This window comes from Fusicatenibacter faecihominis (genome assembly GCF_020686945.1).
In the GTDB taxonomy this organism is placed as follows: Bacteria; Bacillota; Clostridia; order Lachnospirales; family Lachnospiraceae; genus Limivivens; species Limivivens faecihominis.
This window is the reverse complement of the sequence record NZ_JAJEPR010000007.1, coordinates 57,672-115,342: the sequence shown is the minus strand read 5'-3', so window position 1 is coordinate 115,342 and position 57,671 is coordinate 57,672. Positions and strand designations below refer to the sequence as shown.

At 50.0% G+C, this 57,671-nt stretch carries 44 protein-coding genes, 1 tRNA gene and 3 pseudogenes (2 of these 48 cut by a window edge); 41 read left to right on the top strand and 7 right to left on the bottom strand.

The genetic code is table 11. The features are described from left to right. The 3 genes from LKD71_RS06275 to LKD71_RS06265 all read left to right on the top strand — a co-directional run. Nucleotides 1-709, top strand: the 3' portion of a protein-coding gene (locus LKD71_RS06275; RefSeq protein WP_227614765.1) for a PTS transporter subunit IIC. 356 nt of this gene lie to the left of the window's left edge; only the last 709 of its 1,065 coding nucleotides appear in the window; its start codon lies beyond the left edge, outside the window; it ends in the stop codon at nucleotides 707-709. A 33-nt stretch (nucleotides 710-742) separates the two neighbouring features. Next, a complete protein-coding gene (locus tag LKD71_RS06270) occupies nucleotides 743-1,858 on the top strand; it encodes a DUF362 domain-containing protein (RefSeq protein ID WP_227614764.1) in 1,116 nt (371 codons plus the stop codon). An 89-nt stretch (nucleotides 1,859-1,947) separates the two neighbouring features. Beyond that, nucleotides 1,948-3,600 (top strand): Na+/H+ antiporter NhaC family protein, encoded by a 1,653-nt coding sequence (locus LKD71_RS06265; protein ID WP_227614790.1) that lies wholly within the window; start codon nucleotides 1,948-1,950, stop codon nucleotides 3,598-3,600. Here the strand turns inward: LKD71_RS06265 and LKD71_RS06260 are convergent. Next, nucleotides 3,597-4,331, bottom strand: coding sequence for a DeoR/GlpR family DNA-binding transcription regulator (locus tag LKD71_RS06260; RefSeq protein ID WP_227614763.1), 735 nt, complete (start codon nucleotides 4,329-4,331; stop codon nucleotides 3,597-3,599). The two genes, LKD71_RS06265 and LKD71_RS06260, sit on opposite strands and share 4 nt — an antisense overlap. A 312-nt stretch (nucleotides 4,332-4,643) precedes the next feature. Between LKD71_RS06260 and LKD71_RS06255 the strand changes: the two genes are divergently transcribed. The 17 genes and pseudogenes from LKD71_RS06255 (at nucleotide 4,644) to LKD71_RS06175 (ending at nucleotide 22,418) form a co-directional block, all read left to right on the top strand. Further along, complete coding sequence (locus LKD71_RS06255; protein WP_227614762.1) at nucleotides 4,644-5,960, top strand: extracellular solute-binding protein; 1,317 nt, start codon at nucleotides 4,644-4,646, stop codon at nucleotides 5,958-5,960. Nucleotides 5,961-6,055: 95 nt separating this feature from the next. Next, the gene (locus tag LKD71_RS06250) at nucleotides 6,056-7,111 is read left to right on the top strand and encodes an ABC transporter ATP-binding protein (RefSeq protein WP_227614761.1); all 1,056 of its coding nucleotides are present in this window, start codon (nucleotides 6,056-6,058) and stop codon (nucleotides 7,109-7,111) included. After that, nucleotides 7,104-8,018, top strand: coding sequence for a carbohydrate ABC transporter permease (locus tag LKD71_RS06245; protein WP_227614760.1), 915 nt, complete (start codon nucleotides 7,104-7,106; stop codon nucleotides 8,016-8,018). Before LKD71_RS06250 ends, LKD71_RS06245 begins: the two co-directional genes overlap by 8 nt. Before the next feature lie 13 nt (nucleotides 8,019-8,031). Then, entirely contained in the window at nucleotides 8,032-8,874 is an 843-nt protein-coding gene (locus LKD71_RS06240; RefSeq protein ID WP_227614759.1) for a carbohydrate ABC transporter permease, read from the top strand. Between the two features lie 15 nt (nucleotides 8,875-8,889). Next, entirely contained in the window at nucleotides 8,890-10,182 is a 1,293-nt protein-coding gene (locus tag LKD71_RS06235) for an alkaline phosphatase family protein (protein WP_227614758.1), read from the top strand. A gap of 86 nt (nucleotides 10,183-10,268) precedes the next feature. Continuing rightward, a complete protein-coding gene (gene upp / locus LKD71_RS06230; RefSeq protein WP_178045181.1) occupies nucleotides 10,269-10,898 on the top strand; it encodes a uracil phosphoribosyltransferase in 630 nt (209 codons plus the stop codon). Then, nucleotides 10,834-11,424 (top strand): GNAT family N-acetyltransferase, encoded by a 591-nt coding sequence (locus LKD71_RS06225; protein WP_227614757.1) that lies wholly within the window; start codon nucleotides 10,834-10,836, stop codon nucleotides 11,422-11,424. The genes upp and LKD71_RS06225 overlap by 65 nt, the downstream gene beginning before the upstream one ends. Nucleotides 11,425-11,495: 71 nt before the next feature. Continuing rightward, nucleotides 11,496-12,101, top strand: coding sequence for a GNAT family N-acetyltransferase (locus tag LKD71_RS06220; RefSeq protein WP_227614756.1), 606 nt, complete (start codon nucleotides 11,496-11,498; stop codon nucleotides 12,099-12,101). Between the two features lie 147 nt (nucleotides 12,102-12,248). Further along, the gene (locus LKD71_RS06215) at nucleotides 12,249-14,435 is read left to right on the top strand and encodes an alpha-galactosidase (RefSeq protein ID WP_227614755.1); all 2,187 of its coding nucleotides are present in this window, start codon (nucleotides 12,249-12,251) and stop codon (nucleotides 14,433-14,435) included. An 84-nt stretch (nucleotides 14,436-14,519) separates the two neighbouring features. Beyond that, nucleotides 14,520-15,539, top strand: a complete 1,020-nt coding sequence (locus LKD71_RS06210) for a LacI family DNA-binding transcriptional regulator (RefSeq protein ID WP_227614754.1) — start codon at nucleotides 14,520-14,522, stop codon at nucleotides 15,537-15,539. 315 nt (nucleotides 15,540-15,854) lie between these two features. Beyond that, nucleotides 15,855-16,169, top strand: a pseudogene (locus LKD71_RS06205) (hypothetical protein); the annotation flags it as partial. Continuing rightward, nucleotides 16,061-16,426 (top strand): annotated as a pseudogene (locus LKD71_RS06200) (carbohydrate ABC transporter permease); the annotation flags it as partial. The pseudogenes LKD71_RS06205 and LKD71_RS06200, both read left to right, overlap by 109 nt. Before the next feature lie 35 nt (nucleotides 16,427-16,461). Continuing rightward, a pseudogene (locus LKD71_RS06195) lies at nucleotides 16,462-17,138 on the top strand (glycoside hydrolase family 130 protein). A gap of 9 nt (nucleotides 17,139-17,147) precedes the next feature. Beyond that, on the top strand, nucleotides 17,148-18,326 hold the full coding sequence (locus tag LKD71_RS06190; protein WP_227614753.1) for an AGE family epimerase/isomerase: 1,179 nt from the start codon (nucleotides 17,148-17,150) through the stop codon (nucleotides 18,324-18,326). After that, the gene (locus LKD71_RS06185; RefSeq protein WP_227614752.1) at nucleotides 18,316-19,491 is read left to right on the top strand and encodes a glycoside hydrolase family 130 protein; all 1,176 of its coding nucleotides are present in this window, start codon (nucleotides 18,316-18,318) and stop codon (nucleotides 19,489-19,491) included. The genes LKD71_RS06190 and LKD71_RS06185 overlap by 11 nt, the downstream gene beginning before the upstream one ends. A gap of 851 nt (nucleotides 19,492-20,342) precedes the next feature. Further along, nucleotides 20,343-22,067: a phospho-sugar mutase gene (locus LKD71_RS06180; RefSeq protein ID WP_227614751.1), complete on the top strand. Its 1,725-nt coding sequence runs from the start codon at nucleotides 20,343-20,345 to the stop codon at nucleotides 22,065-22,067. A 90-nt stretch (nucleotides 22,068-22,157) separates the two neighbouring features. Continuing rightward, the gene (locus LKD71_RS06175) at nucleotides 22,158-22,418 is read left to right on the top strand and encodes a hypothetical protein (protein ID WP_227614750.1); all 261 of its coding nucleotides are present in this window, start codon (nucleotides 22,158-22,160) and stop codon (nucleotides 22,416-22,418) included. Between the two features lie 70 nt (nucleotides 22,419-22,488). Here LKD71_RS06175 and LKD71_RS06170 read toward each other — a convergent pair whose 3' ends face one another. Continuing rightward, on the bottom strand, nucleotides 22,489-24,282 hold the full coding sequence (locus tag LKD71_RS06170) for an ABC transporter ATP-binding protein (protein ID WP_227614749.1): 1,794 nt from the start codon (nucleotides 24,280-24,282) through the stop codon (nucleotides 22,489-22,491). Nucleotides 24,283-24,509: 227 nt separating this feature from the next. Here LKD71_RS06170 and LKD71_RS06165 point away from each other — a divergent pair, with 227 nt between their 5' ends. From LKD71_RS06165 to LKD71_RS06155, 3 genes are all read left to right on the top strand, one after another. Beyond that, entirely contained in the window at nucleotides 24,510-25,583 is a 1,074-nt protein-coding gene (locus tag LKD71_RS06165; RefSeq protein WP_227614748.1) for a YecA family protein, read from the top strand. A gap of 437 nt (nucleotides 25,584-26,020) precedes the next feature. Then, entirely contained in the window at nucleotides 26,021-26,749 is a 729-nt protein-coding gene (locus tag LKD71_RS06160; RefSeq protein WP_227614747.1) for an MBL fold metallo-hydrolase, read from the top strand. 25 nt (nucleotides 26,750-26,774) lie between these two features. After that, nucleotides 26,775-27,095 carry a hypothetical protein gene (locus LKD71_RS06155; protein WP_227614746.1) on the top strand — a complete coding sequence of 107 codons (321 nt, stop codon included), beginning with the start codon at nucleotides 26,775-26,777 and terminating at the stop codon, nucleotides 27,093-27,095. A gap of 48 nt (nucleotides 27,096-27,143) precedes the next feature. Here LKD71_RS06155 and LKD71_RS06150 read toward each other — a convergent pair whose 3' ends face one another. From LKD71_RS06150 to LKD71_RS06140, 3 genes are all read right to left on the bottom strand, one after another. Further along, complete coding sequence (locus LKD71_RS06150) at nucleotides 27,144-29,726, bottom strand: CAP domain-containing protein (RefSeq protein ID WP_227614745.1); 2,583 nt, start codon at nucleotides 29,724-29,726, stop codon at nucleotides 27,144-27,146. Nucleotides 29,727-29,831: 105 nt separating this feature from the next. Next, nucleotides 29,832-31,190 (bottom strand): DUF4832 domain-containing protein, encoded by a 1,359-nt coding sequence (locus LKD71_RS06145; protein ID WP_227614744.1) that lies wholly within the window; start codon nucleotides 31,188-31,190, stop codon nucleotides 29,832-29,834. Nucleotides 31,191-31,209: 19 nt separating this feature from the next. Beyond that, a complete protein-coding gene (locus LKD71_RS06140; protein WP_227614743.1) occupies nucleotides 31,210-33,570 on the bottom strand; it encodes a hypothetical protein in 2,361 nt (786 codons plus the stop codon). Between the two features lie 255 nt (nucleotides 33,571-33,825). On the opposite strand from LKD71_RS06140, the gene glmM reads away from it, so the two are divergent. From glmM to LKD71_RS06080, 12 genes are all read left to right on the top strand, one after another. After that, complete coding sequence (glmM, locus tag LKD71_RS06135; protein WP_178046867.1) at nucleotides 33,826-35,184, top strand: phosphoglucosamine mutase; 1,359 nt, start codon at nucleotides 33,826-33,828, stop codon at nucleotides 35,182-35,184. Nucleotides 35,185-35,187: 3 nt separating this feature from the next. After that, a complete protein-coding gene (gene glmS / locus LKD71_RS06130) occupies nucleotides 35,188-37,026 on the top strand; it encodes a glutamine--fructose-6-phosphate transaminase (isomerizing) (RefSeq protein WP_227614742.1) in 1,839 nt (612 codons plus the stop codon). Between the two features lie 34 nt (nucleotides 37,027-37,060). Beyond that, nucleotides 37,061-37,642, top strand: coding sequence for a TetR-like C-terminal domain-containing protein (locus tag LKD71_RS06125; protein WP_178045957.1), 582 nt, complete (start codon nucleotides 37,061-37,063; stop codon nucleotides 37,640-37,642). Nucleotides 37,643-37,843: 201 nt separating this feature from the next. Beyond that, the gene (locus LKD71_RS06120; protein WP_227614741.1) at nucleotides 37,844-39,814 is read left to right on the top strand and encodes an oleate hydratase; all 1,971 of its coding nucleotides are present in this window, start codon (nucleotides 37,844-37,846) and stop codon (nucleotides 39,812-39,814) included. Between the two features lie 420 nt (nucleotides 39,815-40,234). Continuing rightward, nucleotides 40,235-40,924, top strand: a complete 690-nt coding sequence (locus LKD71_RS06115) for an HAD family hydrolase (RefSeq protein WP_227614740.1) — start codon at nucleotides 40,235-40,237, stop codon at nucleotides 40,922-40,924. Between the two features lie 590 nt (nucleotides 40,925-41,514). Beyond that, the gene (locus tag LKD71_RS06110; protein ID WP_227614739.1) at nucleotides 41,515-42,348 is read left to right on the top strand and encodes an Rpn family recombination-promoting nuclease/putative transposase; all 834 of its coding nucleotides are present in this window, start codon (nucleotides 41,515-41,517) and stop codon (nucleotides 42,346-42,348) included. A gap of 228 nt (nucleotides 42,349-42,576) precedes the next feature. Next, nucleotides 42,577-43,239 carry a Crp/Fnr family transcriptional regulator gene (locus tag LKD71_RS06105; protein ID WP_227614738.1) on the top strand — a complete coding sequence of 221 codons (663 nt, stop codon included), beginning with the start codon at nucleotides 42,577-42,579 and terminating at the stop codon, nucleotides 43,237-43,239. A 384-nt stretch (nucleotides 43,240-43,623) separates the two neighbouring features. After that, nucleotides 43,624-44,307, top strand: coding sequence for an ATP-binding protein (locus tag LKD71_RS06100; RefSeq protein ID WP_227614737.1), 684 nt, complete (start codon nucleotides 43,624-43,626; stop codon nucleotides 44,305-44,307). 139 nt (nucleotides 44,308-44,446) lie between these two features. Further along, nucleotides 44,447-46,039: a hydroxylamine reductase gene (gene hcp / locus LKD71_RS06095; protein WP_227614736.1), complete on the top strand. Its 1,593-nt coding sequence runs from the start codon at nucleotides 44,447-44,449 to the stop codon at nucleotides 46,037-46,039. A gap of 253 nt (nucleotides 46,040-46,292) precedes the next feature. After that, nucleotides 46,293-48,080, top strand: coding sequence for a hypothetical protein (locus tag LKD71_RS06090; RefSeq protein WP_227614735.1), 1,788 nt, complete (start codon nucleotides 46,293-46,295; stop codon nucleotides 48,078-48,080). Next, on the top strand, nucleotides 48,073-48,372 hold the full coding sequence (locus tag LKD71_RS06085; protein WP_227614734.1) for an acetate and sugar kinases/Hsc70/actin family protein: 300 nt from the start codon (nucleotides 48,073-48,075) through the stop codon (nucleotides 48,370-48,372). Before LKD71_RS06090 ends, LKD71_RS06085 begins: the two co-directional genes overlap by 8 nt. A 20-nt stretch (nucleotides 48,373-48,392) precedes the next feature. Further along, entirely contained in the window at nucleotides 48,393-48,989 is a 597-nt protein-coding gene (locus LKD71_RS06080) for a class I SAM-dependent methyltransferase (protein ID WP_178046544.1), read from the top strand. Nucleotides 48,990-49,322: 333 nt separating this feature from the next. Here LKD71_RS06080 and LKD71_RS06075 read toward each other — a convergent pair whose 3' ends face one another. After that, a complete protein-coding gene (locus LKD71_RS06075; protein ID WP_227614733.1) occupies nucleotides 49,323-50,789 on the bottom strand; it encodes a nicotinate phosphoribosyltransferase in 1,467 nt (488 codons plus the stop codon). A 94-nt stretch (nucleotides 50,790-50,883) separates the two neighbouring features. Further along, nucleotides 50,884-52,053, bottom strand: a complete 1,170-nt coding sequence (locus LKD71_RS06070; RefSeq protein WP_227614732.1) for a cation diffusion facilitator family transporter — start codon at nucleotides 52,051-52,053, stop codon at nucleotides 50,884-50,886. Between the two features lie 407 nt (nucleotides 52,054-52,460). Here LKD71_RS06070 and LKD71_RS06065 point away from each other — a divergent pair. The 6 genes from LKD71_RS06065 to LKD71_RS06040 all read left to right on the top strand — a co-directional run. Next, a tRNA-Gln gene (locus LKD71_RS06065) sits at nucleotides 52,461-52,532 on the top strand. A gap of 328 nt (nucleotides 52,533-52,860) precedes the next feature. Beyond that, nucleotides 52,861-53,571: an acyl-[acyl-carrier-protein] thioesterase gene (locus tag LKD71_RS06060; RefSeq protein ID WP_178046541.1), complete on the top strand. Its 711-nt coding sequence runs from the start codon at nucleotides 52,861-52,863 to the stop codon at nucleotides 53,569-53,571. 27 nt (nucleotides 53,572-53,598) lie between these two features. Continuing rightward, nucleotides 53,599-54,432, top strand: a complete 834-nt coding sequence (locus tag LKD71_RS06055) for a CvfB family protein (protein ID WP_227614731.1) — start codon at nucleotides 53,599-53,601, stop codon at nucleotides 54,430-54,432. 111 nt (nucleotides 54,433-54,543) lie between these two features. Next, nucleotides 54,544-55,140 carry a class I SAM-dependent methyltransferase gene (locus LKD71_RS06050; protein ID WP_227614730.1) on the top strand — a complete coding sequence of 199 codons (597 nt, stop codon included), beginning with the start codon at nucleotides 54,544-54,546 and terminating at the stop codon, nucleotides 55,138-55,140. Then, nucleotides 55,133-56,041 carry a CPBP family intramembrane glutamic endopeptidase gene (locus LKD71_RS06045; protein WP_227614729.1) on the top strand — a complete coding sequence of 303 codons (909 nt, stop codon included), beginning with the start codon at nucleotides 55,133-55,135 and terminating at the stop codon, nucleotides 56,039-56,041. Before LKD71_RS06050 ends, LKD71_RS06045 begins: the two co-directional genes overlap by 8 nt. A gap of 16 nt (nucleotides 56,042-56,057) precedes the next feature. After that, nucleotides 56,058-57,671 carry the 5' portion of a DNA polymerase III subunit alpha gene (locus LKD71_RS06040; RefSeq protein ID WP_178046537.1) on the top strand. Its footprint extends 1,869 nt past the window's final position, so the window shows 1,614 of its 3,483 coding nt (coding positions 1-1,614); it begins with the start codon at nucleotides 56,058-56,060; its stop codon lies off the right edge, out of view.

The window sequence follows — 57,671 nt, the reverse complement described above, 5'->3', positions numbered from 1 at the left end:
AATTGTCTCCAAAGAGACAAAAATCGATATCATCGTCACCCCGGCCGTCACGATTTCCATCGGTGTGCTTTTGTCCCTGGCCTGTGCGCCTGCCATCGGTAAGGCCGCAAGCTCTGTGGGAAATGCCATCATGTGGGCGACGGAGCTTCAGCCCTTCTTCATGGGCATCCTCGTCTCTGTGCTGGTTGGCGTGGCACTGACCCTTCCGATCAGCAGCGCGGCCATCTGCGCGGCATTGGGACTGACCGGCCTTGCCGGCGGAGCGGCTGTAGCCGGCTGCTGTGCCCAGATGATCGGTTTTGCAGTGATGAGTTTTAAGGAAAACAAGTGGGGCGGACTTTTTGCCCAGGGCCTCGGTACTTCGATGCTTCAGATGGGAAATATCGTCCGGAATCCCCGGATCTGGCTGCCTCCGACTTTGGCTTCCGCCATCACGGGCCCTCTGGCTACCTGTCTTTTCCATTTGAAAATGAACGGCGCCGCTGTGGCTTCCGGAATGGGAACCTGCGGCCTGGTGGGGCAGATCGGTGTTTACACCGGCTGGGTCAACGATGTGGCAGCAGGCACGAAAGCCGGAATCACAGCCTTTGACTGGATCGGCATGATCCTGATCTGCTTCATCCTTCCGGCAGTGCTGACCCTTCTCATCGCAGTACCTTTCCGGAAAAATGGCTGGATTAAAGAAAATGACCTAAAGCTGGATCTGTAAAGATTCAACCTGCTTTTGCGAAAGGACAGATCTATGAAAGAAAATGAGATCCTGAAAATTTACGGGACCGATTATAAAGAGATGACAAAGCTTCTGCTTACGGAAGCGGAGCTTGAGAGCCGGATCCCGGCAAAAAATGCCAGGATTGGCATCAAGCCGAACCTGGTGGCTCCCTCGGAGGCTTCCTGGGGAGCGACGACCCACCCGGAGATCGTGGCCGGTATCATCGAATACCTTCAGGAGAGAGGTTTTACACAGCTTCTTGTGCTGGAAGGCTCCTGGGTTGGGGATAAAACTTCGGAATCTGCCGAAGTATGTGGATATCTGGACCTTTGCAGGCAATATGGAGTTTCTTTTGTGGATACACAGAAGGACTCTTTTCATGTACGCGACTGTAAAGGGCTGGAGCTGAACCTCTGCGACGGGGCGGCGGGCCTTGATTTTCTCATTAATGTGCCGGTGCTGAAAGGCCATTGCCAGACGAAACTGACCTGCGCCCTGAAAAATATGAAGGGCCTGATTCCAAACCAGGAGAAGCGCCATTTTCATGCGATGGGCCTTCACAAGCCGATCGCCCACTTAAGCGCCGGCCTTCATCAGGATTTTATCGTCGTGGACCATATCTGCGGGGATCTGGATTTTGAGGACGGGGGCAATCCGGTGGTGCGAAACTGCATTATGGCGGCTGTGGACCCGGTTCTCGTGGATGCTCACGCGGCGGACCTTCTCTATTATAAGCCCTCGGACATTCCCTATATCACGATGGCGGAGGAGCTCGGCGTGGGAAGCGCGGATCTTTCCAAGTTAGAGATCCGGCTTGTCGGCGGCGAGAAGAGCGAAGCGGAAGATAAGAAACGCCTGCCGGAATCCCGTAAGGTGGTGGAGCTTAAGGACGCGGTGGAAGAGGTGGAATCCTGCAGCGCCTGCTACGGCTACCTGATTCCGGCTCTTGCCGTGCTCAAGGATGAGGGGATTTTTGGGAAGCTCCATGAAAAAATTTCCATCGGTCAAGGCTACCGGGGAAAAGAAGGGCTTCTCGGCGTGGGAAACTGCACAAGAAAGTTTGCCCATTCCTGTCCAGGCTGCCCGCCGACAGAGCAGGAAATCTATGAATTTTTAAAAGCATATCTTAATGGAAAAAGTTCTTGATTTCTGGAATGTATCACTTTATACTGATGCTACAAGAAAGCGCCGGAACAGGCGCAAAATCTAAAAAGAGGGAGAAAACGAACGTGAAAATGAAGAAAAAACAGATCGCGATGCTGATTTTCATTGCGATTATCGCTGTCTTTCTGGTGGTGTCTTTTCAGACACCGGGAACAATTGCAGACAGAGAGACGTACCAGTGCGGCACTTACGCGACCATCTGGTCTCTGCTTCCGCCGGTGATCGCCATCGGCCTGGCTCTGGTGACGAAGGAGGTTTACACCTCTCTTCTGGCAGGTATCATCACAGGAGCCCTTCTCTATGCAAACTTTAATCTGGAGCTTATGATCAACACGATGCTTTTCAATGAAGAGGGCGGAATGGTCTACAAGCTCTCAGACTCCGGAAACGTGGGAATTCTTGTTTTCCTGGTTATGCTGGGAATCCTGGTATCTCTTTTGAACCGGGCAGGCGGTTCCGCAGCCTTCGGTAAATGGGCATCGAAGCACATCAAAACCCGGATCGGAGCCCAGATTTCTGTCATGATCCTGGGTGTGCTGATCTTTGTGGATGATTATTTCAACTGCCTGACTGTGGGAAGCGTTATGCGGCCGGTGACGGACCGTCATAAAGTATCCCGAGCAAAGCTTTCCTATATCATCGACGCCACGGCGGCTCCGGTCTGCATCATCGCTCCCATCAGTTCCTGGGCTGCAGCCGTCACCTCCTCCGTTCCTTCTGATTCCGGAATCAACGGCTTTGCCGTCTTTATCCAGACGATACCCTATAACCTGTACGCACTGCTGACTCTGGTGATGCTGCTCGCTACGACCCTTCTCCGGGTGGATTTCGGTCCGATGAAAAAGCATGAGATGAACGCCATCAAGGGCGATCTTTTCACGACGCCGGGAAGACCTTACGAGGGCAACGAGGAAGAGATTCAGAAGGAAAATTCCCATGTGCTGGATCTTGTGCTTCCGGTGGCTGTCCTGATTGTGAGCTGTATCGTAGCCATGATCTATACCGGCGGTTTCTTCAGCGGCGCTTCTTTTGTGGATGCGTTTGCCAATTCCAGCGCTTCCGTAGGTCTGGTTCTCGGCGGAGCGGTGGCTCTGGTCTTTACTTTTATTTACTACATGATGCGCGATGTACTGTCCTTCCAGGAATTTACCGAGTGTATTCCCGAGGGCTTTAAATCCATGATCGCCCCGATCCTGATCCTCACGATGGCCTGGACGCTGTCCGGTATGACGAACCTTCTGGGAGCGAAAGTTTTCGTGGCCGATATGGTGGCAAAATCCGCCGGCTCCCTGCAGGGCTTCCTTCCGATGGTGATCTTCCTCGTGGCTGCGTTCCTGGCTTTCGCTACGGGAACTTCCTGGGGAACTTTCAGCATCCTGATCCCGATTGTCATCGGAGTTTTCCCCTCCGGTCAGATGATGGTGATCTCTATTGCTTCCTGCCTGGCAGGAGCTGTCTGCGGCGATCATTGTTCCCCGATCTCCGATACGACGATCATGGCCTCCGCCGGCGGTCACTGTGAGCATGTCAACCATGTCTCCACCCAGCTGCCTTACGCCCTTCTGGTGGCAGTTATCTGCCTCGTCGGATACTTTATCATCGGCATTCTTCAGGCCGCGGGCGCAGCAGGCCTCTCCTGGATCGCCCTGCCGGTCTGCATTGTCCTCATGGTGGGCGTGCTGCTGGTGATCCGCTCAAGAAATGGGGGAAAAGAGGAGATTTAAAGAAAATACTCCCCCAGCCCCTCCGGCACCTCTCCTTCGCTGATGATGCCAGAAAGCTCTGAGGCGTGGCAGAGGTGGTGGAAGCAGCGAGTGGAAAATTTGCTGCTGTTGCAGAGGAGATAGGCTTTTTTTGACCGCTCCATCATATGAAGCCGGATATAATCTTCGGCTTCGGAGATATCCGTAAGCTCTCCGTTGTCAGAGAGACCACGACAGGAGAAAAAGAAAAAATCCGCGTTGTACCTGGCGATGGTGGCGTAGGCCTCCTCGCCGGAAAGGGCGCAGCTGCTGTTTAAAAGGATTCCGCCGGTGGAAACCGCCCGGAGATTATATTCGCAGAGCTTCATCAGGGCCCGGATGCCGTTGGTGATGACCGTAATATTTTCTTTCAGAGCCAGAAATGGAATCAGGTTGAAGGCACTGGAGGAAGCGTCAAGAAAGACGACCGCGCCGTCTCCCACGAGGGAGGCGGCCTTTTTTGCAATCGTGACCTTTTCCTGCGACTGCTCCAGCTCCCGGAGGAGAAAAGGGATCCGCTGCCGGGAAACGTCGTTGTCGTCGAGGATGGCCCCGCCGTAGATGCGTTTCAGAAGATGCTGCCGCTCCAGCGAGACCAGGTCCCTACGGATCGAAGGCTCGCTGGTAAAGAGCCGGGTGGAGAGATCCTTGACGGTGACTTTTTTATCGTGAACCAAAATTTTTAAGATACTTCTTTCTCTGTCTGTATTCATAAAATCCTTTCTGAAAAGTCATGGGCTTCCTTTGCTGTTTCTTCCAGCATAATCCCCAAATGTTAAAAAATGCAGAAGCTTTTGTAAAAAACGATCATCCATCTGAGCGATCTTTCATAATCCGTGGCGCGTCTTGCGCTTTTTTTCGTTCCTGTGCTATAGTCAGGCCATCGGATAATAAGTGTCAGAAATAAATCCGATTCTGTTGAAAATGGCACCAGACGGCCGCTGTGTGCAGGCACTTTTTTGAAAAGTGTAAAGACAGAAAGTATGTAGATAGAATCAATGCATGTAGCAGGAGGAGATAAAAAAATGAAAAAAGAACTGAAAAAAGCAGGAGCTGTTATAGCAGCAGGAGTCATGTTACTTTCTCAGACACAGATGTTTTCTATCGGAGCAAAAGCAGACGAGACCGCAGAACCTATCACGATCCAGTTCTGGCACACCAGAGGTTCAGGAGCAAACTATGAGGTGGTTCAGCATGAAGTAGAAGAGTTCAACAACACCATCGGAAAAGAAAAAGGAATCACCGTGGAAGAAACTTTCATTGGAAACTACAACGACATTCTCGCCAAGACCCAGCTGGCAGTTCAGTCCGGGGAGGCTCCACAGGTTGTCGTATCCGGAAACACCTTTGTAAACTATCTTCTGGAGGACGGCGTGCTGGCAGATATGGCTCCGCTGGCAGAGGAGACCGGCTGGGACAGAAATAACATGCTGGATCCCTTTCAGGAGATCAACGGAAACACCGACGGAACCCTTTATTCCGTGCCTTATATCCGTTCCACTCCGCTGTTTTACTATAACAAGACCATGGCGGATGCAAAGGGACTGACTGCTCCCACCACCGTGGAGGAGATGGAAGAGTTCTGTAAAGCACTCTACGAGGAAGGTTCCGTGTCCGGTCTCTGCATAGGAAACGACTTCGGTTATCTCCAGGCAGCACACCTCTATCAGCTGGGTTCCGCTTACCTTGCAGACGACGGAAATTCTTCCCCGGCGCTGGAGGACGGAACCATGGAAAAGGTCCTTGGTGACTGGAGAAGCTGGGTTGACGAGGGCTGGTGCGAAGCCTACGATGCCACCGATGCAGGAACCGTCATGACCGAGGAATTTTCCCAGCAGAAGCTTGCGAGCATGATTGGAAGCTCCGGAATGCTGGCAACCCTGAGCCAGAATGCGAAGGACAACGGCTTTGAGCTGGGAGCCAGCCAGTATCCGACTTATGATGCCGAAAAACCGGTGGCAATGATCGGCGGCGGAAACGTCTGCATCATCTCCGAGGGCAATACTGACGAGCAGATTAAGGCTTCCTGGGAGTTCGTACAGTTCCTGATGAGCGATGAGGAAGTGACCTACAATACGATGCACACCGGTTATGTGCCCGTGACCAAATCTGTAGCTGATTACGAGGGGATGAAAGATTTCTGGAACGAAAATCCGCTGTACAAGGTCGCTTACGACCAGACCGCTACCGGACACTGCCAGGAGCAGCCCTACAGCCCGTACCTTCAGGACTTCATTCAGGCCTGCTGGGATGCCGTTTCTCTTTTGATCTGCGACCAGAGCATCGACGCGCAGGAAGCCGTTCAGCAGATTAAAGACACCAGCGCTGAGTTCTTTGGCTGAAGCCGAAAGAAATGAAGGTTGCGGCAGCCAGCCGCGGACAGCAGTCGGGGGCAAAGAAGTTTGCCCCCGAAATCTTTAAAAAGGGGAGCATAAATATGGCTGAAATAAAGTTGCATCATGTATCGAAAATTTTTAATCAGGTCCGCGTCATCGACAGTCTAGACCTGGTCATCCCTGACGGAAAATTTACCGTACTGGTAGGGCCTTCAGGCTGCGGAAAAACCACCCTTTTACGGATGATCGCAGGTCTGGGACCGGCTACTTCCGGGCAGGTTCTGATGGATGGGCAGGATATCACCGATCTTGACCCGGGAAAAAGAGACATCGCCATGGTTTTCCAGAATTATGCGATTTATCCCATGATGACCGTACGGGACAACATTGATTTCGGATTGAAAAACAGAAAAGTTCCAAAGGCAGAGCGTCAGCGGAGAATCGCCGAGGTGGCCAGAATGACCGGTCTTACGGAGCTTCTGGACCGGCGGCCCTCGACGCTTTCCGGCGGTCAGCGTCAGAGAATTGCTCTGGCCCGGGCCATGGTGAAGCAGCCGAAAGTTTTTCTCATGGATGAGCCGCTTTCCAATCTGGATGCCAAGCTCCGGAACTCCATGCGTTCCGAACTCATCGAGATGCATAAAAACCTGGGAACCACCTTTGTCTATGTGACCCACGATCAGGTGGAGGCCATGGCTATGGCGGATATGATCGTCCTCATCAATAAAGGGAAAATCATGCAGAAAGGAAATCCGAGAGAGCTTTATAACGATCCGGACAATACCTTTACCGCCCAGTTTATGGGAACGCCGCCCATGAATGTGTTTTCCTGCGACGGAAAGATCCAGATGGGCTTCCGGCCGGAGCGGGCAGAGCTTTCCAGGACGGAAAACGGAAAGGCTGTCTATCGGAGAAAAGCCCGGATCATCACCTGCGAGATGCTGGGAAGCGAGACCGTTTACAAAGTGGAGACCGGGGACGGTATCATGATGGTAAAAAGCCGCGAGTGCGAGTTTGAGGCCGGAGAGGAATGTCATCTTTCCGTTCCCGATGAGTTTGTCCTGTTTTTTGACGGGGAAGGACAGCGGATCCGCCTGGAAACAGAGGAGAACCGGGAGGCTTATCTTCGGAGAATCAGAGGTGAGTATCATGGATGAAGAAAGAAAGCGCCGGAACCGCAGGAAAAAATGGAAGGACTGGTTGGGTTCCTGGCTGATGATTCTGCCGGCCCTCTGCTTTCTCCTGGTGTTTACAATCTATCCGATGCTGAATATTGTCCGGCTCAGCTTTTTTAAGGGAAATGCGCTGAAGCCGCTGAAACAGTTTGTGGGGCTGGACAATTACCGGCAGCTCTTTTTTGTGAAAACAGATTTTCTGACCGCATTGAAAAACACGGGCTACTATACTATGATGGTGGTAGTGATACTTCTCACGCTGGCTCTTCTTTTTGCCCTCTGGATGAGGGCGGACCGGAAGATCAATGAGGTATCGCAGGTGCTGATTTTCACACCGCATCTGATTGCATCCATTTCCTGCGCCTTCATCTGGACCTGGCTCTACAACAAAAATGCTTATGGCTTATTCAATACGGTACTCGGCTGGTTTCACATCCCGCCCCAGAACTGGCTCAGCAGCTCCTCCATGGCGATGAACTGTGTCATCGCCGTGAATGTCTGGAAATCCATTGGTTATAACGCTCTGATCATTCTGGCGGCCTTAAAATCCATTCCCCAGGAGATTGACGAGGCAGCCATGCTGGATCAGGCGGGACCCTTACGGAAATTTTTCCGGATCACGCTGCCGATGCTGTCGCCGCAGCTGTTTCTCCTTCTCATTACGATCACGACGGGCTCCTTCAAAGTTTTTGATTCCATGCGGATCATGACAAACGGCGGTCCCGGGGACAGTACGAGAGTCTTGAGCATGTACATTTACGATTACGCGTTCCAGAGAAACAATACCCTGGGAATCGCTTCCGCCGCAGGCGTTGTCCTGATGGTGATCCTGATTCTGGTCACGGTGGTATATTTCAAATGTCTGGAGAGCAGGGTACATTACCAGTGAAGTGGAGGATAAGATGCTGAGAGAAAAATTGAGAAAATATCTTCCGAAGCTTCCGGGAGATGTGCTGAAGATCTTTGTAATTCTGCTGTTTGTCTTTCCATTTTACTGGATGGGAAGCACAGCTTTCAAAACTTATCAGGAGGCGATCCGGACGCCGCCTACGCTGATCCCTGAGGTGTTTACGCTGGGAAATCTGAAGGAAATTTTTACCGGTGCGGATAATATTCTTCGCTACGCCTGCAATTCCCTGATCATTACGGCGTCGGTGGTGGTGATTCAGGTGCTGGTCATGGTTCCGGCGGCCTATGCCTTTGCCACAAGGGAGTTCCCCTTTAAAAAAGCGCTGTTCGGCATTGTGCTGGTGGCTTTCATGATTCCGGAGCAGATTACCTACATCAGCGTGTACCTGATGTTTTCGAAGGCAAGGCTCATCGACACGCTTTTGCCCCAGATTCTGCCCTTCGGAGCCAACGCTTTCGGGATCTTTCTGCTTCGCCAGTCTTTCCGGCAGATCAATCCGGAAGTCTTCGAGGCGGCCCGGATGGACGATGCCGGGGAGTGGAAGATCATGCTGAAGGTGGCGCTGCCCATGTGTCGCTCCTCCCTGATCGCGACGATGATGTTTTCAGTCATCGGAATCTGGAACTCCTACTTCTGGCCGCTGGTCATGACGAACAGCGATAAATTCCGTCCGCTGACGCTTTATGTGGAAAAACTCAAGCAGGATGCGGAGCAGGGCTTGCAGTGGAATCTCATCATGGCGGGTAACCTGATTCTGGTTGTGCCGATACTGATTATCTACTGTTTTGGAAGCAAACAGATCATCAAAGCCTTTACTTACAATGGGATTAAGTGACAGGAGGGATTTTTTATGGGAAAACATGTGATTGTTATTTCTGAGGACGCGCTGATTTATGAAGATACGGCAACTCTGGAACAGCTGCCGGTCTTCGGTTCGATCTGGAAAAAGGCCGCCCGGGTGGAGCAGGTGCGGAGCATTTATCCGACCCTCACCTACCCCTGCCATACCACGATGATGACGGGCTGCTATCCGGATCGTCACGGCATCGTAAATAATGAACTCAGCAATGTGAAGGAGCTTTCTTCGGACTGGAACTGGTTCTATGATAAGGTAAAAGTTCCGTCGATTTTCGATCGGGCGAAGGAGAAAGGACTCTCCACGGCGGCTGTCTTCTGGCCGGTGACGGGAAACTGTTCTTCGATCGACTATCTCATCGATGAATACTGGCCCCAGAGCGAGACGGAGACGGCGCAGCATTGTTTCCGGGCCAGCGGAAGCTCTGAGGAGGTCGTGAAGAGCTGCATCGAGCCGAACCTCTGGATGCTCAAACACCGGATTCATCCCTACTGCGACGAATTTATCACCGCAAGTGCTTGTAGTATCATCCGGAATTACCAGCCGGATCTTCTGATGATTCATCCGGCAAACATCGACGGCTACCGCCACCAGACCGGCCTCTTCAGCCCGAAGGTGACGCACGGCCTCCACGAGATTGACAACTGGCTGGGCTGGCTCATCAAGGCGACTCAGGATGCGGGAACCTGCGAAGATACGGATTTTTTCATCGTCAGCGACCACGGCCAGATCAATATCGAGCGGGTGGTTTGCCCGAACGTGCTTCTGGCTGAGCGTGGCCTCATTACGCTGGGAGAAAATCATGAAGTCAAAGACTACACGGCCATGATTAAGTCCACCGGAGCCTCCGCCCAGGTTTTCCTTAAAGATCCTTCGGACCGGCAGGCCTGGGAGAAGACCTATGCGGTTTTGAAGGAACTCTGTGAGGCCGGCGTCTACGGCATCAGCCAGGTTTATACCACGGAAGAGATCCGGGAAAAAGAGCATCTGGCCGGGGATTTCTCCTTCGTGCTGGAGACCGACGGCTATACCTCATTCAGTGGAAGCTGGTACGGGCCGGTGGTCCGGGGCTTCGATACCTCCGATTACCGCTTCGGCCACGCCACCCACGGCCATCATCCGGACCGTGGTCCGTCGCCGACTCTCATCGCTTTCGGTCCTTCCATCAAAGAAGGCGCTGTCCTGAAAAACTGCCGGTTGGTGGATGAGGCCCCCACCTTTGCAGCGGCTCTTGGTTTTAACATGGAAGGGACAGACGGAAGAGTGCTTCATGAGATCCTGAAATAAGAAAGGATATTCCTTGCAGACCTCACTGGAATATGATACACTGTATGCAGTTTTGGGCAAATATCATACACAGGAGGAGAAAACAAATGGAAAAAGTTTACATTATGGAGCATCCGCTGATCCAGCACAAGATTTCAATGCTGAGAGACAAGAATACCGGAACCAACGAGTTTCGTAAGCTGGTGGAGGAGATCGCTGTTCTTATGGGCTACGAGGCGTTCCGCGATCTTCCGACCGAGGATGTGGAGATTGAGACTCCGATCGAGACCTGCAAGACTCCCTTTATCTCCGGTAAAAAACTGGCTGTCATTCCGGTGCTTCGTGCCGGCCTTGGAATGGTAAACGGTATTCTGACCCTGGTTCCGTCCGCAAAGGTTGGCCATGTGGGACTCTACCGTGATCCTGTGACCCATGAGCCTCACGAGTATTACTGCAAACTTCCTGAGTCCATCAACGAACGTATCAATGTCATCGTTGACCCGATGCTGGCAACCGGCGGTTCTGCCGAGGCAGCTGTGGACTATGTAAAGAAACAGGGCGGCCGCAACATCAAATTCATGTGCATCATCGCAGCTCCGGAAGGACTGAAGAGACTTCACGAGGCACATCCGGACATTCAGATCTACTGTGGTCATCTGGATCGCTGCCTGAATGAGCACGCATACATCTGCCCGGGTCTGGGCGATGCCGGAGACCGTATCTTCGGAACCAAATAAGACCATGGGATACAGAGCAGGAGAGGAAAAGGATCTTGAGGGTATCATGGCAGTTATCCATGATGCCCAGCGGACTATGGGAGAGGCCGGACTGGATCAGTGGCAGGACGGTTATCCGTCTGAAGAAATTATCCGTGATGACATCAGAAATGGAGAGAGCAGAGTCTGGGAGGAGGATGGAACGATCCTCGGCACCGCTATGCTTTCTTTCCGGGGAGAACCTAACTATGACCGGATCTATGACGGCGAGTGGAAGCTCGGCAACGTTTCCTATGCGACGATCCACCGGATTGCCGTGCTGTCTACGATCCGGAGACACGGAATTGCCGGAAAGCTTCTTGGGGCGATGGAAGAAGAGATCCGCGGAAACGGTTTTTCTGTGATCCGGATGGACACCCACCGGGATAATGTGCCTATGCAGACCTGGCTTGGAAGCCATGGCTTTGTCCACTGCGGAACCATTTTCCTTGGAAGAACCGACGAGACAAGAATGGCTTTTGAAAAAGCGCTTTCCTTAGAAAAATAAGAAAAGTATTTAAGACAGGCTGCGGAAGATTTTCCGCGGCCTGAACTGTTTCTGCAGAAAGGATGAAAGACATGGAAAAGAGAAACTTTCACCTCCGGATCGCGAAGCCGGAGGATGCGGAGGAAATTCTTAAAGTATATGCACCCTATGTGGAAAAGACTGCCATCACCTTTGAGTATGAAGTGCCCTCCGTGGAGGAATTTCGCGGAAGAATCGAGAACACGCTGCAGCATTATCCTTATCTGGTGGTGGAGGATGAGACCGGGATTCTGGGTTATGCCTACGCGGGCCGTTTTCAGACACGGGCGGCCTACGACTGGGCCGTGGAGACTTCAATTTACATCCGGATGGATCAGAAGCGTCGGGGCCTGGGCCGGATCCTCTATGATGCACTGGAGGAGGGCTTAAAAGAGCAGGGCATCTTAAACGTCAACGCCTGCATCGCCTGTACGGATCAGGAGGACGAGCACCTCACCAATGACAGCATCTATTTTCACAAGCATCTGGGCTATCGCCTGGTGGGAAAATTTTATCAGTGCGGCTATAAATTTCACCGCTGGTACGATATGGTCTGGATGGAGCAGATGATCGGGGAACACAAGGAAAATCAGGAACCGATCCGGTTGTTTCCCGAAATTTATATCAATTTTTTACACTGGCTTTCGAAAAGTGTGTAAGATATTTAATTGACATTTAATCTTTTTTTAAGTATATTAAACTTAATGACCCCAGGGCCGAAAGCTCAAAAAGCTTTTCGGGCTTGCACGAAAACGCTATACTAGGGGGTTAAAGCAAAACGTATATTGTATGAGAGGAGATTACAAATGTCAGTTTCTTACGAAAAAGAGAAAAAAATCTTCCGTCTGGATACGGAAAACAGTACCTATCTCATCGGCCTTACCACCGAGGGCTATGTGGGCCACATTTACTACGGCGACCGCCTGGAAGGAGAAGTGGAGAATTATCTGCTTCGCATCGATGAGCATCCCTTCACTCCCAGCGTGGTAAAAAGAGAGAAATCATCCTTCCTGGACCGTTTCCCGACCGAATACCCCACCGGCGGTGTCGGCGATTTCCGGGAGAGCTGCCTCAATGTCCGCAATGCCGACGGACGCCGGGGCTGCGAGATCTTCTATGAAGGCCACGAGATCTACAAAGGAAAGAAAAAACTCGAGGGGCTGCCCGCCTCCTTTGGAACCGAGGAAGAAGTGGAGACGCTGGATCTGATCTTAAAAGACCCGATCCTGGGCCTCAAGGTGATCCTGAGCTATTCCATTTTTGAAAAAGAGGACATTATCGCGAGAAGCGTCCGCCTGATAAACGAGGGCAGCGAGACGCTGAAAGTGGAAAAAGTTTACAGCGCCTGCGTGGATATGGACAACGAAGATTTCGAGATGCTGAGTCTTCACGGTTCCTGGGCGAGAGAGCGTCACATCCAGACCCGGCCGCTGGCTTACGGAAAACAGCTGGTATCTTCCTTCCGCGGAGAGTCCGGCCATCAGGAGCATCCCTTCATCGCTCTTCTGACACCGGGAACCAACCAGAAGAGCGGAAAGGTTTACGGCATGCATTTCGTTTATTCCGGAAACTTCGTGGCTCAGGCCGAGCGCTGCCAGTTTGATACGGTTCGTATGACTATGGGCATCAGTCCGGAGGATTTCTGCTGGCCGCTGGCTTCCGGAGAGGCTTTCCAGGCTCCGGAGGTCATTCTCACCTATTCCGGAGCCGGTCTTGGAAAAATGACCAGAAGCTACCAGAAATTTTACCGGAACCATATGATTCGCAGCCCCTACAACCACAAGAAACGCCCCATCCTGATCAACAACTGGGAGGCCACTTACTTTGATTTCAATACCGACAAGCTTCTTTCCATCGCCCGTCAGGCGAAAGCATGCGGCATCGAGATGCTGGTTATGGACGACGGCTGGTTCGGAAAGAGAAACAGCGACAACTGCTCCTTAGGCGACTGGACTGTCAACACCGAGAAGATCACCGGCGGTCTCAAACATCTGGTGGACGAGGTCAATAAGATTGGCCTGGCCTTCGGTATCTGGTTTGAACCGGAAATGATCTCCCCGGATTCCGAGCTTTACCGGAAGCATCCGGACTGGGCAATCCAGATCCAGGGAAGAGAGGCGACAGAGTGCCGTCAGCAGTACGTTCTCGACCTTTCCCGTCCGGAAGTGCGCGATTATGCCTACGAGTGCGTGGCTTCGATCTTAAGAAGCGCCAACATCGTCTATGTAAAATGGGATATGAACCGCCAGCTCTGCGACCTCGGCAGCTCTTATCTCGATAAAGAGCATCAGCAGGAGCTTTATCACCGGTATGTGCTGGGCGTTTACGAGATGCAGGAGCGGCTGGTACAGGAATTCCCGAACCTGCTTCTGGAGAACTGCTCCGGCGGCGGAGCCCGTTTTGATCCGGGTATGCTCTACTACAGCCCCCAGATCTGGTGCTCCGACGACACCGATGCTATCGAGCGGCTGGAGATTCAGGAAGGAACGGCTCTCATTTATCCGCTGTCCGCTATGGGCGCTCATGTCAGCGACTGCCCGAACCACACCGTTGGCCGTGTGACGCCGTTTGAGACCAGAGGCCATGTGGCCCTTGCCGGAACTTTCGGCTATGAGCTTGATGTGACCCGGATCCCGGAGGAAGACCGGAAGATGATTCCGGCCCAGGTGGAAATGTACCATAAATATCACGATCTGGTACGGGAGGGCGACTACTATCGCATCGCTTCCTATCGGGAGAATCATCTCTACGACTGCTGGACTGTGGCTGCCGGGGATAAGAGTGAGGTGCTTGTGACCTATGTGCAGGTGCTCGGTGTCCCCAATCCGATTACAAGAAAAATTTATCTGGACGGTTTCGACGAGAAAGCGACCTACCGTCTGGAGGGAACCGAGGAGGTTTATACCGGTTCCATGCTGATGAAGGCTGGCTTCCTGATCCGCGGACTTCACGGAGATTTCAAGAGTAAGCTGTATCATTTCGTAAGAGTATAAAAAACTGTATTTACGGGGGAGAACATTTGCCTGGCGGAGAGGAAACTTTCCGGCAGGCACAAACTGCGTAGGGAGGTATTACAAATGGCGAAAGTCAGACTGGCGGATATTGCCGCCCAGATCGGGGTGAGCACGGTAACGGTGCATAACGCCCTGACCGGACAGAAAGGCGTCAGCAATGAGCTGAGGGCCAGAATACAGAAAGTAGCGGGAGAGATGGGGTACCGGCCGGTCTCCGCGGCCAGAAGACAGGAGCGGAGCCGGATGCTGAAAAGCATTGGCGTTCTGATCCACGAGAAATACCTGGCGGAGTATACGACTTTCTATTGGAAAATGTATCAGGAGCTGGCTCTGGTGGCCACGGACAAAAACTGTATGGCCGTTGTGGAGATCTTAAAGCACGACATGGAGGATCACCTGCTCCTTCCCAGGATGGTGGAGGAAAATCAGGTGGAAGGCCTCATCGTCATGGGAGAGATCAGCAAAGATTACATTCATTTCATGAAGGAGCAGACGAAGCTTCCGATCATTTTCCTGGATTTTTACGATAAGGAGCTGTCGGAAGATTCGGTGATTGCCGACAATTTCTATGGGATGTACCTTCTGACAGAGTATCTTTTTGAACGGGGATACCAGAAGCTCGCCTATGTGGGCAGCATCCACCGGACCAGCAGCATCATGGACCGCTACTGCGGTTTCTATAAGGCGCTGCTGGAGCACGGGGAAGAACTTCCGGCGGAGTGGCTGATCGAGGACCGCGACCGGACCGGAAATGTGGAATTTTCCGTACCTGAGAAGCTTCCCGAGGCCTTTGTCTGCAACTGTGATCTGACGGCGGGAATCCTCATGATGAAGCTGGAAGAGATGGGCTACAAGATCCCCGGGGATGTGGCGGTCATCGGTTTCGATAACTTCCTCTACCCCGGTTTCCCGGATAAAAAGATCACGACGTATGAGGTAAATACCAGGGCGATGGTAAAGATCGCTCTGGAGAAGGTTATGAAACGACTGAAGAATCCTTCTTCCGGAAGGGGACTGAACGTTGTTTCCGGTCAGATCATAGAGAAAGAAAGTGTAGGAAACCTATCGCACGGAAATAAATGAAAAATACTGCCTGTGAAAAAGGAGAAATCTTTTTTCACAGGCAGTATTTTTTTGTCGATTTTAGAAAAACAACTTTATTGGTTAAGTAAAAAGAAACCAGTGATTAAGCAGTGAAAAACGATGGAAAACAATAAGATTCATTGTAAGATTTACATAAAAAAAGAACTTAAAATTTTCACACAAGTAACAGAGATACTTTTTTAAGTAAAAATAACTTGAAAATTAAGTCAAACATGCTAGAATAAAATTAACTTAAAAATAAACATCAGAAAGAACAAAAAAATTAAAAAAACTTAAAACGGAGGGGGCAATTTTCTTCCCATCAGCGGTTCCTTAAGCGCCTTCGAGCCGCCTTACGTTATCACCAACGGTACCATGGGAACCGGTACTTATTTCGTAATCATGAACCGTCTGGCCCACGAGAACCAGAAAGTTGGTCTGGCCTGCGCCATGGCCATCGTTCTTCTGGTGATCATCGTGATCTGCACCGTGGCCCAGAAACTGTTCTTCAAATATGCCTTATTTTCCTGCAGTTCTTTGAAAATCTGCCGGTATCTCTGGACGAGTCGGCTATCATGGATGGCTGTATGTATTTCGGTGTATTTTTCAAGATCCTGTTTCCGCTGTTAAAACCGGCCATCGTGACTTCTCTGGTACTGAAAGGTGTGGGTGTTTACAACGAGTACTACATGTCCAACCTGTATCTGCAGAACGAGGATCTGAAGACCATTTCCACCGCCCTCTATAAATTTACGGGCCCTTACGGAAACCAGTACAACTACATCTGTGCCGGCGTGCTGATCACGATCATTCCGATCTTCGTGCTGTTCCTGATCTTCCAGGAGCAGGTATACAGCGGCATGGCAGCAGGTGCAGTAAAGGGCTGATTTGAAAAATGACAAGAGCAAAGGAGAATAGAGAAATGAGCGAGGTAAAAATTTTAGGGGCATCCGTACCCAACGTACCCTGGCAGGAAGGCCCGAAGGAGTTTCACGGCGCACCGGTCTGGCGTTACAGTGAAAATCCGGTCATCGGCAGAAATCCCATCCAGTTCTGTTTTCCAGAAAGATCAACGGCAATTTTGTGATGCTTTCCCGTCCCAGCGACAGCGGCCATACGCCCTTCGGAGACATTTTTCTTTCCGAGAGCCCGGATATGACCTACTGGGGAAAACACCGTCATGTCATGGGAAAGAGCAGTGAGTGGTGGGAGTCTTTAAAGATCGGCGGAGGTGCCGCTCCGATTGAGACAACAGAGGGCTGGCTTCTTTTCTACCATGGTGTGAGTGGAACCTGCAATGGTTACGTTTACAGCATTGGCGGAGCGATCCTGGATATCGACAATCCATCCATCGTGAAATACCGCTGCCAGAACTTTCTTCTGACACCGGAGGACTGGTATGAGGAGAGAGGCTTCGTTCCCAATGTGACCTTCCCCTGCGCGACGATTCATGACGCAGAGAGCGGAAAAATTGCCATCTACTACGGCGCGGCTGACACCTATGTGGGTCTTGCATTTACCACGGTGAATCAGATCGTTGCCTATATCAAAGAAAACAGTGTAGTCAGAGCCGATGATACGGAGATCGGCAAAAGGTAGGGGGTTCATATGAATACGTTTGTTCAGGAAATCGAAGAGCATCTGAAAACTAGGCTCATCCCCTTCTGGGAGAGCTTAAAGGACCAGAAGTACGGCGGCTATTACGGCTGGCTCGGCTATGATCTGAAGCTTGACAAAGAGTATGAAAAAGGCTGCATTTTAAACAGCCGGATTCTCTGGTTTTTCTCCAGCGCCTATGAGCTTCTCAAGGAGAAAAATTTAAAAGAGGATGCAGATCATGCCTATGAGTTTCTGAAAAATTACTGTATCGACCGGGAGTACGGCGGTGTGTTCTGGTCTGTGACCTATGACGGAAAACCGAAGGATACCACGAAACATACTTACAACCAGGCGTTTGCGATCTATGCACTTTCTTCTTATTATAATGCGACCGGATGCAAGGACGCCCTCGATATCGCGAGAGGCCTGCAGCTCATCATCGAGGAAAAAATGACCGACGAGTACGGTTATCTCGAAGCTTTCACCCGGGATTTCAGGCCCGAGAGCAACGAAAAGCTTTCCGAGAACGGTGTACTGGCGGAGAAGACGATGAACACGCTGCTTCATGTGTTTGAGGCCTATACGGAATTTTACCGTGTGACGAAAGATCCCTTCACGGGAGAGAGACTCCGCTTTATGATGGATCTTTTCGCAGATAAAGTTTATAACCGGGAGCTGAAACGGCAGGAGGTCTTTTTCGATCGGACCTGGAACAGCCTGATCGACCTTTATTCCTACGGCCATGATATTGAGACTTCCTGGCTGATGGACAGAGGCCTGGAGGTACTGGCTGATCCGGCTTACACGGAGAAGTTGGCGCCGATTACGGAGGAAATTGCGGAGGCCATCTATGAGAAGGCCTATGTAAACCATTCCCTCATGAACGAGGCGGAAAAAGGCGTGGACGATACCACCCGGGTCTGGTGGATTCAGGCGGAGACGGTGGTGGGCTTTATCAACGCCTGGCAGAAAAAGCCCGGGGAGAAAAAGTTCCTTCAGGCTGCTGAGGATGTGTGGGAGTACATCAGGAAATATCTCGTCGATCCCAGAGAGGGTTCCGAGTGGTTCTGGTGCGTGGAGGCGGACGGAACGCCGATTCATAAACCAATTGTAGAGCCCTGGAAATGCCCGTATCATAACGGAAGAATGTGTATGGAAGTGATCAGGAGGATGAGCGATGCTTCATAAACAGTATTATGTGGAAAAGGCAAAGGTGGACAAGCTTGTTGCCAGAAAAAATCAGAAGAGTGATTTTTATAATGGAATTTATGACCGGTATCAGTATCCGGTCCTGACCCGGGAGTTTGCACCGGTGCACTGGAGATATGACCTCAATGAGGAAACCAACCCGTATTTTGAAGAGCGTCTGGGCATCAACGCCGTGATGAACTCCGGAGCCATTGAGCTCAACGGAAAATATTATCTGGTGGTTCGTGTGGAAGGAAATGACCGGAAATCCTTCTTTGCGGTGGCAGAAAGTGACAATGGCATCGATGGCTTCCACTTCTGGGATTATCCGGTGGTTCTGCCGGACACCTGCCCGGAGGAGACCAATGTCTACGATATGCGTCTGACCAAGCATGAGGACGGCTGGATCTACGGCGTGTTCTGCTCCGAGAGCAAGGACACCACGAATCCGGATCTCTCCGCCGCAGTGGCTCAGGCCGGCATCGTCCGTACCCATGACCTCCAGAACTGGGAGAGACTGGACAATCTCAAGACCTTACGGTCCCCGCAGCAGAGAAACGTGGTGCTTCACCCGGAGTTTGTGGACGGCAAATACGCCTTCTATACCCGCCCGATGGACGGTTTCATCGAAACCGGAAGCGGCGGAGGAATTGGCTTTGGCCTCTGCGATGACATCGAGCATGCGGTTATCGACGAGGAGAAGATCATCAGCCGCAGAGTTTATCATACGCTGACCGAGTCCAAGAACGGAGCAGGAGCAGTTCCTTTCAAAGGAAAGAAATACTGGATTCACATCGCCCATGGCGTAAGGAATACGGCAGCAGGACTGAGATATGTGCTGTATGCGTTTGGAACGGATTTGAAAGATCCCTCTAAAGTCATTGCGGAGCCGTCAGGGGTGTTCCTGGTACCGCTGGGAAATGAGAGAGTCGGCGACGTGTCCAATGTGGTGTTCACCAATGGGGCGATCGCGAGAGAGAATGGGGATGTGTATATCTATTATGCATCCTGTGATACAAGAATGCATGTGGCGACGACTACAGTGGATAAACTGGAGGATTATCTGTTTAACACGCCGCGGGATCCGCATCGGTCACCGGATTGTGTGAAGCAGAGGTGTGAGTTGATTCAGAAGAATTTGGAGATTCTGGCTGAATCAAAGTAAAGATTCTATAGGGTGGCTTGTGGTAAGCCACTGGGAAACCTTGCAAGGGGGAAAACCATCGGAGTTGCGCAAGTCCTGGTTTTCCCCCTTGCAGCCCCCTTTCTAGGGCACGCAGAAAATAGGGGGCTTACGTCAGACTGGGAGTGCGTGAAATGACGGTGAGATTTTGACTTGTTTTGAAGGTTTTAGAGTTTGCGGTCAATTGATTTGGATGAACATTTGACTTGATTTTGCATTTTTGGGGATTGTGGTCATGTGTTTTTGGTGGCTTGATTGACTTGATTTGGAGTTTTGGGATTTATGGTCATGTATTTTTGGGATTTTGATTGACTTGATTTGGAGTTTTGGGATTTATGGTCATGTATTTTTAGGGTTTTGATTGACTTGATTTGGAGTTTGGGAATTTACAGTCAAAAATTTACCGGGTTTTTTTGACTGTATTTGGGATTTTTGGATTTGCAGTCAACAGAGTTCTCTGTTTTTAATGACTTATATTGAAATTTTACAATATGAAGTCAATCTATATCTTTGTTTTTGTTGGTTTATTTTGATTTTTTGCAATATATAGTCAACTTAAGCCAGCAGTATGTGTAACATCTCCCGGTTTTGCTTTCACCATGAGACACCACCCACCATATCATCGTGCATTTCCAGTATGACGTAAGCCCCTTATTTTCTAGCGTGCCCTGGAAGGGGGAGCTCGAGGGGGAAACCAGGACTGGCGCAACTCTGATGGTTTCCCCCTCGTTATTTTTTCTACGCTTTACCAAAGCCTACATTATATGCTAAAATAGTCCTGACAAACTTTTTTCCAAAAAAACAGAAAGATTATGAATCTGGAGGATATTGCCATGGATGCAATGAAAAATTATGAATTTTGGTGCACCTCCCCTTATTTTGACGAGGCCACCAAAGCGGAGCTTCTTGCCATCAAGGACGACGAGAAAGAGATCACCGAGCGTTTTTACAGAGAGCTGGAGTTCGGTACCGGAGGCCTTCGCGGTATTCTGGGAGCCGGAACCAACCGTATGAATATTTACACTGTGAGAAAAGCGACCCAGGGACTTGCAAACTTTATCATCAAAGAACATGCCCAGGAAAAGGGCGTAGCCATCTCCTTTGACTCCCGCCACATGTCCCCGGAATTTGCAAAAGAGACCGCACTCTGCATGGCAGCCAACGGAATCAAAGCTTACATTTTTCCGTCTCTTCGTCCGACACCTATGCTGTCCTTTGCCGTTCGTGAGCTCCACTGCACCGCAGGCGTTATGGTGACAGCCAGCCACAACCCGCCGGAGTACAACGGTTACAAGGTTTACTGGGAGGACGGTGCCCAGATCACCGCTCCCAAAGATGTGGAGATCATCAATGAAGTGCAGTCTATCACCGATTACGGCGCACTGAAGACCATGAGTGAGGAAGACGCCAAAGCCGCAGGCCTCTATGAAGTCATCGGAAGCGAGATCGACGACAAATACATGGAAGCCCTGAAAAAACTGGTGCTTCGTCCGGAAGCCATCAAAGAGCAGGCTGACAAACTGAAAATCGTTTACACCCCGCTTCACGGAACCGGAAATCTGCCGGTACGCCGCGTCTTAAAAGAGCTTGGCTTTACCCAGGTTCATGTGGTAAAAGAGCAGGAGCTTCCTGATGGTGATTTCCCGACTGTCAGCTACCCGAACCCGGAGGATAAGAAAGCTTTCGCTCTGGCCCTCAAGCTGGCCAAAGAGGTGGATGCAGATATCGTCCTCGCTACCGACCCGGATGCTGACCGTCTCGGCGTTTACGCAAAGAACACGGAAACCGGCGAGTACCAGAGCTTTACCGGAAACATGTCCGGTATGCTGATCCTGGAGTACCTCCTTTCCCAGAGAAAAGAACTGGGTATCCTTCCGGAGAACGGCGCCGTTGTCACCACCATCGTGTCCGGAAAAATGGCCCGGGAGATCGCAAAGGCTTACAACGTAACCCTGATCGAGACTCTGACCGGTTTCAAATACATCGGCGAGCAGATCAAGTTCTTCGAGCAGGATCACAGCCATGAGTTCCTCTTCGGTTACGAGGAGAGCTACGGCTGCCTGGAAGGAACCCACGCAAGAGACAAGGACGCCGTTGTTGCCGTTATGGCTCTCTGCGAAGCAGCCGCTTACTATAAGTCCAAAGGTCTTACCCTCTGCCAGCAGATGGAGAACCTCTACAAGACCTATGGCTATTACAAAGAGAACCTGATCTCCCAGACCTTCAAGGGAATGGAAGGAAAAGCAAAGATTGACGCTCTGATGGAGAGCTTCCGCGCCAACACCCCGAAGAGCGTAGGCCCCTTCAAAGTGCTTGCTATGGAAGATTACCGTTCCAGCATCCGCACCGACATTGCTACCGGAGAGACCTCCGAGCTGACTCTGCCGAAGTCCAATGTGCTCTATTTCGAGCTGGATGACAAGGCCTGGGTTTGCGTGCGTCCGTCCGGAACCGAGCCTAAGATCAAATATTACGCAGGAATCAAAGGCGCTGACGAGAAAGAGGCCGAGGAAAAAGTGGCAGCTCTCTCCGCAGCTCTCGAGGCTCTGGGCGAATAAATTTTCCGGCCGCTGCCCGGCAGTTTTCTGCTGTGCGGCGGCCGATTTTTAGCAGGAAACGCTTTACAGCGGCAGAAGCTGAATCAGCTGATGACTTTTGTGATAAAAATCGCAGAGATCAACACCCGGGGAGAGGCATTGATTTTTGACGAAAAATTTTTCCCCTATGATCTTTATCTGGAAGAGGAGCGGGATTTTGATACGCTGATCAACAACATGAATAATTTTTATCACTGGTGCGCCTCCAGGGTTCTCTCTCTGGATCGAAAATATGCCAAGGCTTGCCAGCCGGATCGACAAAAAGACCTACTACGGGATGAACATTCTGGATTATCTGGCGGGAAATATTGAAAAAATATTGCTGAATAAAAAGCTCCGTGATTACCCCCAAAAGTGGTGGTCACGGAGCTTTCTCTATGTATTATTCCTGCAGGCTCTTGAGCCGGTAAAAATACCCTTTCTTCGCCATGAGCTCTTCATAGCTTCCGATCTCGGCGACGCTGCCGTCTTTGATAAAGGCGATACGGTCGGCCTTGCGGATGGTGGAAAGCCTGTGAGCGACAATGAAGGTGGTGCATTTTCCCATCATGTGGTCGGTGGCCTCCTGAACTTTCTTTTCGGAGGCGGAGTCAAGGGCTGAAGTGGCCTCGTCGAAAATGATGATCTTCGGCTTGCGGATCAGGGCCCGGGCGATGGAGATTCGCTGCTTCTGACCGCCGGAGAGCCGGTCGCCGTGCTCGCCGAGGGGCGTGTCCAGGCCGTCGGGCATTTTGTCGAGCAGGTCCTCTAGGCCGACTTCGTGGATCACAGACCAGATCTCATCATCGGAGATGTTTTCGAGGCCGTAGGTGATGTTTTCACGGATGGTTCCCGAGAAAAGGATCGTGTTCTGGGGAACAACGGCGATCTGTTTCCGGTATTCGTTCATATCGAGGTTTACCATATTGATCCGGTCGATGAGGATTTTGCCGTCTGTGGGCGGCAGAAAACCAATCAGAAGGTTCAGAATCGTGGACTTTCCGGTGCCGGATTCTCCGGCAAAGGCGATGCTCTCGCCGGGTTTGACCTCCAGGTTAAAATCCTTCAGAATATATCGTTCCCCATCGGGATATTTGAAATCCACGTTGCAGAAACGGACGTTTCCCTTGAGGTCGCCCAAAGGGACGATGGAATGGTTGGGCTCCACCTGCTTTTCTTCGAGAATATCGCCGATGGAACGGACGGACTCCATTCCCTTGCAGAGATCCGGGTAAATATTGATGAGAGTGGAGATCTGTCCCACGATCTGGGTGAAATAGGTCTGGAACAGAACCACCTCGCCGACGCCGATCTTTCCCTTGACAGCCAGACAGCCGGTGAAGGCCAGGCAGAGGATCTGGAAGCTCTGGAAAACGACCCAGCTGGCAGCGCCGAAAAGGTTGTTCATCAGATCGAGCTGAAAGCCCTGATGCATGATGCCCTTGAGGTAACGCTGCATTTTGTTGATCTCCACCTCCTGCAGACCGTGGGCTCTCGTGACGGGAATCATCTCAAGCATTTCCGCCACCGCGCCCTGGGTGCTTTCCATCTCGGTACGGAAGGCGCGGTTACGCTCGGAAATCGGCTTCTTGAAATAGTAGATTCCGGCCACAGCCACAGGAATCGCAGCCAGAAAGACGACGAAGACCAGGGGGCTGTGATAGAGGGTGACAGCAGAGGCGATGATGACGTCCAGAATGAAGAAAAACAGTGTCCGGACCATCTGGTTTAAGAGGGCCTGGACATTTTCCACGTCACGCATGACCTTGGACTGAAGCCGTCCGGACTGGATTTCCTTATAAAACATGATGGAAAGCTGCTGGAGCTTCCGGACCAGCGCGTTTCGCAAAGATCCTTCAATCTCCCGGTTGGCCCCGGAAAAATGCTTGGTAGCCATGTAGTTGCTGAAGGCATTCTGGCTGATAAAAAGCAGGGCAATCACCAGATTGAAAAGAATCCGCTGAATACTGTTCTTGCCCGGATTGGTGGCGATGTCAATGATGTTCGCGGTCACGATCGGCGTGACCCAGACAGGGGACCGCTGGCAGATCAGCCAGAAAAATCCCTTGGCGCACTGGAGCTTTTTCCCCTTGTAAAAGCCCAGGAGAATCTTCAGCGGATGATTCTCGTTTTTGGAATAGTTCTGAAGGTACTCGTCAAAATGTTCAAGTCCTTCTTCCGGAATAGTCTCTTTCATAAGCTACCTCCCTCAGATGTGTTTTCCGGTGTGATGGAATTTCTTCTTTCTATTCTAACTGTTTTTTTCGATTCGTCTATAGCAATCTGAAAAAACAGAAAAGTTTTTCCATTGATTTCTTGGCCTGAGTCTGTTAAGATAACATAGACTTATTGCGCGTGGGATTTCCGAAAAAGTGGAGTTCAAGGCGCTTTTTTCAAGATGAGAAATAGAAAAGGATGTGCGTTATGACAGAATACAGAACGGCAAGACCGGAGAGCCTGGAGCAGGTTTTCCTTTGCTATACAAAAGATAACCTCCAGGATATTGCAAAGAAACACGGATTAAAAGGCTTCAGTAAATGGAATAAAAAGGATCTGGCAAAATGGCTGAGGAACCAGCTTCTGGATGAGGCAGTAATGGGAGAAATCGTAAAGCAGGCCTCTGCAGATGAGACCAGATTTTTTGAGAGTGCAATTCAGGAACAGGGAATCCTCATCAGCCAGGAGCTGGTGGCAGATTCGCTGCTTCTGACCACTTACGGAGCTTATGATCCGAAGCAGGAACTGTATCTGGTTCCAGAGGATGTGGAGACCACATACGAAAAAATCTGCACACCTGATATGCAGGCAGAAAAAGCGGACAGAAATCGTCTGGAGGATTATGCAAAATCGGCGGTATATCTGTACGGTGTGATTTCGCTGGAAAAGTTTGTGGAGATCTGTGGAACTTATCATACAGGTATCAAAGATGCAGAAGAAGTAAAAGCTCAGTTGGAAGAGCTGGACCGTAAATCCGGTGTTGTCCGGCTGAAAAATGGTTTTTTGATGGATGTTGATCTTGCTGAAAACGATGTGTATCAGGAAGTTCAGAAGGTGCAGAATACCTTTGACTATTATGTGCCGGAGACAGAGGAAGAGTTCTTAAGCTACGGTCAGCTGGCCTGCCAGGAACCCAACGAGAATACGGTATTTTTCATTAAGGATATGATGGATGAGCAGCATAAGAATCAGGCAGATGCTCTGCGGATCTTCTATGATGTACAAGAAGCCATCCGTATGAATATTCCGGAGGAAGAGATTCTGGCGATGCTCTATCAGCACGGCTGTTATTTTTCCACCCAGAGACAGGTCGAGGATGTGAAAAAAGAGATCCGCCGCTTAGGCTGCATGACCAGATGCTGGGATTACAAGGGGCATATGGCTTCCGAAGTGACCAGAAATGCCATGTCCGTAGGCCTCGGCAGAAAAATTTACCCCAACGAACCCTGTCCCTGCGGAAGCGGAAAGAAGTATAAACGCTGTTGCGGAAGAAAAGGCTGAGAATGTTACAATGAAATAAAATGATATGAGTGTCAAAAGGTCTTTTGACACTCATTTGATACCCGGATTGCTACGCTGCTACGCAGCTTCCGCAATCCTCCAAATATTCGAAATCCGCTGATTTACTGCGTAAATCGCTACTTTCTCATATTTGGCGTGTCCCAAGTTCAAAAGCCTTATCGTGCAAGCACGAACAGCTTTTTGACCTTTTGACACTGGTATCATAAAATTAAAAAAAGACAGAATCAGGCAGATGCACTGCAAGGCTCTGTCTTTTTTAATACCCTGAAACGGGTGAAATTCCTTCCTGCCTTCCCAGTGGGAAATCCGGTACATATATTCTGAAAAACCATCTCTATTCCCTTTACTTATCTATAATTTTATATTACCATGGAAGAATAGATGCAATTACAAATAAAGCAGAACGGAGAATTTTTATGATATACAAACAAGTGCAGCAGAGCACCTATCTCCTGGACTATGCGGGGCAGCGGTTCCTGGTGGACCCGATTATGGGAGGACTGGAAAAAGGGGCTGCGAAAGAAGAGATAAAATTCAGCGACCTTCTGGATGTGGATGCGGTAATCGCAACCCATCTTACGAAAGGAGCCTTTGACGGGGAGGCCAGGAGGCTGATTCCGCGGGGGATGAAGGTCTTTGTGCAAAATGAGGCGGATGCGGATTCGTTGTCGATGGATGGCTTTTCAAATCTGGAGATTCTTACGGAAACGACAGAATTTTGCCATCTGAGCATACGGAAAACACCGGCTTTTTATAAAGTGAACGGAATTTCTACGATGGATCAGAAAGGCTGCGGCGTGCTGATTTCCCATCCGGTATTAAACAGTGCCTACCTGACGGGAGAAAGCAGCTGGTACGATGGCATGAAGCAGGTCCTTAAGGCCTGGAAGCCGCGTCTGGTTGTCGTGAGCGCCGGTTTTTCTGAGGATGGAGAGGGCAGTGGCGCAGGCGGGCAGTTTGGCATGAGTCGGGAAGAAATCGCAGCCGTTCATTTAAGTTATCCAAGAGCCCACATTATAACGACGGGATGTCCGGATCATACCAATAGCATGGTGAGCCGCCGGGAGCTGAAACAGTATGTGGAGCAGCAGCGGATGGAGAGTTCTGTCTGGTTCCCGAAGGACGGGGAAGAGTATCGGCTGTAGAAACCAAAAGTAAATGGGGGATACTATGGATGAGTTACAAAAGATAAAGAAGAAAGAGACAATAACCGTAGAGAATTTATGGCAGGTTATTGAGAGTCATCAGGGTGAAACCTTCCTCACCGTAAAGCACCTTCCCTTCACTTACACGATCAAAGGCGGCGAGCTTTTCACAGACCGCAAGCGGAAATCGATTACCCGCAGCACCTTTGAAAAAGCATACATAAGGGTGCAGGAAGAGCCCGAAAGTATTACCGGCCCGAAGACGCTGAACGTGTTTGGAGCGCCCTATATCTGGGCTTTGTTTCTGGCCTTTGACGTGGTGGAAGAGAAAAAGAAGAAAAACTGACAGAAGAAATCCCCAGGAATCTTTGCCGTTCCCGGGGATTTCTGCGCGTTATCTGCTCTTTGCTGTCTTGATGACACTTGAAGGGCCAGTCTTAATTTTTCTGTTTACTCTGAGGTAGGGAACCAGTTTGTAGGAATAGGAGGTTCCTTTTTTCGTCGTTACACTCCAGGAGGTGCTTCTGGAAGTGAGGGTTTTAATCTTTCGGAAGACTCCGCTGCCGGTTCTCTGATAGAGAATGTAGCCGGTGGCTCCGGAAACCTTTCTCCAGGTGATTCGCTGTTTTCCAGAGAGTCTGCGGATCGTGATGAGCGGTCGGGAGAGGGCCGGTTTGGCGCTTACTGCCGTGGATAAGCTGCTGTAAACCTTCTTGCCGGAGGCCGTAGTTTTGCCGGCTTTGATCATATAGCGGTAGGTATTTCCAACGGATACTTTCGTATCGCTATAAACCAGTTTGCTTTTGGAGATGGTCTTCAGGAGTACATAGCTGCCGCTGTTTGTCTTTTTATAGAGGAGGTAACTGTCTGCATTGGAAATTCTGTTCCAGCGGAGCGTGACCTTATTCCAGGCGGTAGCTACGGAAAGCACGGGAGCTGTCAGGGAGATGGTAGTGTTGCCAGTGGTTCCATTGGAATTGCCATTGCTGCCAGTGTTTCCGGTATTACTGCTATCTCCGGTTCCTTTTTTCACAATTTTAAAAGTGACCGTCTGGCTGGAGAAAAATCCATTTTTTCCGGTGATGGTAACGCTGGCCGTTCCGGGGTTCACATTGTTGGCCAAGGTGAGCGTGTAATCTTTTCCTTTTGTGAGGGTTCTGCTATTATAAGTGACGCGAATCGTTGGAGTGATCGCTTTTCCGGTATAAGTCTGATCCGGAATTGCGGTGACGCGTCCATAGCTTTTCAGGGAAACAAAAGAGCGGGTTCCTGTATAGTTTCCGCAGAAGGTGATACGGATGGAAGAGATCTCTTTCGTGCTGGAATCTTTGGTGGCAGAGAGCGTATAGTCCGTACCGCAGGTCAGTTTCGTTCCCTTATAGAGAATGGAAAGATTGCTGCTGACATAACCGGAAGGACTGCTTCCGCTGTAGGAAAAATCCGGGAACTGGATCGTCTCACCCGAGAGCTTCCGGGCCTTGATTTCAAAAAACTTCGTGGCATTGCCGGAATATTTCCCGATTCCGGTCACTGTTACCTGAGCTTTTTTGGAAACATTGATATTGTTGGAGTATGTAAGTTTATAGTCGCGGTCTTTCTGAAGGACTTTTCCATTCAGCTTGACCGTGGGCTCCGGGGTAACAGGCTGACATGTGTAGGTCACAGGAGAGATCGTGCTGATTGTGGCTTTGCTGATCAGAAACTGCTGAATGGAGAAGGACTGGGATTTCGTACCGGTAAAGTTTCCGCAGCCGGTAATAATCACGTTTGCAGTGCCCTTATCCGTATTGTTGCTCCAGGAGAGGGTGTAATCCGTTCCTTCTTTCAGTGTCAGCCCCCCATAGGTGACGGTGGGGACAGGCGTAATCGGTTTCCCGGTCCAGGCATAGCTGCTATAGGGAAGCTTGATGGAAGTATTTTGTATGGAAACTTTGTTGATGATGAAGGTTCCATTGTAAGTGCTCTGGTAAAGTCCCAGACCTTTGATCTCAAAGGAGGCCTTTCCGGAGTTGACATTGTTGCTGAAACTTATCGTGTAGTGGGTATTTTCGGTCAGTGTCTTCCCATTGTATGTGACAGTGGGTGAAAATGTGATGGGGCTGCCAGTGTAAGCAGTATGAAAGCCGCTGGTGACAGAAGCTTTTGACAAATCATAAAAAGCATTCGCCTGGACAGAAACCTGAATGGAAGGCCGGCTTTTCAGGGAGACAGTGACCGTGGTGGCGCCGCCGTTTTTCAGCCGCATGACACCGCTTTGATCCAATGAAGCCACAGTGGGATCGGCAATGCTCCAGTCGAAGTTGGAAGGATCAAGCCTTACTAAGCCTGGTTCCTTCTTTGAGGCAAATTTCATCTGCAGGGTTTTAGTCTCTTCTGTAAAAAACAACGGCTCTGTCTCGCCGAAAACGAGGTTGAGATTCTGCAGGCTGACGGTAATAATGGGAGATACTTTGCGGTTGGGCTGCTGGACATAAGCGCCGGTTGTGGTGTCGTAACTAAAAGCCTGAACCCAGAAAAGACAGGAATCCTGTACAAAGCAGCCGATGCCGATGCTGGTATAGCCGGAATGCAGGATATTTGCTCTGTGACCTGAGGAGGTCATCCAGGCATCCATAACTTCTGCGGGGGAGTCCTGCCCATAAGCGATATTTTCACCGCGCATTCTTGCAGGGCAGATGGTAGAGCAGCCGCTGCCATCCGGTCTGGTATGGCTGTAAATGGCATGAATTTCTGCCGCTCTCTGCATGGCGGCTTCCGTCAGCTCTGCATCCATCACCAGCGGCTCCAGATGGACTCTGGCGCGCTCTTCGTTGACAAGCTTGAACACTTCATAGGCATAATCATAGCGATAGGTTCCTTCCGAGAGCTTCAGATCCACCGTATCGTCGGCTGAGGCAAAAGCAACGGGAAAGAAGAGGGCTGCCACAAAGAACAGGGAAAAAAGCAGCGGGCAGCAGAGTTTTTTCAACAGTTTCATAAGCTCCTCCTTTTCATCCGTGCAGCGAACTGCACCGTTTTTTCTCATACTCCTATTTTACAACATACTTTCTCAAAATGGGTAATTTTTTACAAAAAAAGGAGATTACCACAGAAAATTTTGTCCATCTTTGTAATCGCCCTGCATTGCAAAGCGTAAACCTGTTTTTCCTATCGTGGGATCTTCTACACCAATGCTGATATGGTAGTTCTCGCCCGCAAGCTCGAAAAGCTTCCTGGTGTCAAGCAGAGTGTCCGTCTCTATAGTTTCTCCGGGAAGAATCGAAGACAGGGAAAGTTTCACCTGCTTTTTCTCAATGGTATTCCCGTCTTCATCCGTCACATACACCCACACCGGCCAGTCCCTGTAGAAGGGTGCCGCCCCGTCATTTTCCCAGATGAGACTCAGCTTCGTTCCGCGAAGGCTCCGGGAGAGCGTGGCTTTTAAGATCCATAAACGGTAGCCTATATTTTTCAGTACAGTTTCATACCCCTCCAGATATTTGGCATTCGCTGCATTCGGTCCCAGGAAGGTTGTGTGAGATTCCTGAATCAGCTCCACAGTCTGGGAGAGACTGGCAGTCAGCATTTCTTCCATGGAAAGAGAGCTGGTAAACTCTCCGCCTACGGGGGCGGTTTTCCAGAAATCCGTCATGGGAGAGAGGGCATTTTTTTCATCTGTCTGACTCAGATTGCCGCCATTTTCAATTTCGCGGAGCCATGCGGCCGTCTCGCTCGGTTCTCCCGTCATATCATTATAAAGGCCGGTTCCATATTTTGCGGCGTGAGAAAAAGGTCGGCGCATGAGGAGCATCGCGTTGGGAAAAGCAGTCGTCCAGGGCGCCACATACTGTTCTCTTATGTCTTCCAGCGGAAGAGGCTGGATGCCGACACTGTAATTGACATGCCATTCGCCCCAGTGCCCGAGACTTCCAAGCTCAATGTAGCTGATGAGTCCGTCCTGCCCCAGATGTTCCCCCATGGCTTCCACCGCTTTTTGATGGCAGGAGATAAAAATCTCGTTGTTGTAATCCGGAGCAAAGCCCTTGCCGAAGGATACGTCGTACCAGGTACCTGCGTGATTCGTTTTCTCATAGAGCCATTCCGGAATATCCATATGCGTCTCGCTTCCGGGCACGTCGCAGACAAATCTTAATACGATGTGTTTTCCTTCCTCCCGCCAGCGTTCCAACTGATTTTCCTTCTCGATGCCCTCCCAGTTGTACTGGCCTTCCTCGGGCTCCAGTTCTGCCCAGGTGATGTCCATATACAGCAGGGAAACGTCCTCCCGGACTTCGGCATTCCAGGCGCAGGGAGCGTATCCCATGAGGGGATTTCCAAAGGCTTCATCGGAAGGCTCGTATTCTTTTGTGTTCTTCTGAGAAAAGATCCAGATGCCTGCTGCAAGCAGGGCAGTCAGCACGATGACTCCTGCGGCCTGCAGCCACCAGCGTTTTCTTTTCATTTTTTCCTCCTTTCGGGGGTTATTTTTCAAGGTTAAGGTTATAAAGATGCGCCGGATTCTGCTTTACCACATAGCAGATGAAATTTTCATCTTCGTAATAAACTTTGATCTCATTGGGAAGACGGGTCTTAAATTCCTGGCACCAGTGGTACATCTCCGATTCCAGAATCGTCCGGTTTATGATGACGGAATAGGCGTCGGAAGCTTTACTCGTGGTTAAAAGAGACTCGCCAACGGCTTCCTCCGAAATTTCCGAATGCTCAATGCCGTCGCCGATACTCAGAACCGCAGTGGAATATTCGTAATATTTCGTATATTTATCCTGGGCCAGCCAGCGCGGACCGGAGAAAAAGTGATACTGGGAATAGTAAATCGGGTTCTTCTCTATATAGAAGAAAAGGTATTCCGTAGGAATGTAATAGTCCACCAGCCGGGATTTATTGTAAAAATCAAGGATTTCCTCATGTCTGGCGTCCTCTACCGACTGGTATAGTTCTTCCGTGGTGGAGATGATCGTATAACTGTACTGCGGATAAGCGTCCATAATTTCACTGGTCAGTTCCACTGCGGCATTATATCTGGTCAGTTCGTAGTATAGATAGCCGTGGAACACCCCGAAATAATTGGTGCCTGCATAGATTGCGAGGACACCTGCAAGACTGATTTGCGGGACAAAATGTCCGGCCTTCGTTTTTTCCAACAGGAAAAAGAGCTCGTCCGCAGGAATGGCCATCATGGCAAGAAGCAGAATCTGTTCCGGCAGACAGAGTCTGGCTCCGGCAATAATTTCCGGCAGGCCGAGGAAAGGCGCCGCATAAAGCAGCATGAAAAGAAAAGAGGCTGTGGTTATTCCAGCATACATGTTAAAGGATATTTTTTTCAGGCGCACAATGGAAATCACCACATTTACGAGGGTGAGGATTGCCGCAATTATGGTAAAACGGAGCAGCCAGCCAGCCCGGGATCTTCCGTAGAGCTGCACATAGCCGTACTGGTAAACCAGTTTCAGGCTGCGGATCACCGCATCGGCCACCTTTTTGACAAGAGGCGTTTTCGGTACGTTGGTGCTGCTTTCCATTTCAATGACTGTGCCCTGCTGGCTGTCGAGCTGGGACTGGGACGGAAGGGAAGAGGCATTTTCGCTGCCCTTTTCCGCTGTAATTCCGGTCATCGCTTCGGTACTTTCCCCTGTGCTCGTCTGTACCGCCTGGCTTCGTCCTTCTTTGGTGTCCGTACCGTTTATAATGTTCATGCCCCAGTTCAGAGATCCCTGAAGCGGGATTCCGGAGGCAAAAGCCAGCACCATGGGCAGGGTGGAAATGACGACTCCCAGGATAACAGCCGTCACCAGCACACCGAAATTCTTTTTCCGAAAAATCTGGTTCAGACCGAAAACGGCAAAAGAAGCACAGAGGAAAAAGGCCATAATTGTGACATAAAAGTGGATGGCAAGAGAAGCGGCCAGAGAGGTCATAAAGAGAAAAAGATTTCCGTCAAAGCCTTTGTTCTCTCTTTTCAGAAAACGGATTAAATACAGCGTACATAAGAATAGCGTATATAAGCCGAACTCCTGGGGAATCGTGTACTGCAGCCGGGCCATGCCGTAAATCTCATCGATGCAGACAACGTCTATGGTCAGAAATGCCGCTAATATCAGGTAAACTGTATACCTGGATTTCAGGATTTCCCGGAACAGGCAGTAGACGGCCACCAGGAGAGCCGCCACATGAATTTCCCCGAGGAAGAGAAGACAGCTGTATATGGAGATTCCAAAGAGCACATCCATACTGTAAATAAAGCAGTGCATGGCCTCCGGGTAAACGCCAGCCGAGAAAATATTGCCTTCCTTAAGGCCGTAGATCCAGGCATGATGAACGTACATGTCACCCCAGCCATAGGAATGGTTTTGAAAGGCTCCATAGGAAAAATAGGCAATTGCAAAAAGGATAAGCACGCTTAAAATGCCGTATTCCAGTCTTCGACCTTTTATTTTCTGATTCAATCTGCGGAAAAATGTGACGAGAAGATATTTACTGTCATCGGCCAGAGCTGTAAGAAAAGATTTCCAGCCCAGCTTTCCGGCAAAAAGTTTTCTGAGCTGCCCGGATACACGCAGGCGAAGCCTTTTTTCTTTGAGGATGGATGCGATAAAGATTCCATAAAAAAGGAAAAATACAATGCGTCCGTCTAAGATATGAAAGAGCCCCAGGCTCAGAACAAGCGTGTTGATCAGTAAAACGGAAACTGTGGAACAGAAAGCAAAACGATAAGTCAGGCTTTTCCCGGATAAGTGTTTTCGGAAAATGACGGATGGCCAGAGATACATCAGAAAAATGTATCCGATCCCTACCCGGATAAATTCTAAAATCCAGTAGCTCATCTTTCCAGAAGTCCCCTCCTTTGCGATTTTTATGGTCTTTAGTATAACACATTCTTTTCACTTGTGAAGGGAAGCGCACCTTTTTTTCTTCTACTCATATTACAATTATAGCTTTAGAAAAATTGGTGGATTTTTACGAAAAAGAAAAATGTGCAAAAAAACTAGCCAAAAGTATAAATCTATGGTAGTATAGATAATTGTAGTTTAGTCCATAGCCTTTATTCATTGAAAAAAATCGTTAAGGAGAATAATATTATGGGAAAATATTTTGGAACAGACGGTTTCCGTGGGGAAGCCAATAAGAACCTGACTGCTGAACACGCTTACAAGATCGGTCGTTTCCTGGGCTGGTACTATGGAAGAAATAAAGAAGAGGGCGAGAAGTGCAAGATCGTTATCGGAAAAGACACCCGCCTTTCCTCTTATATGTTTGAGTATGCGCTGGTTTCAGGCCTGACTGCTTCCGGTGCGGAGGCTTATCTGCTTCATGTAACCACGACTCCTTCTGTCTCCTATGTGGCAAGAACCGAGGATTTCGACTGTGGTATTATGATTTCCGCCAGCCACAATCCCTACTATGACAACGGAATCAAGCTCATCAACAGTAATGGTGAAAAAATGGATGAGGAGACTATTCTGAAGATTGAGGCTTATATCGACGGCCTTTCCGGAGAGATTCCTTTTGCAACCAGGGAAAACATCGGCCGTACTGTAGATTACGCCATGGGAAGAAACCGCTACATCGGCTATCTGATTTCCCTGGCCACCCGCTCCTACAAGAACAAAAAAGTCGGCCTCGACTGTGCGAACGGCAGCGCCTGGATGATTGCGAAGAGCGTTTTCGATGCGCTGGGAGCCAAGACCTATGTGATCAACAACGAGCCGGACGGCACGAACATCAACACGAACTGTGGTTCCACCCACATCGAGGGCCTGCAGAAGCTGGTGAAAGAGAAAGGCCTGGATGTCGGTTTTGCCTTTGACGGCGATGCGGACCGCTGTCTCTGCGTGGATGAGAACGGAAACGTGGTAAACGGCGATATGATCATCTATATCTACGGCTGTTACCTCAAAGAGCGCGGCAAGCTGGCCGGAAACAAGGTTGTCACCACGGTGATGTCAAACTTCGGTCTTTATAAGGCTCTGGACGAGGCCGGAATCGAGTACGAGAAAACGGCTGTCGGCGATAAATATGTCTATGAGAATATGTCCGCCAACGGTTACCGCGTGGGCGGCGAGCAGTCCGGTCATATCATTTTCCGGAAATATGCAACCACCGGCGATGGTATCCTGACGGCCATCAAGATGATGGAAGTTATGCTGGAGAAGAAAAAGACGCTGGCTGAGCTGGCAGCTCCGGTGCCTGTTTATCCTCAGGTTCTGAAAAATATCCGCGTGACGGACAAAGCGGCAGCCCAGAACGATCCGGACGTCCAGGCAGCAGTCAAGGCTGTGGGCGAAAAGCTGGGAGCTGACGGTCGCATCCTGGTGCGTGAGAGCGGAACCGAGCCTGTGGTCCGCGTCATGGTGGAAGCCGGGGAGGAAGCTCTCTGTGAAAAATATGTGGATGAGGTTATCGACGTGATCGTGAAAAAGGGCTACCGGGAGGACTGACGGATGTGCGGAATTGTTGGATATGTAGGAGCATGGAACGCAGCGCCGGTGCTGTTAAGCGGCCTTTCGAGACTGGAATACCGGGGCTATGATTCCGCCGGTATTGCGGTTTCTGACCTGCGGGACGGCGAGAACCGGATCGAGATTCTTAAGGCAAAAGGCCGGCTCCAGGCGCTGAAGGAGATGACGGACAATGGAAAAGCGGTAAGCGGCACCTGTGGTATCGGTCACACCCGCTGGGCAACCCACGGGGAGCCTTCAGTGGCAAACGCTCACCCCCATTGTTCCAAAGACAAACGGATCGTTGTGGTCCATAACGGCATCATCGAGAACTATAAGGAGCTGAAGGAGTATCTCCAGAAAAAAGGCTTTGTCTTTCTGTCGGAGACAGACACCGAGGTGGTGGCCCATCTTCTCGATTACTATTATAAAGGCAATCCTCTGGAGGCTATCGCCCGGGCCCTGGGCCGTATCCGCGGTTCCTATGCGCTGGGTATCCTTTTCAAAGACCAGCCGGGAAAAATTTATGCGGTGCGGAAAGACAGCCCGCTGATTATCGGCCGGTCGGAGAATGGAAACTTCATCGCTTCCGACGTACCAGCAATTCTGAAATATACGAAAAACGTCTGCTACATTTCCGATATGGAGATCGCAGAGTTAACCAAAGATACCATCACTTTCTACGACGTGGACCAGGAGGTCCTGGAAAAAGAGTTCAGGACCGTGGAGTGGGATGCGAAATCTGCGGAAAAAGGCGGTTTTGAGCATTTTATGCTGAAGGAGATCTACGAGCAGCCGAAAGCCGTGGCAGATACGATTCATCCGAGGATCAAGGATGGAAAAATTGTCATCGAGGAGCTTGGTCTTTCTGATGAGGACATCCGGAAAATCAGCCGGATCCAGATGGTGGCCTGCGGTTCTGCCTACCACGTCTGCGCGGCGGCAAAATATGTGCTGGAAAAGCTTTCCGGCATTCCCGTAGACATCGACCTGGCTTCTGAATTCCGCTACCGGAATCCAATTCTCTCCGAGCACACGCTGGTGGTGATTGTGAGCCAGTCCGGCGAGACGGCGGATTCCCTGGCGGCTCTCCGGGAGTCAAAAAAGCGGGGCTTTCCTGTGCTTGGCATCGTAAATGTGGTGGGAAGCTCGATTGCGAGAGAGGCGGACAGCGTCTTTTACACCTGGGCCGGACCGGAGATTTCCGTGGCAACGACCAAGGCCTACAGCACTCAGCTGGCGGCGATTTATCTCATCGGCATTCTTTTCGGCGAGGTGCGGGAATGCATCAGCAGAGAGGAAGCAGATCACTATATCCAGGAGCTCTTGAAGCTTCCGGAAAAAATTCAGCGGATCCTCGATGAAAAAGAGCGGATTCAGTGGCTGGCCAACAAATTTTCCCATACGAAGGATGTCTTTTTCATCGGAAGAGGGCTGGATTATGCGATTTCCATGGAAGGTTCCCTGAAGCTCAAGGAAATTTCCTATATCCATTCTGAGGCCTACGCAGCGGGAGAATTAAAGCACGGAACGATTTCCCTGGTGGAAAACGGCGTTCTGGTTGTGGGCGTGGCCACACAGCAGGAGCTTTTTGAAAAAGAGATTAGCAACCTGGTGGAGGTCAAGAGCCGTGGCGCTTCGGTGCTGGGGCTGACCAGTTACGGCAGCTATTCCATGGAGGATACCGCGGACTTTACGATCTATGTTCCGCGGACAGAGAGCTGTTTTGCCACAAGTCTCGCGGTGATTCCGCTGCAGCTTCTGGCCTATTATATCTCCGTGGCCCGGGGACTTGATGTGGATAAACCGAGAAACCTTGCCAAAAGTGTGACAGTGGAGTAAACTGGAGCTATACACTAGGAAAGGCGGACTGTTTATGCAGAACCTGACAAAGTACGCACTGGAAGACTCCCTGAAAAAATTCCTCCTCAAGAAGCCTCTGGATAAGATTACGATCAGCGATCTGACCAGCGACTGCGGCATCAGCCGGATGGCCTTTTACTATCATTTCAAGGATATTTACGATCTTGTGGAATGGGCCTGCATTGAGGATGCCACCCGGGCGCTCCAGGGGAAAAAGACTTACGCTACCTGGCAGGAGGGGATCCTGCAGATCTTTGAGGTGGTCCAGGAAAACAAACCCTTCATATTAAATGTCTACCGGAGTGTGAGCCGGGAGCAGATCGAAAATTATCTTTTCAGTCTGACTTACGGGCTGATTGCCGGCGTGGTGGAAGAGCAGGCCGTGGGCATGGACGTTCCGAAGGAAGAACGGGAGTTTATCGCTCATTTTTACAAGTACAGTTTTGTGGGCGTGATGCTGGACTGGATCCGCAGGGGCATGAAGGAAGAACCCAGAGAGCTGGCGGAAAAGATCTGCGTTACCATGCACGGAAACATCATCAATTCCCTGAAAAATGCGGAAAATATGGCAAAGGGAAACTTAAAAATTTTCTGAGAAAATCGGTGTCATCAAAAAATGGTGGCGCCGTTTTTTTACGGAAAAATGGGGAATACTTACTTTACAAAACGGCGCGATTGTCAAAAAGTTTATCATTCTTTATGGTTTGTTAATTGTAGCCGGCGAAAGACTGCGATAGAATACGGTCAGAAACAAAAAAGAAAACAAACGCATTTAAAATAGAAAGGGGTTTTTACTATGGCAAAGAAACATTCTTCTTTAGGACTGGCAGCCCTGGTGGCAGCAGGAGCAGGTGCAGCAGCACTCGCAGCAAAGAATCGTCAGGAAAAAACAGTAGAAAAAGCTGAGGTGAAAAAAGCCACCAGCGATTACCGCAACACCGAGCGCGGAATGAACCAGAAAAACAGCAAAGGCATCTACTACAGCAACGGAAACTACGAAGCTTTTGCTCACCCGGAGAAACCGGAAGGCGTGGATGACAAGCATGCTTACCTGGTAGGAAGCGGTTTGGCTGCTCTGGCAGCTGCCTGCTTCATGGTCCGCGACGCCCAGATGCCCGGCTCCCACATTCACATCCTGGAAGCCATGGACGTTCCCGGCGGCGCCTGCGACGGTATTTTTGATCCGGCCAGAGGTTATGTGATGCGCGGCGGCCGTGAGATGGAGAACCATTTCGAGTGCCTGTGGGATCTGTTCCGCAGCATTCCTTCCCTTGAGAAACCGGGCGCTTCCGTTCTGGACGAGTATTACTGGCTGAACAAGCATGACCCCAACTATTCTCTCTGCCGTGCGACCGTTGACTGCGGCAAGGACGCTCACACCGATGGAAAATTCAACCTGAGCCAGAAAGGCTGCATGGAGATCATGAAGCTTTTCTTCACCAAGGATGAGGATCTGTACGACAAGACCATCGAGGATGTTTTTGACGACGAAGTCTTTGATTCCACCTTCTGGCTGTACTGGCGGACCATGTTTGCTTTTGAAAACTGGCACAGTGCTCTGGAGATGAAGCTCTACTTCCAGAGATTCATCCATCACATCGGCGGACTTCCTGATTTCAGCGCTCTGAAATTCACGAGATACAACCAGTACGAGTCCCTGATCCTTCCGATGGTTGAGTATCTGAAAGCAGCTGGCGTAGACTTCCAGTATAACACTGAAGTTACCAACGTAATCTTTGAAATTTCCGATGGCAAGAAAGTGGCAAAAGCTATCGAGTGCAAGGTAAACGGCGTGGAGAAAGGCATCCTTCTCACCGAGAACGATCTGGTATTTGTCACCAACGGAAGCTGTACCGAGGGTACTATCTACGGTGATCAGAATCATGCGCCCAACGGAGACGCTGAAGTTCGTACCAGCGGTTGCTGGAGCCTCTGGAAAAATATCGCAAAACAGGATCCGTCCTTCGGTCATCCGGAGAAATTCTGCTCCGACGTGGCAAAGACCAACTGGGAGTCTGCTACCGTTACGACGCTGGATGACAAAATCATTCCGTATATCACGAAGATCTGCAAACGTGACCCGAGAACCGGAAACGTCGTTACCGGCGGTATCGTGAGCTGCCAGGATTCCAGCTGGCTCTTAAGCTGGACCATCAATCGTCAGGGACAGTTCAAAGAGCAGGATCCGGAGAAGGTCTGCGTATGGGTATACAGCCTCTTCACCGATGTTCCCGGCGATTATATCAAGAAACCGATGAAAGAGTGTACCGGTAAGGAGATCACTGAAGAGTGGCTCTATCACCTGGGCGTACCCGAAGAGGAGATCGAGGAGCTGGCCGAGCACAGCGCTGTCTGCGTACCAACCATGATGCCTTACATTACTGCCTTCTTCATGCCCCGCGCCAAAGGCGACCGCCCGGATGTCATCCCCGATGGCTGCACCAACTTTGCTTTCCTCGGCCAGTTCGCCGAAACCCCGAGAGACACGATCTTCACCACCGAGTATTCCGTCCGTACCGCGATGGAAGCCGTATATGGCCTGCTCGGTGTAGACAGAGGCGTACCGGAAGTATGGGGAAGCGTTTACGATGTGAGAGACCTGCTGGATTCCAGCGTGAAACTCATGGATGGAAAATCTCCGCTGGAGATTGAGCTGCCGGGGCTGCTGAATCTCGTCAAGAAGCCGTTGCTGAAGGTCGTTAAAGGAACGATCGTAGAGGATCTTTTGAAAGAACATGGGATTTTGAAAGATTATATGTTGAAATAAAAAATATTGCAGGGGGAAACCATCAGAGTCTTGCAGTCCTGGTTTCCCCCTGCACCCCCTTCCAGGGCACGCTAGAAAATAGGGGGGCTTACGTCATGCCGTTGCGCGGAGATGATATGGTGTTCGGCGCCTCATATTGAGAATTTGAATTGTGAAATTTCAATATGAATCATCGAACACCATATAATCGCTATGTTTCAGCCTGACGTAAGCCCCTTATTTTCTAAGCGGGCCCAGTGGGGAGTGCAGAGGGGCGGCGGGCTCGCGACTCCGAGCCGCCCCTTTGCATAATCATTTTCCCCCATGGCTTTCCCAAAGCCTCCTGTCACGGATTGCCTGCAAAAGGTTTCCCATTTGACGCTTCTTTACAAATATCATATAATGAATACATTCTTAAGCTTTTCAGAAAGGCGAAATAACATGGAACAACAGAAGAAATGTCCTCTTCAGGCGGTCATTTTCGACGTGGACGGTCTGATGCTGGATTCAGAACGGCTAGTTCAGCGCTCCTGGGATATTACCGGGGAAAAAATGGGTTATGGTCCCCTGGGGCACAACATTTATCACACTCTGGGCATGAACCTCAAGGGCAGAGAAGAATATTTCAAAAGCGTATATGGACAGGAGTTTCCCTTTGATAAATTTACGGAGGCTTACCGGGAAGAGAGCAGGAAAATCCAGGAAGCAGAAGGCGTTCCGGTGAAAAAAGGCCTGCTGGAGCTGATGACTTTTCTGAAAAAAGAAGGCTTCGCTCTGGCAGTAGCGACTTCCTCCAGCCAGGAGCGAACCCGAGAAAAGCTCAAGGGCTGCGGTGTCTGGGGCGATTTTTCCGTGATTATCTGCGGGGATCAGGTTCGTCGTTCCAAGCCGGACCCGGAAATTTATGAGAAAGCCGGAGCAGCTCTGGGAGCCGACCCGGGCAAGACGCTGGTTCTCGAGGATTCCCAGAACGGCCTTCGTTCTGCGCTGAATGCAGGCATGCTTCCCATCATGATCCCCGACATCCTCAAATCAGCCCCGGATCTGGAGCCTCTCATTGAGGCGAAGCTTGAGGATCTTACCGAGGTGATCCCATATATTGAGGAGCATTTTTACCGGGAAAAACTATAAAATTGAAAAGAGGAGGCGGGAATGTTATGCTTTTTAAAATGGTGCAATGGAGAACTTCTGTATATAAGCTTAGATTGACTGCATACTGCAAAATTTCCAAATAAGTCATTAAAAATAAGGCCCCAAGTTGACCGCAAATCTTAAAAAGCTCAAATGCAGTTATGCAATTTTGAGAAATGTTTGACTGTAAATATAAGAATTCCAATTGCAGTCAATAAAATCTCGAAAATATTTGACTGAAATTCCCAAAATTCCAATGCAGTCAATGAACACCCCTAAAATGCATGACTGCAAATTAGAAAAGTTCAAATGAAGTCATAGAAAGCCCCGTAAACGCATGACCGTAAATTCTAAAAATCCAAAATAAGTCAAATACATCCATATCTGGATATCCATCCCACCATATAGTCTTACCCAACCAGTCTGACGTAAGCACCTTATTTTTTGAACTTAAGCAGAAAAGGATGCTCGAAGGGAAAGGCGGCGAGCCTGTTCCTTCGAATAAATTTTTTTTGCATCTTTATATTGTAAAAATACAAAATATGATTTATACTTACATTAAGAATTTTTCCTCTTCAGGAAGGAAAACAATGGAAAAGAAAAAATTCAAAGATCTGACGATTCGTGATGCGTTTTTGTTTGCGGCAGTTATGACAGACCGGGAGATCTGCCGGAAGCTTCTGGAACTTTCTTTAGAAATCACGATTGCCAGCGTTCAGGTACAGACCGAGAAGACAATGGCCTATCATTCCGAATATCACGGAGTACGCCTCGACGTCTACGCCGCGGATGAAAAACATACGAGATACAATGTAGAAATGCAGGTAGTCCGTCAGGATTATCTGCCCAAAAGAAGCAGATATTATCACGCACAGCTGGATATGGATGCTCTGCTTGCCGGAGAATCCTATGAAAATCTGCCGGATACTTACGTCATTTTTATCTGTGATTTTGATCCGTTCGGAGAAGGGTTTTACCGCTATTATACCCGTACATACTGTGAAGAGACAGGCAAGGCGGTCACAGACGGAGTGGTAACGGTTTACCTGAATACCAGAGGCGAAAAAGAAGAAGGGATTTCATCCGAGCTTATGGAATTTTTGAACTATGTGAAAAATTCCGGGCGCAAGACGATTCCCGAAGAAGAGGCAAACTCCTTCATAAAACTGGTCCAGCGTCACATTGAGAAGATCAAAAGCAGTCGTGCAATGGAGGAACGTTATATGCTGTTGGAAGAGATGTTGCAAAAAGAAAAACAGGAAGGTATTTTAGAAAGTATTTTTACAATTCTTGAATCCAAATTCCCTGTGCCAGAAGACCTGAAAAGCCAGATGAAAATAGAAAAAAATCCGCAGAAGCTTAAGTCATGGCTTCTCACTGCAACAAAAGCCACCACTCTGGAAGATTTCCGCGCGCATATGTAATTGGCATTTAACCTATCTATGTCCATTCTGGACAAAACATATCCCACAATTTACTCTATTTAGAAGAGGAAGAATTCTATCTTTCATAAGCATCTATTTACCAATAAATATCAACTCGAGGTGTCTAGCCATAACTACCATATAGTTTTACTCTCCCAGTCTAAAATTTGACGTAAAGCTAAAAATACCTTATAATCCAAATCAAAAAGCAAAGGTTTACGCAATTTTATGAAAATGGAAAACAAGCTACTATCTTTAGACACCCCTCTCTTTGAAGGCATCGCCCAACAAGACCGTCGCCCCATGCTGGACTGCATCACCTATCACACCGCCACTTTCAGCAAAGGCGAGATCATCGCCTTCGAGCAGGAAAATATGAAACACATTGGCATCGTCCTTTCTGGAGCCGTCGATATGATAAAGGAAGACCTCTGGGGAAATAAGACGCTTCTGGTCCGCATGCGGAAAAATGAGCTTTTCGGAGAGACCTTCGCCTGCGGGAACGACAGCCGTTCCACGGTGACATTTCAGGTTTCGGAGGACGCAGAGATTCTCTTCCTTCCCTTTGACCGTGTCATGCGAAGCTGCAATATGGCCTGCGTGTTTCATCATCGGTTGATCGAAAATATGGTCCGTGTTATCGCGGAAAAAAACCAGGAGCTCATCCGCAAGGTCGAGGTGATCTCCAAGAAGACTCTCCGGGAAAAAATCCTCGCCTACCTTTCACTCCAGGCTGAAACCCAGCATTCCCGCTATTTTGAAAGCCCCTTAGGGAGAGTGGAGCTGGCAGAATATCTCTGTGCTGACCGGAGCGCCCTCACAAGAGAGCTGGCAAAGATGAAAAAAGAAGGCCTCATCGATTATGACCGAAATTGTTTCCGGATCTTATAAGAAGGGTGTAAGAGAAGCAGAAGTCAGGCTTTAAATATTCACAGAAATATAGAAAAATATATTAACAGATATAAAAAGTAGAATCATAAAAACCATGTGAGCCTCCAAAAATTCTCACATGGTTTTTGTATAATCAGCCCTCCAAAGATAATACTTTATCCAGGGGCCGCCCAATAGATTTCCGTTATAGCATACAGAACGAAAAATAACGATAGCCGCCTCTGGAACAAAAAACCAATCCAAAATGTGACCTCTGCAACATTATGAATTCTTCTTCTCCCTTATAATCATCTCAGAACCAAACGACACAGCGAAAATCTGTAAACTCATTTTTTCATAAAGCTCCCGCAGATTTTCAACAAATAGATTATAAGGAGACCTCACATGATCCGAAGAATTATCACCATCGACGAAGAAAAATGCAGCGGCTGCGGCCTCTGCGCCAGCGCCTGTCACGAAGGGGCCATCGGTATGGTAAACGGCAAAGCCAAGCTGCTCCACGAGCACTACTGCGACGGCCTGGGCGATTGTCTGCCGGCCTGTCCGGAGAACGCCATTTCCTTTGAGGAGAGAGAAGCTCCGGCTTACGACGAGGCAGCTGTGCTGGCTGCGAAAGCCGCGAAGAAAGAGCCTCTGCCCTGCGGCTGCCCGGGTACGGTCTGTCAGACCATCGAGCATGACGAGCCTATTTCCGAGGTGTCCATGCCCGGCCAGCTCTCGAATTTCCCGGTGCAGATCAAGCTGGTAGCGCCCAATGCCCCTTACTTTGACGGAGCCGACCTTCTCATCGCCGCGGACTGTACGGCCTACGCCTACGGAAGCTTCCACAAAGATTTTATCCGGGGAAAAGTGACCCTCATTGGCTGCCCGAAGCTCGATGACGTGGACTATTCCAAAAAACTGCTAGAGATTTTCAGGTACAACGACATCCGAAGCATCACCGTGACCCGCATGACCGTTCCCTGTTGTGGGGGCCTCACCAACGCAGTGAAAAAAGCACTGGAGAAGAGCAGGAAAGATATTCCGCTGAAGATCATAACAATTAGCCCCCGAGGAGAAATTGTATGATTTGGAGCCACAATCAAGTCAAATATCCATGCAAGCATGGCTGATTGGCTCGTTGCTCGCAGGAATAAAGATTGCTCAGGTCCAAACGTTTAAAAAAATAGCGACGCTCGAATAACCAGAAAATTTAAGGAGGAAAACTATGTTTTGTTATCAGTGTGAACAGACAGCCGGATGCAGCGGCTGTACCGGAAAAGCAGGTGTCTGTGGGAAAAAAGAAGATACCGCCAGACTTCAGGATCAGCTCACCGGCGCCCTTATCGGCCTGGCAAGATCCACGGACGGAAATGAGTGGGCCCTGAAGGATTCAACAGCCGCCATTGTGGTGGAAGGCCTTTTTGCCACCCTTACCAATGTAAATTTTGACAACGAGGCTCTGCAGCGTCTCATCGACCGAGTGGAAGAGGAGAAGGCGCGACTGATTCCGGATTGCGCTGTCTGTGCATCCCCCTGCGGCAAAAACAACGACTACGATATGGAAAAGCTCTGGACTGCGGACGAGGATATCCGTTCCCTCAAATCCCTGATCCTTTTCGGAATCCGCGGCATGGCGGCCTACGCTTACCATGCGGCAGTCCTGGGCTATAAGGATGAAGAGATCCATCGCTTCCTATATAAAGCACTCTTCGCTGTAGGCATGGACGACTGGGGAATGGATGAGCTTCTGCCCATCGTTCTGGAAGTGGGCGAGGTGAACCTGAAATGTATGGCCATGCTGGACAAGGCCAACACGGAGACCTTCGGAAATCCCGAACCCACGGAGGTGACGCTCACGGTGGAAAAAGGCCCCTTCATCGTGATCTCCGGCCATGATCTCTATGATCTCAAGCTTCTTCTAGAGCAGACCGAAGGAAAAGGCATCAACATCTATACCCACGGGGAGATGCTTCCCGCCCACGCCTATCCAGAGCTGAAAAAATACAGACAGCTTAAAGGCAACTTCGGTACGGCCTGGCAGAATCAGCAGAAAGAGTTCGCCGATCTGCCCGCCCCGATTCTTTTTACCACCAACTGTCTCATGCCGCCTAAAGCCAGCTACGCGGACCGCGTCTTTACGACGGAGGTGGTCGGCTACCCGGAAATGCGCCACATCGGCGAGGACAAGGATTTCACGCCCGTCATCGAGAAAGCTCTGGAGCTCGGCGGTTATGGGGAAAACCGGGAATTTCACGGAATTAACGGCGGCAGCAAAGTCATGACCGGTTTTGCGAGAAATACCGTCCTTTCCGTTGCCGATACGGTCGTGGATGCGGTGAAATCCGGCGCGATCCGCCATTTCTTCCTGGTGGGAGGCTGTGACGGAAGCCGTCCGGGCCGGAATTACTATACGGAATTTGTCAGACAGACTCCGCCGGACACCGTGATCCTGACCCTGGCCTGCGGCAAATACCGCTTCAACGACCTAGATCTCGGTACGATCGGAGGCCTTCCGAGAGTCATGGATATCGGCCAGTGCAACGACGCCTACTCCGCGATTCAGATCGCCCTCGCTCTGGCAGACGCCTTTGATTGCGGCGTCAACGACCTACCCCTGAGCATGATTTTAAGCTGGTACGAGCAGAAAGCGGTCTGCATCCTTCTGACCCTGCTTCACCTGGGAATCAAAGATATCCGTCTGGGTCCCACACTCCCGGCCTTTATCTCTCCCAACGTACTGAATTTCCTTGTGGAAAAATTTAATATTGCCCCTATCACCACTCCGGAAGAGGATCTCAAAGCCATTCTGGGCGAATGATAAAAAACGAAAGTCTCTTTGCAGAAAACGTGATCTCTGCAAGGAGACTTTTTTTCGCAAAAAAGGAAAAAAATAAATTTTTGGTTTTCAAAAGTGTTTATAGTAGGTATAATTAAAAATACAGAGAAAAATTTTGGTATATTAAAAAATATAAACTGTTTATGTTGAATAAACAAAAGAAAATATTTGCAAATTAAACAAAAATTTGTGAAAGAAAACGACGTAATTCAGAAAAAAGACTGAGGGTGAGGAAATGGGAGGATTCCGTGCAGCTGCGGAGCAGATCCATCTGCTGTTTGCGGATGAGGATGAACATTATACGGATAGCCTGGTACGGCTGGACAGAGAACAGTATATCGATTACTGTCTGAGAAAGGCAGGGTATCAGGGCATTTATTTTATAGAAAAACAGCTGACTGGAAAAGGCGGCTATCGGGTGATTATGGGAAATCCGGCCTCTGCGGACGCCTACTGCTATCAGGCTCCGTCCGGCGGCTGGTTTTTTACGAAAAAGTCAGTTCCGCGGGAGACGGAGGGAAAGCGTGTTTTCTGCAGGCACAACAGTCCGGAGGAAGTGACGGGAAGGATTTTTTCCATGCTGAAAAATCAGGGCGGCTTATCCATGGCCTTTGTCATGGAGCCGGAGGTTTTTGCGGAGCTTTATCAGGACCAGACGGCGGGAGAGGAACTCAGAAACCTGCTGGAAACCGTGAAAAACAGTATCTTTCTGCTGGTAAGCTCCATGAAGGCAGACGAGAGCTTTCCGGTATTTACAGAGAGAAAAGAGGTCTTTGGCGGGACCTTTTTCCGAAAATTTAAGAAGGTTTTTGCGACAGAAGGTCATTTCCGATTCTATGAAGAGCTGAAAAATGAGCTGGGAGACGGTTTCCATCTCTGGAATCAGATGAAGCGGGAGGAGCTTTACCGGATGCTGCAGTATCTCTGGCTGACGGAGAGAAGCTGGCAGAAGCTTCCCGTTGGGACGCTGGAGCGGGGAGCAGAATTTCTCTATGCCTGGTGTCATCAGCCGGAGCTGGAGACGCCAAAGGGGCTTCGTCTTCCGGAAAAGTTTCAGCGGAATCTTGGAGAGCTTCGGAAGTGTCTGAAAGGACAGCCGGAAGCTTTTGCGGAGAGTCTTTCCGAGTGGAAAAGGACGGACCGGGTGGAAGCGAAGCTCTGGTATCCCACTTTTTCGGAGACTGCGGATGTCCGGCGTTTAAGGCAGGGAATCCGTGAGATCGCCGGGCCGGAAAGACAGAGGCTTGTCTGGAAACTGGGCCGGGTGACGGAAATCATGGTCTGCCCCTGGAGTGATTTCCGGAAACTGGAGCGGCCGGGCCTTCAGGAGATGCTGCAGAAAATGGAAGAGCTCAAGGAAGAAAACTGCCGCTCTTCGGAGCTGGCAGAGCGCGTTTTGGACTATCTTTATTACAGTTTCCGGAGCGAAGGGCAGTATGATAGCAATGAGGTCTATCAGATGAAATGCGACTGTCACCGGGAGATTGTCTGCTGTACGGCGATGGTGGCCCGGATGGAAAAGCTTCATGAAAAGCGCCAGGAAACCATCAGGAAAAATGAGCAGGAGTTTGCACAGCGCAGGCAGGAGCTGAAAGAACAGTGTGAAAGGGATCCTGTTTACGGGGAGGTTTATCGCCGGATGAAGGAGAAAACTCTGGAACCGGGCGTCGCCACCGACTACCAAATGGATATCAGCCAGAAAAAAGGCGTTCTGGTCAGCCTTCAGCAGACCATCCGGACGGAAAAACAATACATGATCAGCGGCCAGGAGGAGATCGCGGTTCAGAAAAACAGCATTGAGAAGTTGGATCTGGTCTTAAAAGAACTCATGGCAGAGAAAAATCCGACGGCCCTTGCCAGTATTTTAAACCGGGCAGGAATCATGCTTAAGGAGCAGGGCAGCATGGAACAGAAAGCGCAGAATGCTTTGAAAGAGGCGGCTTCTCTTTTTGAAAAAGAGGCTTCGTTTTTGAAAGAGGAAAAAAAGAAAGAAGAGACGGACAGGGAGGTTTGGTATGTTTAATATAGGAATTGATTTCGGAAGCACTTATACTACGGTATCTGCTTACCGGAACGAAACGGAAAAACTGGAAACCGTAGTTTTGGGCCTGGGAACCCCGTATATTCCCACGATCGCAGGCGGAAAGGTGGGAAGTCTTGACGGACTTCGCTACGGCTCAGCCGCAAAAGGCATTATGGGAAGAAAGGACCATGTCATTGATAGCTATATTCCTTTGTTGGAGAAATTCCGTGTTACAGCAGAACAGTATTACAAAGACGATTGTGCAGAAAAGGATAGTTTCCAGAAAGAATAATACCCAGGAGATGTGACTCTATGAACGAAACCGAATCCCAATGGGACAAACTGCTAAAAATCAAAACCACCGGCCGCGATGATTCCCACGCAGACCAGTACCGCTATCCCTACGAACCGACACCCTATTCCGTGCTGGAACGTCTGGCAAACAGCGGCCTTATCGGAAAAGGAAATACTCTCTTGGATTATGGCACCGGGAAAGGGAGAGTCTGCTTTTATCTATCCTACCAGACTCGCTGCCATTCCATCGGTGTGGAATACGATGAACGGATCTTTTCCGGGGCAGAAGAAAACAGGCTCCATGCCGTTTCAGGGAACCGGACTGCCTTTGAAATGAAAGCAGCCGAAACCTATCCCGTATCGACAGAAGTGGATCGCTGCTATTTTTTTAATCCCTTTTCCGTGGAACTCCTTCAGAAAGTTCTCGCCCAGATCTACGCTTCCTACTACGAAAATCCTCGTGAGCTTCTGCTGTTTTTCTACTATCCGTCCGAAGAATACCTGAGCTGTCTGATGACAGAAGAACAGCTCCTGTTTTACGACGAAATCGATACCAGGGATCTTTTTGGAGGAAATAATGAGAGAGAAAAAATTCTAATTTTTGAAGTAATATAGAATACGTTTTATAGTACAGTATTTAATCTTGGCGTATACCAGCACCCCATCCCAATTCCAGTCAGGCGTCATGTGGAGGCGGGGCAGAAATTCTTGGCTCGCGGAAATCTGCGTTATGAGCGGAAATCCATTGTCTGAGCGAAGCGAGTTATGGATTTCCACGAATGCTTTTAGCAGATTCCCGCAAGCCTTAGAATTTCGCCCCACCGCAACTGAAAGCCTGGCGGAATCGGGATGGAGTGCGTCCTCGAAGCCACCTATAATCATATATACCAAAAGCCCGGGCCATGTATACACGGTATACACTCCGGGCTTTCATATATCTTTATTAAATTAGTATTCCAACGCCTCTCTGCCCATCTTCTCCAGCAGCTCCGATTTAATCTTATAAAGCTTATCAGAAAGGTCCACATAAACCTCATGCGGGTTCACGAGACGTTTGGTCTCATCCCAGAGGGTGTCCTTCTCCTTCGTGCAGATATCACGGATTTCCATAACGGAAGGAGACGTGTATACACACTCGCCGCCCTTGAATACAGGAACAAGAAGTTCTCTCAAGGTATAGGTGTTGGCGTGGATCTTTGTCTTTTTCCAGGTCTCCAGAGGATCGAAGATGATCATATCCTTCTTATCATCGAAGGTCTCGTCAGCCAGGCAGATGAGATCGGCGCGGATCTTGCCGGTCTGGCGGTCGTAGATCCGGTAGATGGTCTTGTTGCCCGGGTTCGTGATCTTCTCGGTGTTCTCGGAAAGCTTGATCTTCGGGATAAATTCGCCGGTCTCAGCGTCCTGAACGGCAGCCAGCTTGTATACACCGCCGAAAGCCGGGCAGTCCTTGCTGGTGATGAGGTTGGTTCCGACACCCCAGGAGCTGATCTTGGCTCCCTGGGTTTTCAGGCTGTCGATGAGGTATTCGTCCAGATCACTGGAAGCGGAGATGTAAGCATCCTCAAAACCGGCAGCGTCGAGAAGCTTTCTCGCCTGCTTGGACATGTAGGCCAGGTCGCCGCTGTCCAGACGGATGCCATAATTTTTCAGAGGAATACCGGCCTCACGCATCTCCCTGAAAACGCGGATGGCATTGGGAACGCCGGATTTCAGCGTATCGTAGGTGTCTACCAGGAGGCAGCAGGCATTGGGATAAAGATCCGCATAGGTTTTGAAAGCGGTATACTCATCCGGGAAACTCATGATCCAGCTGTGGGCGTGGGTTCCCTTTACCGGCACGTCAAAAAGCTGGCCGCAGAGCACGTTGGAGGTGCCGACACAGCCGCCGATGACAGCGGCACGGGCACCGTAAACACCTGCATCCGGGCCCTGGGCGCGGCGAAGACCAAACTCCATGATGCCGTCACCCTTTGCTGCGTAAACAACTCTGGCTGCCTTGGTGGCGATAAGGCTCTGATGGTTGAGGATCGTCAGAATAGCGGTCTCCACGAGCTGGGCCTCCATGATAGGAGCGACGACCTTGATCAGCGGCTCCCTGGGGAAGACAATGGTGCCTTCCGGGATGGCGTAGATATCGCCGGTGAAATGAAAGCTTTCCAGGTACTCCAGGAAATCCTCATCAAAAACTTTAAGACCGCGGAGATATTCCACATCCTCCTTGGAAAAACGGAGATTTTTGATGTAATCGATGACCTGATCGAGGCCTGCCGCGATGGCATAACCGCCGTCACAGGGGTTTTTACGGTAAAAAGCATCGAAGACGACTTTTTCATTGTTCTGGGATTTGAAATACCCCTGCATCATCGTCAACTCGTAGAAATCAGTCAGCAGTGTCAGATTCATTGTGCTCATAGTGATTTACCTCTTTTTTCTATATAATAGACAGCGCTCCATCAGGAAAGCTGCTTGTAGAACAACAGCAGGGCAGACATAAAAAATATGCCCGTCAGCGGGAAATAAAATCCGTATCCACCGTAATGATGCAATTGTAACGTTGATCTTTTTTCTTCAGGGCCTTGACGACCTGATTTTTGATCTCATTCGGGTCTTTGATCTTGTCCGGAATCAGCAGGTCAAAAATGAGATTGATCTGATTTTTTCCGTCAATCATGCGGAAATCGTGGAAAGAAAGCTCCGGATCAACGGAATGGACCGCCTCATCGACCTGGGAGCGGACCGCGAGCACCCGTTTGTCGTGGGTTTCGATAGGATCCATATGGATGACCAGGAGAATGTTCAGCTTCTGGCTGACTTCTCGCTCGGCTTTGTCGATGATCTCATGGGAAGCGCGGATATCCGCATCCTGCGGCACCTCCGCGTGAATGGAAGCGATGCTCCGGCCGGGTCCGTAGTTGTGTACGATGAGGTCGTGGGTTCCCATGATGCCGTCGTAGCTTTCCACCATTTTTGTGATGGCCGCGCAGGTTTCCGGATCAGCCGGAGCTCCGATCAGCGGGGAAAGCGTATCTCTGGCGATGCCGACACCTGCCCATATGACGATGGCAGCCACGATAAGGCCGATGAGACCGTCCACATTCAAATGGAAGAAGTGGAAGATCAGGATGGACAGGATCGTGACGGAAGTGGTGATCATATCGCCCATGGCGTCAGCGGCGGTGGCCATCATGATCTTGGAATCAATCTTTTTTCCAAGGGAACGGTTAAAACAGCTCATCCAGAATTTGACGCCGATGGAAAGAATCAGAATCACCACAGAAACGGCATGGAAAGTCAGCTCTTCGGGATGCAGGATTTTTTCAAAGGAATCCTTGAAAAAGCCAAAGCCCACATCCAGAACTAGGAAGGCGACGATCAGGGCCGCGATGTACTCGATCCGCCCGTGGCCGAAAGGATGATCCCGGTCGGCTGGCTTTTCTGCCATCTTGACGCCCACGAGACTGATAATCGAAGAACCGGCGTCGGAAAAGTTGTTGAAGGCGTCAGCGGTGACGGCCACGCTGTGGAGCAGGCTTCCTGAAATGAACTTCACAGCGAAGAGAAACAGGTTGCAGATGATTCCCACAACCCCGGCCAGGATGCCGTAAGCGGTACGGACTTCCAGATCCTCGGTGTTCTGGTAGTTCCGTACAAAATGTTTGACCAGAAAGTTAGTCATAAGTATCTCCCCCTAAGAGTAAGAAGGGGAGCAGAAAATATCTGCTCCCGGAAAATGCCGCAGCAAGCAGACATTTTGATAACGTTGTTTCCCTTCCATTATACTCAGGGAAGAGGGGTTTGGCTAGCCAAATCTGCAATGTCAGGGTCAAAAGTTTAAAAGCATCTACAAAGGGCTTTTCAAGGAAATGACCTGAAAAACCGGAAAATCCGAAAAATTTAAAAATCAAAAACACTGAAAAAGCCCGGTTTTATGCGGGTTTCCGGACAACGAAAAATAAATTGGAAAAATTTTTAAAAAAATTTCAAAAAAGGGGTTGACGAATCCGGAAACGTGGTATATAATTCATTGTGTTGTGAGGGACACGACAGAGCAACAAAGAAAAGCAACACACGAAAGTGTCACGATGGGCTATCGCCAAACGGTAAGGCAACGGACTCTGACTCCGTCATTTCAAGGTTCGAATCCTTGTAGCCCAGTTAAGGATTGTCTTGGAAAAAGGCAATCCTTTTTTTTATCTAGCAATGAGCCGGGCACAGAAATAAGCGGTTGACCCGGATGGGAGCTTGCTCACACTCCGGGTCATCTGCTTATTTCTGTATGCGGCGAATGCCGCAAAGCAAAAAAGCGAAGCTTTTGAGCTTATATACCCGGCGGAGTAGTGAGAAGCCACCCTTCCGCAGCCAAGCGCTTGCAGCGTTAGCTGCACAGCTATACCGGGAATCCACTTCCCGCCAGCCAGGCCGCTTGCGGCTCTGCCGCACAGCCCCTCCGGGAATCCAACTCACCTACAGGAGGCACCCCACCATGTATTCATTCACCAGCCGCATCCGCTTCAGCGAAGTGGACACGCACCTCAACCTCACTCTTGGTTCCGTCATCGATTACTTCCAGGACTGCAGCACCTTCCATTCCGAGGCTGTGGGCATGAACATTGCCCGCCTGAGCGCCATGAAGCGTGCCTGGATCTTATCCTCCTGGCAGATCGTTCCGGTACGGTTCCCGAAGCTGGGCGAGAAAGTGACCATCAGCACCTGGCCCTACGATTTCCATGGCTTTTTCGGCTATCGAAATTTCACGATGACAGGGGAAGACGGCGAATGTCTGGTTTATGCCAATTCTATCTGGATTTACATGGATACGGAGACGGGCAGACCGGTGAAGGTGGATCAGGAACAGGAAGCGTGCTTCCGGATAGAAGAGAAGTTTCCTATGGAATATGCGGACCGGAAGATCCGTATGCCGGAAGAAACAGAAGAACGGGAATCTTTCCAGGTGGCGAAGCACCATCTGGATATCAACCACCATGTAAACAATGCCCAGTACATCAAGATGGCAGAAGAATATCTGCCGGAAGGTTTTGCGCTGAAGGAAATGCAGACCGAGTACAAGAAGGCAGCGATGCTTCACGACGTTATCGTCCCCAGAGTGGCCAGAGAGGATGGCCGCTTGACGGTGGCGCTGACAGACGCAGGGGGAAGGCCCTACGCCGTGGTGGTTTTTCAGGAGAAACAGTAAAACCAGAAAGAATAAGAGGAGAGTACTATGCTGGAATTAGGAAAAAGACAGAGCCTGACGGTGGTCAAGACTGTTGATTTTGGGGTATATTTAAGTGAAGGAGAAGGAGCCGGGGAGGAAGTGCTCCTTCCGAAAAAAGAAGTTCCGGAGGGAACGAAGACAGGCGATCAACTGGAAGTCTTCCTATATAAAGATTCAAAGGACCGTCTCATCGCCACCAGAGAGGAGCCGGCTATCCAGCTGGGCGAGGTTGCCCTTCTGAAAGTAGCAGAGACCGGAAAAATCGGCGCATTTCTTGACTGGGGCCTGCCGAAAGATCTTCTCCTGCCCTTCCGTGAGCAGACCAGAAAGGTGGAACCGGGGGACGAGTGCCTGGTGGCCCTCTACATCGACAAGAGCAGCCGTCTCTGCGCGACCATGAAGGTGTATCACTATCTAAAAAAAGAATCTCCCTATGAAAAAGGCGATCATGTGAACGGCCGGATCTACGAGATCAGCAACAATTTCGGCGCTTTCGTGGCCGTGGATGACTGCTACTCCGGACTGATTCCGAAGCGGGAGGCCGCAGAGCATTACCAGGTAGGCGAGGTCCTTTCTTTACGCGTCACCGCTGTGAAAGCCGACGGCAAGCTGGACTTAAGCTCCAGAGAGCGGATTCCGGAGCAGATGAACCGGGATGCGGAAGAGGTCTTGAGAAGACTGGAAGAAAAAGGCGGAGTCTTTGATTTTACCGACAAGGCAGATCCCGAGCTTATCAAAGAAGAACTGGGACTGACGAAAAATGCCTTCAAGCGCGCCGTAGGCCGCCTCTTAAAGCAGGAAAAAATCGAGATTTCCAACGGAAAAATTGTGAAGAAATGAATTGATTTCTTCCTGTAAATGCTTTATAGTATATTCAAAAGTGAAAGCTGCCCCGATCCCTTCGCGGCAGCTTTTTCCAGATAAAAGTATATTTTTTTAAGGAGAAGAAGAGTGGACTCGATAGACTATTATGAACGGCAGGGAAGCCAGTATTTTGAAGAAACCATCGATCTTGATATGACGGACCATCTGAGAAGGTTCCTCGACAGACTTCCGGAGAATGCGGAGGTTCTGGATTTGGGCTGCGGTTCCGGCCGTGACAGCCGGTACCTTGAGGAGGCAGGCTGTTATGTGACACCCATGGACGGTTCACCGAAAATGTGCAGTCTCGCAGAGATTTACACAGATCTTGATGTGCTCTGCCTGACCTTCGAGGAGATGGAGTTTCAGGAGGTTTTCGACGGAATCTGGGCTTCCGCTTCGCTGCTTCATGTGGCCAGAAAAGATATGCATCACATCTTAAAGAAGGTCAGTGATGCGCTGAAACCCGGCGGTATTCTCTATATGTCCTTCCAGTACGGAGAGGGCGAGGAGTACCGGAACGGTCGTTTTTACTGCGATTACACGGAAAAAACGATGAAAAAACTGTTGCAGCTGGAACACGAGCTGGAGATTCTTGAGATCTACCAGAGCGATGATGTCCGCGAAGGACGGCCGCGGTGGCTGAATGTACTTGTGAAAAAAGAAGGCGGGGAAGAAGATGACTAATAGTAAAAAAGCCAACGGGCTGTTTCTTACGATGACAGTCTGCATTATCTGTTTTTATCTGTTTGGAAAAGGACTTGTGACAGGACTGCCGGTATCTATACGGCTGATCTCATCGGAGATCGTCTATCTTATCCCGGTGCTGCTCTGCCTTCTGATCGGACGGGATTCCATTGGAAAACTGATTCCTCACAGGGCGCCTAGGATTTCCACGCTGCTGATGACAATTCTCTTTGTACTCCTTCTGGAGCCATTGATGACCTGCCTGAACGTATTTACGATGCTGTTTTCCACCAACTATGTGCTGGAGACCCGGAGTGATCTTTCTATCATTTCCGTACCGCTTCAGCTTATCTGCATCGCGGTGGTTCCGGCTGTTCTGGAAGAGTTCATGTTCCGCGGCGTCTTTGCAGGCTATTACCGGGAAAAAGGAATCCTTACAGCTGCGCTCTTAAGCGGCCTTGTCTTCGGCCTTTTCCATCTGAATTTCAATCAGTTCGGCTATGCCTTCGCTCTCGGCGTGGCCTTCGCCCTTCTTCTGGAAGGAACCGGCAGTATTTTTTATGGAATGTTTGCCCATTTTCTCATCAATGGCTTCAGCGTCATCATCACAGCGCTTTCCGATAAGATTCTGCCCCTCACCGGAGAGGAGAGCATCGCAGCGGTGGCAGAGAGCATGACGACGGAAACGCTGGTCAATACTTTCTGCGTCTATGCGGTAATTGCGGCGGTTTCCACCTGCCTTGCGGGGGCCGTTTACATCTGGATCGTGAAACATTCCGGCCGTACCGCTTATCTTGAGAAAAACTGGAAGGGCTCCGGGGAGAAAAAGGTTTCGCCGGTCTTTCTCATCGGCGTTGTCCTCTGTCTGGGCTTTATGGTATGGAGAGATTTTTGGGCATAATCTAGGGAGGTAAAGTTTGAAATTTACACATCTGCACGTCCATACGGAGTACAGTCTCCTGGACGGCTCGAATAAGATAAAAGAATATGTTGCCAGGGTCAAGGAGCTGGGCATGGACAGCGCAGCCATCACAGATCACGGCGTTATGTATGGTGTCATTGATTTTTACCGGGCGGCCAAAGCGGCGGGGATTAACCCTGTCCTGGGCTGTGAGGTGTATGTGGCACCTAATTCTCGTTTTGACAGAGAAATTGGTAAGGATGAGGATCGGTATTACCATCTGGTGCTGCTGGCGGAGAACAATACGGGCTACAGTAACCTCATGAAGATCGTTTCCAAGGGCTTCGTGGAAGGCTTCTATTATAAGCCGAGGGTGGATATGGAGGTTCTGAACCGCTACCATGAGGGGATTATCGCTTTAAGCGCCTGCCTGGCGGGCGAGGTGCAGCGCTATCTGGCCCGGGGCATGTACGAGGAGGCCTGCAGGGCGGCAAAGAAATATGAGACCACCTTTGGAAAAGGAAACTTTTTTCTGGAGCTTCAGGATCATGGCATTCCGGAGCAGAAAATGGTGAATCCGCAGCTTCTTCGGATGAGCAAGGAGCTCGGCATCGATCTTGTGGCCACCAACGACGTCCATTACACCTACGCCGAGGATGCGGCGGCCCACGATATTCTGCTCTGCCTCCAGACTGGAAAAAAACTTCAGGATGAGGACCGGATGCGCTACGAGGGCGGCCAGTATTATGTGAAGTCGCCGGAGGAGATGGAGGCCCTCTTTCCTTACGCGAAGGAGGCTCTGGAAAACACCTGGAAAATTGCCCAGCGCTGCCATGTGGAGATCGAGTTCGGCGTGACCAAGCTGCCGAAATTTGATGTTCCGAAGGAGTACACCTCCTGGGAATATCTGAACAAGCTCTGTCACGAAGGGCTGGTGAAGCATTACGGCGACCCTTCGCCGGAGCTCACCGAGCGCCTGGAATATGAGCTTTCCGTCATCAAGACCATGGGCTATGTGGACTATTTCCTGATTGTGTGGGATTTCATCCGCTATGCGAGGGACCACGATATCATGGTAGGGCCGGGACGAGGGTCTGCGGCAGGAAGCCTTGTGGCCTACTCACTCGGCATCACGAAACTGGACCCGATCCGTTATAACCTGCTCTTTGAGCGTTTCCTGAACCCGGAGCGGGTGTCCATGCCCGATATCGACGTGGATTTCTGCTTTGAACGGCGCCAGGAGGTCATCGACTATGTGGTGCGGAAATACGGAAAAGACCAGGTGGTACAGATCGTCACTTTCGGTACGCTGGCGGCCCGGGGTGTGATCCGGGATGTGGGCCGTGTTATGGATCTGCCCTATGCAAGAGTGGATGCCATCGCGAAAATGGTCCCCAACGAGCTTAATATCACGATCGACAAGGCGCTGAAGGGCAATTCCGAGTTTCAGGAGCTCTATAACAGCGACGAGGAAGTGAAAAACCTCATCGATATGGCAAAAAGACTCGAGGGACTTCCGCGACATACCTCCATGCACGCGGCGGGCGTGGTCATCAGCCAGAAGGCTGTGGACGAGTATGTGCCCCTTTCCCGGGCAAACGACGGAACGATCATCACCCAGTTTACGATG

What these genes read in the sequence shown, in the direction of transcription:
- LKD71_RS06270 (WP_227614764.1), top strand. Translation starts at nt 743, where the DNA reads ATGAAAGAAAATGAGATCCTGAAAATTTACGGGACCGATTATAAAGAG.
- LKD71_RS06265 (WP_227614790.1), top strand. Translation starts at nt 1,948, where the DNA reads ATGAAGAAAAAACAGATCGCGATGCTGATTTTCATTGCGATTATCGCT.
- LKD71_RS06260 (WP_227614763.1), bottom strand. Translation starts at nt 4,331, where the DNA reads ATGAATACAGACAGAGAAAGAAGTATCTTAAAAATTTTGGTTCACGAT.
- LKD71_RS06255 (WP_227614762.1), top strand. Translation starts at nt 4,644, where the DNA reads ATGAAAAAAGAACTGAAAAAAGCAGGAGCTGTTATAGCAGCAGGAGTC.
- LKD71_RS06250 (WP_227614761.1), top strand. Translation starts at nt 6,056, where the DNA reads ATGGCTGAAATAAAGTTGCATCATGTATCGAAAATTTTTAATCAGGTC.
- LKD71_RS06245 (WP_227614760.1), top strand. Translation starts at nt 7,104, where the DNA reads ATGGATGAAGAAAGAAAGCGCCGGAACCGCAGGAAAAAATGGAAGGAC.
- LKD71_RS06240 (WP_227614759.1), top strand. Translation starts at nt 8,032, where the DNA reads ATGCTGAGAGAAAAATTGAGAAAATATCTTCCGAAGCTTCCGGGAGAT.
- LKD71_RS06235 (WP_227614758.1), top strand. Translation starts at nt 8,890, where the DNA reads ATGGGAAAACATGTGATTGTTATTTCTGAGGACGCGCTGATTTATGAA.
- upp (WP_178045181.1), top strand. Translation starts at nt 10,269, where the DNA reads ATGGAAAAAGTTTACATTATGGAGCATCCGCTGATCCAGCACAAGATT.
- LKD71_RS06225 (WP_227614757.1), top strand. Translation starts at nt 10,834, where the DNA reads ATGAGCACGCATACATCTGCCCGGGTCTGGGCGATGCCGGAGACCGTA.
- LKD71_RS06220 (WP_227614756.1), top strand. Translation starts at nt 11,496, where the DNA reads ATGGAAAAGAGAAACTTTCACCTCCGGATCGCGAAGCCGGAGGATGCG.
- LKD71_RS06215 (WP_227614755.1), top strand. Translation starts at nt 12,249, where the DNA reads ATGTCAGTTTCTTACGAAAAAGAGAAAAAAATCTTCCGTCTGGATACG.
- LKD71_RS06210 (WP_227614754.1), top strand. Translation starts at nt 14,520, where the DNA reads ATGGCGAAAGTCAGACTGGCGGATATTGCCGCCCAGATCGGGGTGAGC.
- LKD71_RS06190 (WP_227614753.1), top strand. Translation starts at nt 17,148, where the DNA reads ATGAATACGTTTGTTCAGGAAATCGAAGAGCATCTGAAAACTAGGCTC.
- LKD71_RS06185 (WP_227614752.1), top strand. Translation starts at nt 18,316, where the DNA reads ATGCTTCATAAACAGTATTATGTGGAAAAGGCAAAGGTGGACAAGCTT.
- LKD71_RS06180 (WP_227614751.1), top strand. Translation starts at nt 20,343, where the DNA reads ATGGATGCAATGAAAAATTATGAATTTTGGTGCACCTCCCCTTATTTT.
- LKD71_RS06175 (WP_227614750.1), top strand. Translation starts at nt 22,158, where the DNA reads ATGACTTTTGTGATAAAAATCGCAGAGATCAACACCCGGGGAGAGGCA.
- LKD71_RS06170 (WP_227614749.1), bottom strand. Translation starts at nt 24,282, where the DNA reads ATGAAAGAGACTATTCCGGAAGAAGGACTTGAACATTTTGACGAGTAC.
- LKD71_RS06165 (WP_227614748.1), top strand. Translation starts at nt 24,510, where the DNA reads ATGACAGAATACAGAACGGCAAGACCGGAGAGCCTGGAGCAGGTTTTC.
- LKD71_RS06160 (WP_227614747.1), top strand. Translation starts at nt 26,021, where the DNA reads ATGATATACAAACAAGTGCAGCAGAGCACCTATCTCCTGGACTATGCG.
- LKD71_RS06155 (WP_227614746.1), top strand. Translation starts at nt 26,775, where the DNA reads ATGGATGAGTTACAAAAGATAAAGAAGAAAGAGACAATAACCGTAGAG.
- LKD71_RS06150 (WP_227614745.1), bottom strand. Translation starts at nt 29,726, where the DNA reads ATGAAACTGTTGAAAAAACTCTGCTGCCCGCTGCTTTTTTCCCTGTTC.
- LKD71_RS06145 (WP_227614744.1), bottom strand. Translation starts at nt 31,190, where the DNA reads ATGAAAAGAAAACGCTGGTGGCTGCAGGCCGCAGGAGTCATCGTGCTG.
- LKD71_RS06140 (WP_227614743.1), bottom strand. Translation starts at nt 33,570, where the DNA reads ATGAGCTACTGGATTTTAGAATTTATCCGGGTAGGGATCGGATACATT.
- glmM (WP_178046867.1), top strand. Translation starts at nt 33,826, where the DNA reads ATGGGAAAATATTTTGGAACAGACGGTTTCCGTGGGGAAGCCAATAAG.
- glmS (WP_227614742.1), top strand. Translation starts at nt 35,188, where the DNA reads ATGTGCGGAATTGTTGGATATGTAGGAGCATGGAACGCAGCGCCGGTG.
- LKD71_RS06125 (WP_178045957.1), top strand. Translation starts at nt 37,061, where the DNA reads ATGCAGAACCTGACAAAGTACGCACTGGAAGACTCCCTGAAAAAATTC.
- LKD71_RS06120 (WP_227614741.1), top strand. Translation starts at nt 37,844, where the DNA reads ATGGCAAAGAAACATTCTTCTTTAGGACTGGCAGCCCTGGTGGCAGCA.
- LKD71_RS06115 (WP_227614740.1), top strand. Translation starts at nt 40,235, where the DNA reads ATGGAACAACAGAAGAAATGTCCTCTTCAGGCGGTCATTTTCGACGTG.
- LKD71_RS06110 (WP_227614739.1), top strand. Translation starts at nt 41,515, where the DNA reads ATGGAAAAGAAAAAATTCAAAGATCTGACGATTCGTGATGCGTTTTTG.
- LKD71_RS06105 (WP_227614738.1), top strand. Translation starts at nt 42,577, where the DNA reads ATGAAAATGGAAAACAAGCTACTATCTTTAGACACCCCTCTCTTTGAA.
- LKD71_RS06100 (WP_227614737.1), top strand. Translation starts at nt 43,624, where the DNA reads ATGATCCGAAGAATTATCACCATCGACGAAGAAAAATGCAGCGGCTGC.
- hcp (WP_227614736.1), top strand. Translation starts at nt 44,447, where the DNA reads ATGTTTTGTTATCAGTGTGAACAGACAGCCGGATGCAGCGGCTGTACC.
- LKD71_RS06090 (WP_227614735.1), top strand. Translation starts at nt 46,293, where the DNA reads ATGGGAGGATTCCGTGCAGCTGCGGAGCAGATCCATCTGCTGTTTGCG.
- LKD71_RS06085 (WP_227614734.1), top strand. Translation starts at nt 48,073, where the DNA reads ATGTTTAATATAGGAATTGATTTCGGAAGCACTTATACTACGGTATCT.
- LKD71_RS06080 (WP_178046544.1), top strand. Translation starts at nt 48,393, where the DNA reads ATGAACGAAACCGAATCCCAATGGGACAAACTGCTAAAAATCAAAACC.
- LKD71_RS06075 (WP_227614733.1), bottom strand. Translation starts at nt 50,789, where the DNA reads ATGAGCACAATGAATCTGACACTGCTGACTGATTTCTACGAGTTGACG.
- LKD71_RS06070 (WP_227614732.1), bottom strand. Translation starts at nt 52,053, where the DNA reads ATGACTAACTTTCTGGTCAAACATTTTGTACGGAACTACCAGAACACC.
- LKD71_RS06060 (WP_178046541.1), top strand. Translation starts at nt 52,861, where the DNA reads ATGTATTCATTCACCAGCCGCATCCGCTTCAGCGAAGTGGACACGCAC.
- LKD71_RS06055 (WP_227614731.1), top strand. Translation starts at nt 53,599, where the DNA reads ATGCTGGAATTAGGAAAAAGACAGAGCCTGACGGTGGTCAAGACTGTT.
- LKD71_RS06045 (WP_227614729.1), top strand. Translation starts at nt 55,133, where the DNA reads ATGACTAATAGTAAAAAAGCCAACGGGCTGTTTCTTACGATGACAGTC.